Origin of the sequence: Pseudoalteromonas sp. SR44-5 (genome assembly GCF_014163675.1) — a bacterium.
Taxonomy (GTDB): Bacteria; Pseudomonadota; Gammaproteobacteria; order Enterobacterales; family Alteromonadaceae; genus Pseudoalteromonas; species Pseudoalteromonas rhizosphaerae.
Genome location: NZ_JACJDT010000018.1, coordinates 1 through 57,671, shown reverse-complemented (window position 1 = coordinate 57,671; position 57,671 = coordinate 1). Strand labels below are relative to the sequence as shown.

At 40.5% G+C, this 57,671-nt stretch carries 55 protein-coding genes and 1 riboswitch (1 of these 56 running past the window's edge); of the genes, 36 read left to right on the top strand and 19 right to left on the bottom strand.

Features of this window, described 5'->3' with window-relative positions; genetic code table 11:
- From H5154_RS11810 to glpG, 4 genes are all read left to right on the top strand, one after another.
- A protein-coding gene (locus H5154_RS11810) for a glycine C-acetyltransferase (RefSeq protein ID WP_145235063.1) crosses the window boundary here: on the top strand, nucleotides 1-1,003 show its 3' portion. It extends 194 nt beyond the left edge of the window; 1,003 of the gene's 1,197 nt are visible here — the last part of the coding sequence; its start codon lies off the left edge, out of view; its stop codon occupies nucleotides 1,001-1,003.
- Between the two features lie 54 nt (nucleotides 1,004-1,057).
- The gene (tdh, locus tag H5154_RS11805) at nucleotides 1,058-2,083 is read left to right on the top strand and encodes an L-threonine 3-dehydrogenase (protein ID WP_182718390.1); all 1,026 of its coding nucleotides are present in this window, start codon (nucleotides 1,058-1,060) and stop codon (nucleotides 2,081-2,083) included.
- A 66-nt stretch (nucleotides 2,084-2,149) separates the two neighbouring features.
- Entirely contained in the window at nucleotides 2,150-2,467 is a 318-nt protein-coding gene (gene glpE, locus H5154_RS11800) for a thiosulfate sulfurtransferase GlpE (protein WP_145235068.1), read from the top strand.
- Nucleotides 2,464-3,285, top strand: coding sequence for a rhomboid family intramembrane serine protease GlpG (glpG, locus tag H5154_RS11795; protein WP_182718400.1), 822 nt, complete (start codon nucleotides 2,464-2,466; stop codon nucleotides 3,283-3,285). The genes glpE and glpG overlap by 4 nt, the downstream gene beginning before the upstream one ends.
- 21 nt (nucleotides 3,286-3,306) lie before the next feature.
- On the opposite strand, the gene H5154_RS11790 is transcribed toward glpG, so the two are convergent.
- Nucleotides 3,307-3,714, bottom strand: a complete 408-nt coding sequence (locus H5154_RS11790) for a flagellar basal body-associated protein FliL (RefSeq protein WP_145235070.1) — start codon at nucleotides 3,712-3,714, stop codon at nucleotides 3,307-3,309.
- 154 nt (nucleotides 3,715-3,868) lie between these two features.
- Here H5154_RS11790 and H5154_RS11785 point away from each other — a divergent pair, with 154 nt between their 5' ends.
- Nucleotides 3,869-4,414: a chorismate lyase gene (locus H5154_RS11785; RefSeq protein WP_182718389.1), complete on the top strand. Its 546-nt coding sequence runs from the start codon at nucleotides 3,869-3,871 to the stop codon at nucleotides 4,412-4,414.
- Nucleotides 4,411-5,289, top strand: coding sequence for a 4-hydroxybenzoate octaprenyltransferase (gene ubiA / locus H5154_RS11780; protein WP_182718388.1), 879 nt, complete (start codon nucleotides 4,411-4,413; stop codon nucleotides 5,287-5,289). Before H5154_RS11785 ends, ubiA begins: the two co-directional genes overlap by 4 nt.
- Before the next feature lie 2 nt (nucleotides 5,290-5,291).
- Here the strand turns inward: ubiA and H5154_RS11775 are convergent, their stop codons facing one another.
- The 4 genes from H5154_RS11775 to H5154_RS11760 all read right to left on the bottom strand — a co-directional run bounded on the left by H5154_RS11775 (nucleotide 5,292) and on the right by H5154_RS11760 (nucleotide 9,020).
- Entirely contained in the window at nucleotides 5,292-5,912 is a 621-nt protein-coding gene (locus H5154_RS11775) for a 2OG-Fe(II) oxygenase (protein WP_182718387.1), read from the bottom strand.
- 118 nt (nucleotides 5,913-6,030) lie between these two features.
- Complete coding sequence (locus tag H5154_RS11770; RefSeq protein ID WP_149981396.1) at nucleotides 6,031-6,918, bottom strand: LysR family transcriptional regulator; 888 nt, start codon at nucleotides 6,916-6,918, stop codon at nucleotides 6,031-6,033.
- Nucleotides 6,919-7,038: 120 nt separating this feature from the next.
- Complete coding sequence (locus H5154_RS11765; protein ID WP_182718386.1) at nucleotides 7,039-8,562, bottom strand: DUF3369 domain-containing protein; 1,524 nt, start codon at nucleotides 8,560-8,562, stop codon at nucleotides 7,039-7,041.
- Nucleotides 8,563-8,612: 50 nt separating this feature from the next.
- A complete protein-coding gene (locus tag H5154_RS11760; RefSeq protein ID WP_149981394.1) occupies nucleotides 8,613-9,020 on the bottom strand; it encodes a DUF2721 domain-containing protein in 408 nt (135 codons plus the stop codon).
- 76 nt (nucleotides 9,021-9,096) lie between these two features.
- Between H5154_RS11760 and H5154_RS11755 the strand changes: the two genes are divergently transcribed.
- The 3 genes from H5154_RS11755 (at nucleotide 9,097) to tsaD (ending at nucleotide 11,123) form a co-directional block, all read left to right on the top strand.
- On the top strand, nucleotides 9,097-9,453 hold the full coding sequence (locus H5154_RS11755; protein WP_182718385.1) for a DUF2007 domain-containing protein: 357 nt from the start codon (nucleotides 9,097-9,099) through the stop codon (nucleotides 9,451-9,453).
- Nucleotides 9,446-10,036, top strand: coding sequence for a YjaG family protein (locus tag H5154_RS11750; protein WP_149981392.1), 591 nt, complete (start codon nucleotides 9,446-9,448; stop codon nucleotides 10,034-10,036). Before H5154_RS11755 ends, H5154_RS11750 begins: the two co-directional genes overlap by 8 nt.
- A gap of 73 nt (nucleotides 10,037-10,109) precedes the next feature.
- Complete coding sequence (tsaD, locus tag H5154_RS11745; protein ID WP_182718384.1) at nucleotides 10,110-11,123, top strand: tRNA (adenosine(37)-N6)-threonylcarbamoyltransferase complex transferase subunit TsaD; 1,014 nt, start codon at nucleotides 10,110-10,112, stop codon at nucleotides 11,121-11,123.
- A gap of 2 nt (nucleotides 11,124-11,125) precedes the next feature.
- On the opposite strand, the gene plsY is transcribed toward tsaD, so the two are convergent.
- On the bottom strand, nucleotides 11,126-11,740 hold the full coding sequence (gene plsY / locus H5154_RS11740; protein WP_145235091.1) for a glycerol-3-phosphate 1-O-acyltransferase PlsY: 615 nt from the start codon (nucleotides 11,738-11,740) through the stop codon (nucleotides 11,126-11,128).
- A 269-nt stretch (nucleotides 11,741-12,009) separates the two neighbouring features.
- Between plsY and folB the strand changes: the two genes are divergently transcribed.
- From folB to H5154_RS11700, 8 genes are all read left to right on the top strand, one after another.
- Entirely contained in the window at nucleotides 12,010-12,366 is a 357-nt protein-coding gene (folB, locus tag H5154_RS11735) for a dihydroneopterin aldolase (RefSeq protein ID WP_145235093.1), read from the top strand.
- Nucleotide 12,367: 1 nt separating this feature from the next.
- On the top strand, nucleotides 12,368-12,856 hold the full coding sequence (folK, locus tag H5154_RS11730) for a 2-amino-4-hydroxy-6-hydroxymethyldihydropteridine diphosphokinase (protein WP_149981390.1): 489 nt from the start codon (nucleotides 12,368-12,370) through the stop codon (nucleotides 12,854-12,856).
- A complete protein-coding gene (locus tag H5154_RS11725) occupies nucleotides 12,853-13,653 on the top strand; it encodes an undecaprenyl-diphosphate phosphatase (protein WP_182718383.1) in 801 nt (266 codons plus the stop codon). The genes folK and H5154_RS11725 overlap by 4 nt, the downstream gene beginning before the upstream one ends.
- A 327-nt stretch (nucleotides 13,654-13,980) precedes the next feature.
- Nucleotides 13,981-15,336 (top strand): UDP-N-acetylmuramate:L-alanyl-gamma-D-glutamyl-meso-diaminopimelate ligase, encoded by a 1,356-nt coding sequence (gene mpl / locus H5154_RS11720; protein ID WP_182718382.1) that lies wholly within the window; start codon nucleotides 13,981-13,983, stop codon nucleotides 15,334-15,336.
- A gap of 12 nt (nucleotides 15,337-15,348) precedes the next feature.
- Complete coding sequence (locus H5154_RS11715) at nucleotides 15,349-15,972, top strand: flavin prenyltransferase UbiX (RefSeq protein WP_182718381.1); 624 nt, start codon at nucleotides 15,349-15,351, stop codon at nucleotides 15,970-15,972.
- Nucleotides 15,969-16,901 carry an ABC transporter ATP-binding protein gene (locus H5154_RS11710; RefSeq protein WP_145235104.1) on the top strand — a complete coding sequence of 311 codons (933 nt, stop codon included), beginning with the start codon at nucleotides 15,969-15,971 and terminating at the stop codon, nucleotides 16,899-16,901. The genes H5154_RS11715 and H5154_RS11710 overlap by 4 nt, the downstream gene beginning before the upstream one ends.
- A complete protein-coding gene (locus H5154_RS11705) occupies nucleotides 16,902-17,669 on the top strand; it encodes an ABC transporter permease (RefSeq protein WP_145235106.1) in 768 nt (255 codons plus the stop codon).
- Nucleotides 17,669-18,349 carry a tRNA (guanosine(46)-N(7))-methyltransferase TrmB gene (locus H5154_RS11700; RefSeq protein WP_182718380.1) on the top strand — a complete coding sequence of 227 codons (681 nt, stop codon included), beginning with the start codon at nucleotides 17,669-17,671 and terminating at the stop codon, nucleotides 18,347-18,349. The genes H5154_RS11705 and H5154_RS11700 overlap by 1 nt, the downstream gene beginning before the upstream one ends.
- Nucleotides 18,350-18,404: 55 nt before the next feature.
- Here H5154_RS11700 and H5154_RS11695 read toward each other — a convergent pair whose 3' ends face one another.
- The gene (locus H5154_RS11695) at nucleotides 18,405-20,288 is read right to left on the bottom strand and encodes a bifunctional diguanylate cyclase/phosphodiesterase (protein WP_182718379.1); all 1,884 of its coding nucleotides are present in this window, start codon (nucleotides 20,286-20,288) and stop codon (nucleotides 18,405-18,407) included.
- Nucleotides 20,289-20,561: 273 nt separating this feature from the next.
- On the opposite strand from H5154_RS11695, the gene panP reads away from it, so the two are divergent.
- Nucleotides 20,562-22,190 (top strand): pyridoxal-dependent aspartate 1-decarboxylase PanP, encoded by a 1,629-nt coding sequence (gene panP, locus H5154_RS11690; protein WP_149981384.1) that lies wholly within the window; start codon nucleotides 20,562-20,564, stop codon nucleotides 22,188-22,190.
- Between the two features lie 60 nt (nucleotides 22,191-22,250).
- Here panP and argE read toward each other — a convergent pair whose 3' ends face one another.
- Nucleotides 22,251-23,399: an acetylornithine deacetylase gene (gene argE / locus H5154_RS11685; protein ID WP_182718378.1), complete on the bottom strand. Its 1,149-nt coding sequence runs from the start codon at nucleotides 23,397-23,399 to the stop codon at nucleotides 22,251-22,253.
- 214 nt (nucleotides 23,400-23,613) lie between these two features.
- Between argE and argC the strand changes: the two genes are divergently transcribed.
- From argC to H5154_RS11650, 7 genes are all read left to right on the top strand, one after another.
- Entirely contained in the window at nucleotides 23,614-24,618 is a 1,005-nt protein-coding gene (gene argC / locus H5154_RS11680; protein ID WP_182718377.1) for an N-acetyl-gamma-glutamyl-phosphate reductase, read from the top strand.
- Between the two features lie 6 nt (nucleotides 24,619-24,624).
- Nucleotides 24,625-25,386: an acetylglutamate kinase gene (argB, locus tag H5154_RS11675; protein WP_145235118.1), complete on the top strand. Its 762-nt coding sequence runs from the start codon at nucleotides 24,625-24,627 to the stop codon at nucleotides 25,384-25,386.
- Nucleotides 25,387-25,393: 7 nt separating this feature from the next.
- On the top strand, nucleotides 25,394-26,314 hold the full coding sequence (locus H5154_RS11670) for an ornithine carbamoyltransferase (protein WP_145235120.1): 921 nt from the start codon (nucleotides 25,394-25,396) through the stop codon (nucleotides 26,312-26,314).
- A gap of 10 nt (nucleotides 26,315-26,324) precedes the next feature.
- Nucleotides 26,325-27,527, top strand: coding sequence for an argininosuccinate synthase (locus H5154_RS11665; protein ID WP_145235122.1), 1,203 nt, complete (start codon nucleotides 26,325-26,327; stop codon nucleotides 27,525-27,527).
- A 57-nt stretch (nucleotides 27,528-27,584) separates the two neighbouring features.
- Entirely contained in the window at nucleotides 27,585-29,450 is a 1,866-nt protein-coding gene (gene argH / locus H5154_RS11660) for an argininosuccinate lyase (RefSeq protein WP_149981380.1), read from the top strand.
- 273 nt (nucleotides 29,451-29,723) lie between these two features.
- Nucleotides 29,724-29,933, top strand: coding sequence for a hypothetical protein (locus tag H5154_RS11655; RefSeq protein ID WP_149981379.1), 210 nt, complete (start codon nucleotides 29,724-29,726; stop codon nucleotides 29,931-29,933).
- Between the two features lie 7 nt (nucleotides 29,934-29,940).
- Nucleotides 29,941-30,474 carry a hypothetical protein gene (locus tag H5154_RS11650; RefSeq protein WP_149981378.1) on the top strand — a complete coding sequence of 178 codons (534 nt, stop codon included), beginning with the start codon at nucleotides 29,941-29,943 and terminating at the stop codon, nucleotides 30,472-30,474.
- Between the two features lie 524 nt (nucleotides 30,475-30,998).
- Here the strand turns inward: H5154_RS11650 and H5154_RS11645 are convergent.
- Entirely contained in the window at nucleotides 30,999-32,393 is a 1,395-nt protein-coding gene (locus H5154_RS11645) for a capsule assembly Wzi family protein (RefSeq protein WP_182718376.1), read from the bottom strand.
- Nucleotides 32,390-32,872: a pantetheine-phosphate adenylyltransferase gene (gene coaD / locus H5154_RS11640; protein WP_145235133.1), complete on the bottom strand. Its 483-nt coding sequence runs from the start codon at nucleotides 32,870-32,872 to the stop codon at nucleotides 32,390-32,392. The genes H5154_RS11645 and coaD overlap by 4 nt, the downstream gene beginning before the upstream one ends.
- A 250-nt stretch (nucleotides 32,873-33,122) precedes the next feature.
- Between coaD and H5154_RS11635 the strand changes: the two genes are divergently transcribed.
- Nucleotides 33,123-33,773, top strand: a complete 651-nt coding sequence (locus H5154_RS11635) for a TetR/AcrR family transcriptional regulator (RefSeq protein ID WP_149981376.1) — start codon at nucleotides 33,123-33,125, stop codon at nucleotides 33,771-33,773.
- A gap of 104 nt (nucleotides 33,774-33,877) precedes the next feature.
- Nucleotides 33,878-35,335: a tRNA uracil 4-sulfurtransferase ThiI gene (gene thiI / locus H5154_RS11630; protein WP_182718375.1), complete on the top strand. Its 1,458-nt coding sequence runs from the start codon at nucleotides 33,878-33,880 to the stop codon at nucleotides 35,333-35,335.
- A gap of 29 nt (nucleotides 35,336-35,364) precedes the next feature.
- Here thiI and H5154_RS11625 read toward each other — a convergent pair whose 3' ends face one another.
- Nucleotides 35,365-36,267: a ketopantoate reductase family protein gene (locus tag H5154_RS11625; RefSeq protein ID WP_182718374.1), complete on the bottom strand. Its 903-nt coding sequence runs from the start codon at nucleotides 36,265-36,267 to the stop codon at nucleotides 35,365-35,367.
- Complete coding sequence (locus H5154_RS11620; RefSeq protein ID WP_149981373.1) at nucleotides 36,260-36,613, bottom strand: VanZ family protein; 354 nt, start codon at nucleotides 36,611-36,613, stop codon at nucleotides 36,260-36,262. Before H5154_RS11620 ends, H5154_RS11625 begins: the two co-directional genes overlap by 8 nt.
- 161 nt (nucleotides 36,614-36,774) lie before the next feature.
- On the opposite strand from H5154_RS11620, the gene H5154_RS11615 reads away from it, so the two are divergent.
- Together H5154_RS11615 and H5154_RS11610 are read left to right on the top strand one after the other, a co-directional pair.
- Nucleotides 36,775-37,257, top strand: a complete 483-nt coding sequence (locus tag H5154_RS11615) for a YajQ family cyclic di-GMP-binding protein (protein WP_149981372.1) — start codon at nucleotides 36,775-36,777, stop codon at nucleotides 37,255-37,257.
- Between the two features lie 173 nt (nucleotides 37,258-37,430).
- A riboswitch (cobalamin riboswitch) is annotated at nucleotides 37,431-37,609 on the top strand.
- A 33-nt stretch (nucleotides 37,610-37,642) separates the two neighbouring features.
- Complete coding sequence (locus H5154_RS11610) at nucleotides 37,643-39,487, top strand: TonB-dependent receptor domain-containing protein (protein ID WP_182718373.1); 1,845 nt, start codon at nucleotides 37,643-37,645, stop codon at nucleotides 39,485-39,487.
- Nucleotides 39,488-39,575: 88 nt separating this feature from the next.
- Here the strand turns inward: H5154_RS11610 and msrA are convergent, their stop codons facing one another.
- From msrA to H5154_RS11595, 3 genes are all read right to left on the bottom strand, one after another.
- Nucleotides 39,576-40,112, bottom strand: coding sequence for a peptide-methionine (S)-S-oxide reductase MsrA (gene msrA, locus H5154_RS11605; protein ID WP_182718372.1), 537 nt, complete (start codon nucleotides 40,110-40,112; stop codon nucleotides 39,576-39,578).
- 149 nt (nucleotides 40,113-40,261) lie between these two features.
- On the bottom strand, nucleotides 40,262-43,360 hold the full coding sequence (locus H5154_RS11600) for an efflux RND transporter permease subunit (RefSeq protein ID WP_182718371.1): 3,099 nt from the start codon (nucleotides 43,358-43,360) through the stop codon (nucleotides 40,262-40,264).
- A gap of 3 nt (nucleotides 43,361-43,363) precedes the next feature.
- Nucleotides 43,364-44,416: an efflux RND transporter periplasmic adaptor subunit gene (locus H5154_RS11595; RefSeq protein WP_182718370.1), complete on the bottom strand. Its 1,053-nt coding sequence runs from the start codon at nucleotides 44,414-44,416 to the stop codon at nucleotides 43,364-43,366.
- Nucleotides 44,417-44,662: 246 nt separating this feature from the next.
- On the opposite strand from H5154_RS11595, the gene H5154_RS11590 reads away from it, so the two are divergent.
- The 4 genes from H5154_RS11590 (at nucleotide 44,663) to H5154_RS11575 (ending at nucleotide 48,023) form a co-directional block, all read left to right on the top strand.
- Nucleotides 44,663-45,391 carry a DUF2982 domain-containing protein gene (locus H5154_RS11590; RefSeq protein ID WP_149981365.1) on the top strand — a complete coding sequence of 243 codons (729 nt, stop codon included), beginning with the start codon at nucleotides 44,663-44,665 and terminating at the stop codon, nucleotides 45,389-45,391.
- Nucleotides 45,392-45,407: 16 nt separating this feature from the next.
- Nucleotides 45,408-45,740 (top strand): hypothetical protein, encoded by a 333-nt coding sequence (locus tag H5154_RS11585; protein ID WP_149981364.1) that lies wholly within the window; start codon nucleotides 45,408-45,410, stop codon nucleotides 45,738-45,740.
- A 103-nt stretch (nucleotides 45,741-45,843) separates the two neighbouring features.
- Nucleotides 45,844-47,517, top strand: coding sequence for a DUF1566 domain-containing protein (locus H5154_RS11580; RefSeq protein ID WP_149981363.1), 1,674 nt, complete (start codon nucleotides 45,844-45,846; stop codon nucleotides 47,515-47,517).
- Nucleotides 47,514-48,023: a DUF1566 domain-containing protein gene (locus H5154_RS11575; protein ID WP_182718369.1), complete on the top strand. Its 510-nt coding sequence runs from the start codon at nucleotides 47,514-47,516 to the stop codon at nucleotides 48,021-48,023. Before H5154_RS11580 ends, H5154_RS11575 begins: the two co-directional genes overlap by 4 nt.
- Nucleotides 48,024-48,032: 9 nt before the next feature.
- Here the strand turns inward: H5154_RS11575 and H5154_RS11570 are convergent, their stop codons facing one another.
- Complete coding sequence (locus H5154_RS11570; protein WP_182718368.1) at nucleotides 48,033-49,139, bottom strand: tRNA nucleotidyltransferase; 1,107 nt, start codon at nucleotides 49,137-49,139, stop codon at nucleotides 48,033-48,035.
- 128 nt (nucleotides 49,140-49,267) lie between these two features.
- Between H5154_RS11570 and H5154_RS11565 the strand changes: the two genes are divergently transcribed.
- Both H5154_RS11565 and H5154_RS11560 read left to right on the top strand, forming a co-directional pair.
- Complete coding sequence (locus H5154_RS11565) at nucleotides 49,268-50,185, top strand: ExeA family protein (RefSeq protein ID WP_145235164.1); 918 nt, start codon at nucleotides 49,268-49,270, stop codon at nucleotides 50,183-50,185.
- 13 nt (nucleotides 50,186-50,198) lie between these two features.
- Complete coding sequence (locus H5154_RS11560; protein ID WP_182718367.1) at nucleotides 50,199-51,224, top strand: general secretion pathway protein GspB; 1,026 nt, start codon at nucleotides 50,199-50,201, stop codon at nucleotides 51,222-51,224.
- Between the two features lie 47 nt (nucleotides 51,225-51,271).
- Here the strand turns inward: H5154_RS11560 and H5154_RS11555 are convergent, their stop codons facing one another.
- Nucleotides 51,272-52,468 (bottom strand): HD-GYP domain-containing protein, encoded by a 1,197-nt coding sequence (locus H5154_RS11555; protein WP_182718366.1) that lies wholly within the window; start codon nucleotides 52,466-52,468, stop codon nucleotides 51,272-51,274.
- Between the two features lie 108 nt (nucleotides 52,469-52,576).
- On the bottom strand, nucleotides 52,577-56,380 hold the full coding sequence (gene putA, locus H5154_RS11550) for a bifunctional proline dehydrogenase/L-glutamate gamma-semialdehyde dehydrogenase PutA (protein WP_182718365.1): 3,804 nt from the start codon (nucleotides 56,378-56,380) through the stop codon (nucleotides 52,577-52,579).
- A gap of 170 nt (nucleotides 56,381-56,550) precedes the next feature.
- On the opposite strand from putA, the gene H5154_RS11545 reads away from it, so the two are divergent.
- On the top strand, nucleotides 56,551-57,033 hold the full coding sequence (locus H5154_RS11545) for a winged helix-turn-helix transcriptional regulator (protein WP_145235173.1): 483 nt from the start codon (nucleotides 56,551-56,553) through the stop codon (nucleotides 57,031-57,033).
- Between the two features lie 215 nt (nucleotides 57,034-57,248).
- Here H5154_RS11545 and H5154_RS11540 read toward each other — a convergent pair.
- Nucleotides 57,249-57,671, bottom strand: a 423-nt coding sequence (locus H5154_RS11540; RefSeq protein WP_259398500.1) for a DUF2931 family protein, incomplete at its 5' end; no start/stop codon positions are given.

Genomic DNA, 57,671 nt, shown 5'->3' with positions numbered 1-57,671 from the left:
TGCACAAAACGGCTTAAATGACCATGGCTTTGGTGTTGCGTCAGTACGCTTTATTTGTGGTACACAAGACATTCATAAAACATTAGAGAAGAAGATCAGTGAATTTTTAGAAACTGAAGACACGATTTTATATTCATCATGTTTTGATGCCAATACCGGTTTATTTGAAACAATTTTAGGCGCTGATGATGCGATTATCTCTGATTCGTTAAATCATGCTTCTATCATTGATGGCGTTCGTTTATGTAAAGCAAAGCGCTTCCGTTATGCAAATAATGATATGGCAGATCTTGAAAAGCAATTGATTGCTGCCGATGAAGCGGGTGCAAAAACAAAATTAATCGCCACCGATGGTGTGTTCTCAATGGATGGGGTTATTTGTAATCTTGAAGCGGTCTGTGACCTTGCTGATAAATACAATGCACTTGTTATGGTTGATGACTCTCATGCCGTTGGCTTTGTCGGTGAAAACGGCAAAGGCACACCTGAGTACTGCAACGTGCTAGACCGTGTTGATATTATTACCGGCACTTTAGGTAAGGCGCTTGGCGGTGCATCGGGTGGTTATACATCAGGTAAAAAAGAAATAGTTGAATGGTTACGCCAGCGCTCTCGCCCATATTTATTCTCAAACTCATTAGCGCCTTCAATCGTTACAGCATCAATCAAAGTATTAGAAATGCTCGAAAATGGCAGTGAATTGCGTGCTAAGTTATGGTCAAACGCTAAATACTTCCGTGAGCAAATGGAAGCGGCTGGATTTACCTGTGCGGGTAAAGATCACGCGATTATTCCAGTAATGTTAGGTGATGCTAAAGTTGCGTCGGCAATGGCTGATAAGTTATTAGCAGAAGGTATTTACGTCACTGGTTTTTCATTCCCAGTGGTGCCAAAAGGCCAAGCGCGTATTCGTACACAAATTTCTGCTGCGCACAGCATTGAGCAATTAGATACCGCAATTGACGCCTTTACCCGTATTGGTAAAGAAATGGGCATTATCTAATTAATTTATTTTAAACCGTTGCCTTCGCAGCGGTTTTTTTATTGAGTGTGATTCATGAAAGCATTATCTAAATTAAAAGCAGAACCAGGTATTTGGATGACGGATGCGCCAAAACCTGAAGTTGGGCATAACGATTTATTAATCAAAATTCGTAAAACCGCTATTTGTGGTACTGACGTACATATTTATAAGTGGGATGAGTGGGCGCAAAACACTATTCCTACGCCTATGGTAGTAGGTCATGAATATGTCGGTGAAGTGGTTGATATGGGTCAAGAAGTTCGCGGTTTTAGTGTTGGTGACCGAGTATCGGGCGAAGGGCATATTACCTGTGGCCATTGTCGTAACTGTCGCGCTGGGCGTGTTCATTTATGCCGTAACACCACTGGTGTCGGTGTTAACCGCGAGGGGGCTTTTGCCGAGTATTTAGTGATCCCAGCGTTTAATGCATTTAAAATTCCAGACAATATCAGTGATGAGTTAGCTTCTATTTTTGACCCATTCGGTAATGCAGTACACACAGCACTGTCATTCGACTTAGTGGGTGAAGATGTATTGATCACAGGTGCAGGCCCAATTGGTATTATGGCTGCTGCAGTTGCAAAACATGTTGGCGCACGTCATGTAGTGATCACCGATGTCAATGAATACCGATTAGACCTTGCGCGTAAAATGGGCGCAACGCGTGCAGTTAATGTGGCTAATGAAAAGCTTGAAGATATTATTAAAGAGCTTGGTATGACAGAAGGCTTTGATATTGGTCTAGAAATGTCAGGCGTACCGGTTGCATTTAATAGCATGTTAAATAACATGAATCACGGTGGTAAAATTGCCATGCTAGGTATTCCACCATCTGATATGGCGGTTGATTGGAACCAAGTGATTTTTAAAGGCTTAGTGATCAAAGGGATTTATGGCCGTGAAATGTTTGAGACTTGGTACAAAATGGCCAGTCTTATTCAGTCAGGGCTCGATCTAAACCCAATCATCACTCATCAATATTCAATAGATGACTTCCAAGCTGGCTTTGATATGATGATTTCAGGCCAATCGGGGAAAGTAATTCTTAACTGGGATTAATTATCCACTTGTTAAGAGAATTAAAGGCGGCATTTGTCGCCTTTTTTGTAATTATAAGAGAGTACTATGGCATTTAAGCATATTTCAATTACCGAAACTCAAGCACTACTTAATAAAGATGATGTCGTGATTGCTGATATTCGCGATCCTAATTCGTATCAAGCAGGGCATATTCCGGGTTCAGAGCATTTATCAAATGCCAATATTGGCGAATTTATGATGAACAAAGAGTTTGATCAGCCAATTATTATTGTTTGTTATCATGGTATGAGCTCACAAGGCGCAGCCAGCTACTTAGCTGAGCAAGGCTTTGAAGATGTATACAGTATGGATGGTGGTTTTACCCAGTGGGAAACCCAATTGCCGGAGCAAGTGGAACGATGATCGAACTGGGTAGTATAAATAATCCACGTGCAGCACAAGGCTTTATTGATTATATAAAAAGCCAAGGCTTACAGGGCGAGCTTCGATCGCAAGATGGAAAAACGGTAATTATTTGTGTTGCCCCAGAGCATTTCCATCAAGCTCAGCCATTATGGCAAGCGTTTGTAGAAAACCCCAATCATGCCCGTTATCAAGAGGCATCTTGGCAAGTAGGAAGTACGCAGTCAGCGTTGAGCTATCAAGGCCAAGAATTAAATTTAAAAGCACGCTTTAAAGCATTGAGCTGGTTAAACCAAACGGTCACTTTATTATGTGTAGGTATTTACATTGCCTTCTTACTCGGTGGCTTTGAGTCAATTTATAGCGTATTACAGTTTAAACCCGATCAACCATTAACTTGGCTTACACCTGCAATTGTGCATTTTACTGCTGTGCACTTAGTGTTTAATATTATGTGGTGGATCATGCTAGGCGATGGTATTGAAAAGCTCAGTGGTAAAAGTACTTTAGTAGGTCTTTTTTTAGTGACCGCGCTATTTAGTAATTGGGCTGAGTTTATTATGGTTGGCCCTAACTTTGGCGGCTTAAGTGGCGTTGTTTATGGTTTACTTGGGTTTTGTTGGATCCATCGGGCATTGAACCCGCAACAGCCGGCTTTAGTAACTAATGGTATTATTGGTTTTATGCTGATTTGGCTGGTATTAGGCTTTGCTGACATGTTGTTTGTAAGTATGGCTAACTGGGCGCACTTAGGTGGGCTATTAAGCGGTATGGCTTACGCCTTTACCGCTCAATTGTTTACTAAAAAAACAGCCTAAGATACTCTGTTATATAAGTACTTAGTGATATAAATATTTAGTAAATAATACTTCGCGAATGATCTCTTGCCCTGTTTCTTGTTTTAACAGGGTTTTGAGTTTTTCGGCACAACGCTTTCTGATCTCTTCACGGCCGGTGAGTGATTTAATTTTTTCTTCAGGCTCTTTTGATAAAATTTCTACCAATGCATCTCTAAGTAACGGGGTGTGATGCTCAACAATAGCAATGTTTGACATATCACTGAGCATTAAATCTACAGTAATACGCACATAACCTAACTTTTTATTACTCTGACCAATATAGTTGGTAATGATATCGGGTTCGAAACCAAAGTAGCCCACAGTTGATTCAGCTTTGCTTGCAAAGCTGCTAAACAAGCTAATAAAGAAAGTGCTAATTAATATGCCAGCGTAAAGCGTTTTTTTCATATTCAGTAGAGAGCCCTGTAATTAATTGTTATTAGTCTATACGTAATAATGGCTAAGATACAGGCTGATGCAGCTATTATATTCATTAATCATCACTTTTTCCCCGACGCGGGCAGTGGTATCATTTAAAGGGTTATTATTAAATAGAGTTATCGTGATCACATTTCCTATTTCTGTAACTGCGGATTGGCAGTTAGGTACATCAATCAATTCTTTGTCTTGTAACGAGCAAGACTGGCTACTTGAACCCAACTCACTGACGGCTAAATTAAAAACACAGTGTGGTGAATTCTCTGTAAAAGTGCTTAGTGAGAAAGAGTTTGAACTGAGTATTTCACAACAACAATTACTAGATTGTTCAAAGCGTATTGGTATTAATCGTGAAGTTTTGCTGCTTTGTGATGGCATCCCTATGGTATACGCACAAAGCTGGCTGCCTGCCACCGATGATATGCAACAACAGCAATTATTGGCACTGGGTAATCGGCCTTTAGGTGATGTTATTTTTCAACATCCGGACTTAAAACGTACCGAAATTGAAATAGCACGTTTTGATTGTCAGCACCCAGTACAGCAGCTTGTTAGCCAATACTCTGCAGCTACAAAACCCTTGTGGGGGCGACGCAGTATTTTTTCGTTGGCGCAAAGCCGTTTTTTAGTAGCTGAAATATTTTTACCAGAGGCTTATCTATATTTATGAAATTTGCTGCCTTACACATTGCTCATATACCGTATTATAAGCAGTTAATGCGCACCGATAAGCCTATCGGTACTTTATTGCTGTTATGGCCTACATATTGGGCATTGTGGCTTGCAAGTGATGGTATGCCAAGCCTACTTAATTTTGTGGTATTTAGCTTTGGTGTATTTGTTATGCGCAGCGCAGGTTGTGTTATTAATGATTACGCAGATCGTAAAATTGATGGCGCGGTAAAACGCACAGCACAAAGACCCTTAGCTTCTGGCTTGGTGAGTAGTGGCGAAGCATTAAGCTTATTTTTGTTGCTTATCATAATTGCTTTCATACTGGTGTTGTTACTCAGTTGGCAAACCATATTATTGTCAGTCGGGGCATTGCTATTGGCATTTAGCTACCCATTTATGAAACGTTACACTAATTTACCGCAAATAGTGCTAGGTGCAGCTTTTGGTTGGGCTATTCCGATGGCTTTTATGGCTGCAACAGATAATATCCCACTGCTTGGCTGGTTGTTATTTATCGCTAATATTGCGTGGACTACGGCATACGATACTATGTATGCCATGGTAGACAGAGATGATGATTTGAAAATTGGCGTAAAGTCTACAGCGATATTGTTTGGTAGTGCCGATCGAATCATTATTTTTGCGCTAAATGGTGTATTTATAGGTTTGTTGGCTTTAATTGGTTATACGAGTCAATTAGCAATGCCGTATTGGCTTGGTCTATGTGTGGCATGTGGCTTTTTGGTTTACCAACAATTTCTAATTCATAGTCGTAATAGAGAGCATTGTTTTAAAGCTTTTTTAAATAATCATTATGTCGGTATGGTCGTTTTTATTGGCTTAGTGGCGTCCTTGCCATTTAATCTATAGTGTTAGCGAGGTGGATCAATAACGCCACTGATTGAAGTGTTTTTCCTAAACCAACCCGCAACTGAATAGCGATTATCAATTGTCGGCAGTACTTCATGCATAAAGCGTTCGCTTTCAAACATCACGAACGTGCCAGCTTTGGGCTGAATAGTGATTTCAACGTCTTTACTTTTAGGTTTGTAAATCACTAACTCACCACCAGATTGCACTGTATTTAAGTAAAATACAGTAGTAAATACACGGTTCGAACGCCCTTTAAATGCGTCGTAATGCTTTTTATAAAAGTCGCCATGCTGGTATTTCGCATAGTGACACTCATAATCAAATAAACCCATAAAGAAATAACGATTCAAGTTTACTCTAATATCTTCTAGCGCATTTTGATAATCAATTTGAGCTTGGCTACTACCATCAAACCAAAAGGTCTTGTCGGTGCGTATGCTCTTGTCTATTTGTAAATCCTGCTGACGGCCAATACCTGCTGATTTGAAATTGGGGTTGATACGATAACAATCTTCTATCAACGCGTTAGTCAGTGTTTCAGCAAACATATTTTCGATCACGGCGTAGCCATGAGTTTCTATGTCAGTTAAATAACGTCCAGGGATCAGGTTAAGGCTCATTAATTGTACTATATAGCAGGGAAGGCGCGTAGTTTAGCTTAAAATGATGCAAAGGTACTACTGAAGATTTAGAAACCAAGCCTGAGTTCTGCTTTAGGCTTGGTTTTCATGCTGTTACTTAAGAATTAATTGATAACGCTGTCTTTTCTATTAATGACAGGAGCTGGTTTATTGGGTCGTCAGCAGTAACTTGCTGGCTGGTTTGTACAATCAATTGCTCATGAGCTAAGTTCTTATTGGTTTTTAACTGGAGCAGATTATTATTCTCTGCGACCGAACTTGCATGTTCAATACTGCTAATTGCAACATGGTTTGATTTACACAACCCGTCCATTACTTGCTCAATACTGCCAACTTTTATACTGCTGGTCTTGTTTAAGCTATCGACAGCCTCATTCAACATAGTTTGAATTTGTTTTGATTGTGAAAAACAACTATACATAGGGTAATCATTTAAATCTTGTTTGCAAAGATTGTTCTTATTCGCAAGAGGATGGCTTTTTGCAACGAATAAAATAAGTTGATCAGGTAAGTGTATGTCATTGCCAATACTATTAACTGCTTGCGAACAAACGCTAATATCAATTTCACCTAATTGCAGTTTACGAACCAACTCACTTTGTTCTTGTAGTTGCATTTCGATTTTTACATGAGGGTATTGTGCTAAAAATTGGCCACATGAAATAGGCACTATGGCACTAGCATTATTGGTATAGCCAATCACCAGCTTTTCACTTGCACAGCCATTAACGGATTTAAATAAACGCTTTTTAGTTTCTTCGAGCTTGCTTAGAGTGTCTTGTGCGTACTCTAAAAAAAGCTCACCTTCAGTTGTTAGCTTCACGGAGCGAGTCGAGCGTTTGACTAATTCATAGCCAACTTCATCTTCTAAAGTCTGAATACTGCGCGTCAATGCTGAGGTACTAATTTTTGTTGTTTCGGCCGCTTGGCGAAAATGTCGTAGCTGGCCTAAAGCTACAAATTGCTCTAATTGTTCAAATCTCACTTTTATAGTCCTTTGTATAAGTAAGCCGCACTACTGGCGAACATAATTGATATTATTTTAATAGATAGTAATCCATTGTACCCAATTTGAAAAGCGCATTTCACACAATTGTTACAACTATCAGTTAGGGTAACGCTCTTTTATCTCCAAAAAAAGTGTTAAATTGTTAATAAATATGTCCACAAGTTTTGGATCAAACTGTTTGCCACTCTGTTTCTTGAGCAAATCGAGTACTTCTTCAAGAGGCCAAGCTTTTTTATAGCAACGATCACTGCCAAGGGCATCAAAAACATCCGCTAGAGCTGTAATACGACCAACAATGTGAATATCTTTACCTGCAAGTTGATTAGGATAGCCTGAGCCGTCCCATTTCTCATGATGTGTATGAGCAATGATTGAACCACATTTTAATATTTCGTTATTCGAATTCTTTAGAATATCATAACCAACTTCGGCGTGAGTTTGCATAATGGCCCACTCTTGATCATCCAGCTTACCGGGTTTATTGAGAATATGATCTGGAATACTTATTTTTCCAATATCGTGTAAGGGTGAGGCGAGTTTTATCACTTCACACTCAAAGTTATTTAAGCCATATAACTTACCTAACAGTTCACTATAGTGCGCAACTCTTTTAACATGTGAACCGGTTTCTTTTGAACGTTTTTCAACGGCTTCACCGAGAATGTACGATAGCTCTTTTTGCGAATCCTTCATCATTTCGCGTAATTTCAGGTTATCGTAAGCCAGAGCAATATTGTTGGCAAAAAACTCCAAAAGTTGATAATCGGTGGTTCCTAATAACGAGCCTTTATGTACATACAGCATTGTTTCGAGGCCTGCCTGAGTTGGAAAATAGCCAATGTAGTCATGCATGGTTTTTTGGGATGATTTGCGATTGTGTGCCTCAACAAATAATTGCTTTACATCTTCGGGGATCATATTGGCATTAGGTTCAGGCTCAACACCAGAGGCTGCCAGTAGCTTAAAATCAGTGGCAGGAGATGTTTGTTGGTTAACAGCTGCGGCACAATAAATTTCAGTGTCATCTAAGCCCATAACATTGGTTACATGGGATAAAATTGTTGATGCAAATTCATGGACACTATCACATTTTAAAAATGAGCTAGAAGCGTTGATTATTTTTTCAAGGCCTTTTCTATGACGCTCAATAATTTGAATATCACGATGTGAACGCAGAGCTGAATACAATAATGTTTTCATTTTTATTGCCGTCAGCTCGGTTTTATTTTTGTAATCGTTAATATCGTATTCACGGATCACCGCTTCTTCAGGGGCTTCGCCAGGTTGACCCGTTCGAAGAATAAGGCGGATGTCGTGGTTATTGATATCATCACGGATAAATTTTATTAAGTCTAAACCTGCATGGCTAGTTTCCATTACCACGTCGATTAAACCAACCGAAAAATCGAGATTTTGTTGCAATAATTCTTTTGCGGCTTTCGCTGAATAGGCATGATGTAAACACAAAGCTTTATCTTCAAAGGTAAAGCCAGATAGTACAAGTTTAGTGACTTGGTGAATATCATCCTCATCATCGACCACAAGGATATTCCAGAACGCTTGTGGTGACTGAGCTTCTGACTCTTCAATGACATTTTCTGAAAATAAAAAGTCGTTCACGTTTACACCTTTAGTTTAATCATCCTGCTAAAGAGTATAGTGCTTGTTTTTTAGTCTGCCTTGTTGCTCAGTGGTTTTTTTTCAATGTTTTTAAGCTCAATTTCAATCGCATCACATGAAATATGTATTTCATATAAAGAGGTTAGCAACGATAGCGCAAGGCTGGCTAAGCTAATACCAAATAAAATTACGCCAGTGGTTTTAAACTCAATAAATAATGCAAACATTGAGAATGTACACATTAAAAAAGAAGCAACGCCATAGACTTGCATAGTTCGAATGAGTCTAATACGTTTCCTTAGGTTAGTAATTTGTGCAACGACTAATGGTCGAATAGTGTCACCTTCACGGGCATTAAGTTCACGAATTAATTGTGCTAGCACTAAAAAACGATTGGTATATGCTAATAACAATAAAGAAATTGCAGGGAACAGCAGTCCAGGTGTCGTGAGGGTCATGATTATTTCCTATATAACAATTACTTCGCTTAGAGTAGCTTAGGGTAATTTAATCGCAAAGTAAAAGAGGTTGTCATTGCAAAATAAAATAAATAACAACAATACAGAGCAACCCCCATTTCAATGGTTAACAATCTATTGCGCTGCAAATGCGGTAGAGGCAAACATTGTCAAAGGGTTATTACTTAACAGCAATATTGAGTGTCAGTTACTCGGTGAGTCCTTACAAGGAGCCGTTGGCGAAATACCTTTAGATCAAACCCAAGTGAGAGTGCAGGTTTTTGTGATTAAAGAGCGCCAGGCGCGGCAAATATTGGTAAACTACACTCAAGTACAACAATCCGCTCCTGATTGGGTATGCCCCAACTGTAACGAGCATAATGGGCCAACATTTGAAATTTGTTGGTCTTGCAGGACACCAAATAATGACTAAAGCGAATAATTTTCAGCGTATAAGAGAGCTTAACTATTTGCAACAAGCGGTACTGGCAGCAGCATTAATTGAACGTATGCTACCTAATTATGGTTTATTTAGTGAAGCAACAGGATTTGGTGACGAAGCTATTTTGCGTAGTGCACTTAATTTGTGTTGGGAAAAAATCTTACTGCCGAAAAGTAAAATAAGCCTTGAAAAGCAAATTGAGAAAATAGAGCCTAATGTTCCAGAACTCACTGATTTTGATATGTTCGGTACTTATCCAGCGATAGATGCCGCCACTGCCTTATTAGGTTTAATGCATGGTTTAATTGCCAAAGATGAGCAAGAATTTATCAGCATTAGTAAAATCTCTCAGGCGACTGTTGCGCGTTTTATTGAATATCAATTAACGGTTGAAGGTGAACTGGCTGATAATACAGCAGTACGTGAACATCCGTTAATGCAATACGAAATTGAAGTGTTAGGCGAGTTAATTGATTTTGTTGAGCAGATGGGCAGAGTAACAGCTGAAAATGTGAAAGCGTTAAAGCAACACGCTATCGCTGATGGACAAACAAACATTGGTATTACACTTTAAGTAACCAGAAACTCTGGTTAATAGATTTATTTTAAGAATTTAAAAGTGCCAAAGGGCATGGGAGAAAACTGCAGTGCGAATTTTAGGCATTGAATCGTCGTGTGATGAAACGGGAATTGCAATCTATGATGATGAACAAGGTTTACTTGCTCATCAACTCTATAGCCAAGTAAAAGTGCATGCAGATTATGGCGGTGTAGTGCCTGAACTTGCATCTCGAGATCATGTTCGTAAAACCTTGCCATTAATCGATGCTGCTTTTGCACAGGCCGGTTGCGGATCTGAAGATATCGATGGTATTGCTTACACTGCAGGCCCAGGACTGGTGGGAGCATTATTAGTGGGTACTTCAATTGGACGCTCACTTGCCTATGGTTGGAATATTCCAGCAGTGGCGGTGCATCATATGGAGGGCCATCTACTGGCGCCCATGCTTGAAGAAAACGTGCCTGAATTTCCGTTTATTGCTTTACTCGTATCAGGTGGACACACCATGATGGTTAAAGTCGCTGGGATTGGTCAATATGAAGTATTGGGTGAATCGGTAGATGATGCCGCAGGTGAAGCATTTGATAAAACAGCTAAGTTACTTGGTTTAGATTACCCAGGTGGGCCACGGTTAGCTAAACTTGCTGAGCAAGGTGTTTCTAAGCGCTTTATTTTCCCACGACCAATGACAGATAAACCGGGCCTTGACTTTAGTTTTAGCGGCTTGAAAACGGCGGCTGCAATTACTATTCGTAATAATGACGATGATCAGCAAACCAAAGCAGATATCGCTCATGCGTTTCAAACCGCAGTTATTGATACATTAGTTATTAAATGTAAGCGTGCTTTAAAGCAAACGGGTATAAATCGCTTAGTAATTGCCGGTGGTGTAAGCGCCAATATAAAGCTACGTGCGCAACTAGAGCGGGTAATGCAAGGCATGAAAGGACAGGTTTATTATCCGCGCACAGAGTTTTGTACTGATAATGGTGCCATGATCGCCTATGCGGGTATGCAGCGCTTAAAGGCTGGGCAGTTTGCCAGCCTTGATATGAAAACGAGACCACGTTGGCCGATAGATAGTTTAGAGGCTATTTAAATTTAAGTATTGTTATCATCTTTAGTTGGTGGCGTTTTTTTGTCACCAATTTTAGGTTCTTTGCCACTAAATAAACGTTTAATATTGGCGTGGTGGCGAAAGATAATCAAAATAGTTAAAAATGTTACTGGTAAGGTATAAAGCGGTTTGATCCACCAAGTGTATAATGGCGCTAAAGAAACGGCGACTAATGCCCCAAGTGACGAATAGCGTGTAATAGCAACAACAGCCACCCAGGTTGAAATTAATAACCCGCCTAACAACAAGCCAATGGGTAGCAATGTTCCAAACGCAGTTGCAACTGCTTTACCGCCTTTAAAGTGAAAGAATACCGGAAACATATGTCCTAAACATGCAGCAACCCCTATCAATCCCAGCATTAGTGGTTCAAGTTGTAAAAAATAAGCGCCCCAGACAGGAATAGTCCCTTTGAGAATATCAAACACTAAGACTAAGCAGGCTGGAACAGCGCCACCAAGACGATAAACATTAGTTGCGCCTGGGTTGTTTGAGCCATTGCTGCGAGGATCGGGTAGTTTAAACAGCCGAGACACTAGAATGGCTGATGAAATCGACCCGAGTAAATAGGCTAAAACTAACATTAAAACGGCTATCACGCGCTTCCTTATTTTTTAATCGCAGTTTTTCGGCTATCATTGGCCGCAAAAATTGCATTCATACTTTTCGTGGTTCAAATAGCAGATACATAATGTATCTATACGCTTATATCATATGGGTAATTTTTACATGATGTACCTATAGGCTATTGTATGGGTAATTTTTACATAATAAAACACAGTTAAAGTGTATAAAGGCTATAAATGCAAATTATAGCCGATGTAGACTCAAGTCAATGAGTTTTAAGTTTTTGCCAGTTGGAGCAGTTATGGATAAGGTTTTTATATCGCAACTACATGTTGACACTATCATAGGCGTGTACGATTTTGAAAAAGAAACTAAACAGAGTTTGTATTTTGATATCGAGATGCTGTGTGATATTAAACCCGCAGCAAAAACCGATGACATTGCCTTAGCACTTGATTACGCAAAGGTAAGTGAGAGAGTAATCGCGCACACGACAGCAAAGCCTGTTGAGTTATTGGAGACCTTAGTAGAGCAACTAGCGGCTATCATTTTAACCGAGTTTGCTACAACACAAGTTACCATTCGAGTTAGTAAACCCGCAGCCGTCGCGCAAGCACGCACTGTAGGTGTTGAAATTACCCGACTCAAGGCACGTTAAGATGGCGCAAATTTATATTAGCCTTGGCTCTAATGTTGATAAAGAACATTATATCCGCCAAGCGTTAATTGCCCTAAAAGCACACCTTATAGAATTCGAGCATTCCAGTGTCTTTGAAAGCGAAGCAGTTGGCTTTGCAGGTAATAACTTTTACAACTCAGTCATTGGTGCACAAACACAGATACCGCTTCCCCAGTTATGTCAGTTACTCAAACAGATTGAACGAGAGAATGGTCGTACAAATAATGATAAAAAATTTAGTCCGCGTACACTCGATCTAGATTTACTGTTTTACGATGATGTAGTGTGTGATTCTCCTGCACAGTTACCCCGTGATGAAATCACCAAGAATGCCTTTGTTCTTCAGCCTTTGGCAGAAATAGCTCCCGATTTTTATCATCCTACAGCAAAGCAAACAATCGCTCAGTTGTGGGATACTTACAACAACCCCAAGCAAAAACTATGGAAGGTGGAGTTTACTAACCCATGAGTATTATCGAAATTATTGTTTTAGCCCTGATCCAGGGATTAACTGAGTTTTTACCTATTTCAAGCTCAGCTCACCTCATTCTCCCTTCACAAATTCTTGGCTGGCAAGATCAAGGCCTTGCCTTTGATGTTGCTGTGCATGTAGGCACGCTGATTGCCGTTATAATTTACTTCAGAAAAGAAGTTGTCGAAATACTTACTGCATGGTTTAAATCATTTGGTGCACAAGGTGCAACAGATGACAGTAAGCTTGGCTGGTGGATTATTTTAGGCACTATACCAGCCGCTGTACTGGGTTTAATTTTTAAAGACTTAATCGAGCTCTATTTACGCAGTGCGTGGGTAATTGCAATCACCACTATTTTGTTTGGTTTATTACTTTGGTATGCCGACGTAAAAGGTAAGCAAACTAAAACAATTTATCAATTAACTTGGAAATCAGCACTGATGATCGGTATGGCGCAAGCGATGGCGATGATCCCAGGTACATCACGCTCGGGTATTACTATGACCGCCGGTTTAATGCTGGGGATGAATAAACAAAGCGCTGCGCGTTTTTCATTTTTACTCGCAATTCCAGTGATCTCAATGATGGGCTTGTATTACACCATTGAGCTGGCATTAGGGGATCATATAGTTGATTGGACAACATTAATTTTAGGTGCCGGTTTATCGTTTCTCTCTGCGTATGCGTGTATTTTCCTGTTCTTAAAAATAATCGAACGTATGGGGATGATGCCATTTGTTATCTATCGATTATTATTGGGTGTGGGTTTAATTGTCTTTTTGATGATGTAACGCTAGGTTTATAAAAGATAAACAAAAACGTCTTAACTCAATGAGCTAAGGCGTTTTTTATAAGCCAAATGCACCTTAAATTAGAAAGTGTATTTTGCACCCATCGATAAGCGACCTTTCCAGCGAGGCTCTGTAATTACATCTACATTTGAGCGGTTAAGCATAAGTAAGGGAATTATTTAACTTATATACTTATTCGTTGTTATTTAGCACAAGTGTTGTGTTAGATGGCAATGGTAACTGAACGCTATTTTTGGCATTATGGCACCTCATCTATTATCTATTTTTTAGCGCTGCGTAAGCTATGTGTGGCGGCAAAGGAATAATATGCATATTCATATTTTAGGCATTTGCGGCACCTTTATGGGTGGTATTGCAGCGATAGCTAAGTCGCTAGGCCATACAGTCACGGGCTCGGATCTAAACGTATATCCGCCAATGAGCATGCAACTTGAAGAGCTTGGTATTAAATTAACCCAAGGCTATGATGTCTCTCAGTTAGAACCTGCACCAGATATGGTGATTATTGGCAATGCAATGAGTCGTGGTAACCCATGTGTTGAATATGTATTGGACAAGGGCTTAGCGTATACTTCCGGCCCTGAATGGTTAAAGCATAATTTATTACAAAACTCCTGGGTACTGGCGGTTGCTGGAACTCATGGTAAAACCACCACTGCAAGTATGCTGGCATGGATTTTAGAATTTGCGGGTTTAAAGCCAGGATTCTTGATCGGTGGTATCGTGCAAAATTTTGGTTTGTCGGCACGGGTTGGCGAAACGCCATTTTTTGTTATTGAAGCTGATGAATACGACACTGCGTTTTTTGATAAACGCAGTAAGTTTGTTCATTACTTACCGCGCACATTGATTTTAAACAATCTTGAGTTTGATCATGCTGATATTTTTGAAGATTTAAACGCTATTAAAAAGCAATTTCATCATTTGATGCGTACACTACCAAGTAGCGGCAAAGTTATTTGGCCACAACAAGACTGTGCTCTGCAAGATGTGATTAACCAAGGTTGTTGGAGCGAAAGTGAAACACTGGGCGCTGATTGGGGATATGAGCTGATTAATGCCGATGGCAGTGAATTTGCAGTGTTACTCAATGATGAATACCAAGGCTCAGTAAAATGGCAAGCGTTTGGTGAGCACAATGTTAAAAATGCTATTATGGCGATTGCTGCCGCGCGCCATGTCGGGATTGCAATTGAACATAGCATTGCAGGGTTAGGGGAATTTATTAGTCCTAAACGCAGGATGGAGCTAAAAGCCGATATTGCCAATATTAAAGTGTATGACGACTTTGCTCATCACCCAACAGCTATCAATACAACGCTTGCTGGGTTGCGTGCAAAAGTAGGCAATGAAAAAATTATTGCGATATTAGAGCCGCGCTCAAACACTATGAAAATGGGCGTGCATCAACATACGTTATTGGCGTCATTAGCTGATGCTGATGATGTGTATTTATTCGAGCCAGATAATTTAACCTGGTCGTTAAGTGAGCAAGCCAAACAGGCTGGTATGTTATGCTTGAATAATACCGATGAGATCGTTGAACAAGTAGTCTCCCAAGCGCAACCGCAGCAACATATTTTAATCATGAGTAATGGTGGCTTTAATGGCCTCCACGACACATTGATAACAGCTTTGCAGCATAAATTTATCCAGCAATAAACCGGAGCGACAGTGCAATATAAAGAAACCATAACGCTGGCCTTTAGTGGTGCGTCAGGCGCGCCATATGGCTTACGATTACTTGAAGTATTGCTCGCGCAGCAGTTTCGCGTGTATGTATTGATCTCAAGCGCGGCGCGTGTAGTGCTAGATACAGAATCAAACATTAAATTATCAGCCAATGAAGATAAAGCCACAGAACAATTAAGTAGCTTATTTAAATCACAGCCAGGGCAGTTACAAGTATTTGGTAAAGATAACTGGTTTAGCCCTGTGGCGTCTGGCTCTGCAGCGCCGAAAAAAATGGTCGTGTGCCCGTGTAGTGCAGGCTCGGTCTCTGCAATAGCGATGGGGGCCTCTGATAATTTATTAGAGCGCGCCGCTGATGTCGTGATTAAAGAGCGTGGTCAGTTAATTTTAGTGCCACGAGAAACGCCATTTAGTGAAATCCATCTAGAAAACATGCTAAAGCTCGCAAAGCTCGGGGTAACAATTATGCCAGCTGCACCGGGGTTTTATCATCAACCGCAAACCATTAACGACTTAGTTGATTTTATGGTTGCACGTATTTTAGATCATTTAAATATTGCACACACACTAACTAAACGTTGGGGTTATGGGGAGGGTAAATCATGAGTAAAGCATTGGCTTTGAATATTGAAGGCCTTACCAAAGTATATAAAAATGGTGTTGAAGCCGTTAAAGGCGTTGATCTAAAAGTATATGAAGGTGATTTTTTTGCCTTGTTAGGCCCAAATGGCGCGGGTAAGTCAACTACCATTGGGGTGATCTCATCATTGGTTAATAAAACCAAAGGCTTAGTAGAGGTGTTTGGTCACAACATAGATTCAGATTTAGAAGCCGCTAAATCACAACTAGGCTTAGTGCCACAAGAGTTTAACTTTAGCCAGTTTGAAACGTTGACGCAAATACTGGTAAATCAAGCGGGTTATTACGGAGTTCCCCGTAAGGTGGCGCATCAACGAGCGGATAAATATTTAGCGCAATTAGGCTTACTTGAAAAGAAAGACAAACAAGCACGAACACTATCAGGTGGCATGAAACGTCGTTTAATGATTGCTCGCGCGTTAATGCATGAACCAAAACTGCTAATTTTAGATGAGCCAACCGCCGGTGTAGATATTGAATTACGCCGTTCGATGTGGGATTTTTTAAGACAAATTAATGAGCAGGGGGTGACGATTATTCTCACCACCCATTACTTAGAAGAAGCCGAACTGCTGTGTAAAAATATCGCGATTATTGATTCCGGCATTATCGTTGAAAACACCACCATTAAAGCACTGCTTGCCAAACTAGATAAAGAAACCTTTATTCTTGATTTAAAACAGCCTGTCCAGCCGGTTACCGTTACGCTTGATGGTTATAAGTTTACTATGGCTGATGATCATACTATTGAGGTTGAAGTAGCCAAATCACAGGGCTTGAATGCAGTATTTACAGCATTAACCGAGCAGGGCAATACCGTGCTTAGCATGCGTAATAAAGCTAACCGATTAGAAGAGTTGTTTGTAGGTTTACTAGAGCAAGGGCGGGGCAAGTAGATGTTTAAATATGGCGTAGCCTTAAAGAGTTTATGGTTTAAAGAGTGCATTCGATTTTTGCGTATCTGGGTACAAACACTCGTACCACCGGCAATCACTATGAGTTTGTACTTTGTGATTTTCGGTAATCTTATAGGCTCTCGTATTGGTGATATGGGGGGCTTTAGTTATATGGAGTTTATTGTGCCGGGTCTTATCATGATGTCGGTGATCACTAATTCGTATTCTAATGTGGCATCAAGCTTTTATTCAACCAAGTTTCAAAAAAGTATTGAAGAGCTGTTAGTTGCACCCGTGCCTAATTATATCATTGTGCTTGGCTATATGGGCGGTGGTATGACCCGTGGCATGCTGGTGGGATTAATTGTTACGTGTGTGTCGTTATTATTTGTGGATATTCAAATCCATAATATTTTTGTGATCATCGCGACAGTAATTTTAACTTCTGCGGTATTTGCTTTAGGCGGTTTGATCAATGCTATTTATGCTAATAGCTTTGACGATATCAGTATAATTCCGACCTTTATTTTAACGCCATTGACCTATCTAGGTGGTGTGTTTTACTCAATCACTTTATTGCCAGAGTTTTGGCAAGGCGTATCGCAGGTTAATCCAATTATTTATATGGTTAATGCCTTTAGGTATGGTTTCTTAGGCGTGTCGGATGTTGATTTAACGGTCGCATTTGGCGTGTTGTTATTATTTATTACAGCCTTATTTATATTAGCTTTAACGTTAATTAAAAAAGGTGTGGGGTTAAGACACTAATGAGTGATGCAAATTCACGAAGTATTGTATCGAATCAACAAGGCTTACATGAAAAGCTGGATGATATAGTTAATAAGCATTTAGCTGCCCAGTTTAAAAAACCCATTGCAGCTCATACGCAAACGGCGTTTGATCAAGTAAATGAAAAAGTGCAGGCTTTTAATGGGCCCATTATTTTAGATTCGTGTTGTGGGGTAGGTGAAAGCACCGCTAATTTAGCGAAACGACATCCTGATGCGTTAGTTATAGGTATTGATAAGTCATCGCATCGTTTAGATAAGCATGACATTGAATATAAACAAACCGATTCAGGTCAGTACATTTTAGTGCAAGCCGATTTAAATGACTTTTGGCGACTCGCAGTGGCGGCTAATTGGCAACCCACACATCATTATTTGCTGTATCCAAATCCGTGGCCAAAAGCGAAGCATATTCAACGTCGCTGGCATGGCGCTGCTATTTTTCCATTTATCGTTAAATTAGGTGGGCTGTTAGAAGTTCGCAGCAATTGGGATATTTATGTGAAAGAGTTTGCTCAAGCACTCAAACTCACCGGACATGACTGCACAGTAGAGCTTTATCAAAATGATTTGGCAGTTACGCCATTTGAACGTAAATATTGGGCAAGTGGTCAACAAAGTCACCGTTTAGTAATTAATTTAGATCCTGGCTCGAAATAAAAATTAAGTATTTTATAACTTAATGTTTTCGTAAATCTCTTAACCTGAGTTTAGGTTAAGAGATTGGATACGGTTGGTTTTTATTTGCAGTAATATGTGGCACAGGCTCGGCAAAGTAATAGCCTTGCATTAGTGTCACATTAGCTTTTTTAAGCGCGTTGGCGATAGGCTTACTCTCTACATGCTCAGCAATTAGCTGTAAGTTGAGTTGCTTAGCAAAGCTGGCAATATGCTCAATATATAAATAAATATCTTTATCGTTGATAATTTGCTTGATCAAACTACCATCAAGCTTAATGCCATCTACTTCTAATTTTAGTACATTAGATATATTCGAATAACCTGTACCAAAATCATCAATTATTACCCGTACACCACGATTTTTAACCATGGTTATAAATGCTTTTACCTCAGAAAAATTTGCGATAGCTTCGGTTTCCAATAGTTCTAGGGTGATATTACTCGGTAGTGGATAGCGTTTAAATTCGTTTTCTAAAAATTCAGCAAGGCTTGGGTCAAGCATATCTTGGGCTGTGATATTGATGCTCCAGCACGTACTGGTTTTTCTAAATCGTGCAAAGCATTGTGTGAGCATTGTGCGGGTGAGCATTCCATCCATGCGAGAGCGATTAACGACATCTAAGAATGATTCTGGTTTTAGGACTTCCCCGTGACAGGTGATCATGCGAGCCAAACATTCATACTGAATAATGGCATTCGTTTCATTATCATAAATTGCCTGAAAATAAGGCACAATTCTATTGTTCTCAAATGCTTCACGCACTTCTTTTGCCATTGCTACATTGTACTGATATTGGTTTTTTACATCATGGAGTGCGCTTGAGTAATTAATCACAGTGCGGCGACCTTGTTTAGCTTGTAATGCGGCAATATGAGCATTTTCAAGTAACATTGATTTATTGCCACTGGCGATGCCTGCGCACAAGGTGATGTATATAAAAGGGTCGGTAAGTAATGGGGTACTGCAATTATAAGCTTGGATCACCTCGAGAAAACCTGCATTATCTTTACCAAAAGGAGCGATGAGGACTATTTTGTTGGTCGTTAGACGAAACATCTGGCTACCCGCAGGGCGGCGCTTTTTGAAGTGTTGCAACAAGTTTTTCATAACGCGGTCGCCTACTTCTGTACCATAAAAACTGCTTATATCTTCAACTTCATTTACCCAAATAACAGCAAGTTGCAGATGATGATTAGGGGAGTTTTTAATATAATATTCAAGTGCAATATGATTGGCAAAGCCACTACTGGTATCGGTTGAAATCGCACGTTTCAATAAATACACATAAATACCGGCAACCAACAGAGCAATAAAAAAGAAAAACATAGCCATGCCCGCAGCTTTAGATACACTTTGCGCTAATCGCTGATTGAGATCGTATATGGTGATATCGGCCCCAGTTAAATAGGTGACTCCATTGGCATCGACAAAAGGGACAAAAATTGTTTTAAAATGCCCCCATTGATCTTTTGAAATTTCAAACACTGGCTCTGTTGAATAAAACGCGCCAATATTAGCGGCAGTTGCTTCAGGGTATAGATCGAGTAATTGGGTGATTTTACCGGTATTTTGATCGTTCTGAGTGTAACTCGATGCACTAAAATGTACATTACCGTCTTTTAAAACCATGGCATATACATAAGCGATATTTAACGCATTAGCAAACTCTGAAAGTTGCCGGCTTTTTTGTTGGTATTCGGTTGATGATATATATTGGCCTGCATTGATTTTTTGATGGTATTCATCACCAAGCATATGCTTAACGCTTAATGCCGCATTGAGTAATCGAGTATCAACGCTGTGCATAATATCGTTACGAGTGCTGTTGTAGGTGTAATAGATATAGCTCAATAAACTGATAAAAAACAGCATGAAACCCGCGATTATCCAATTTGTCCGTAAATTTGTATTTATCATGCTCTTCCTTGATTTATTAGCCCTTCTATTATACAAAAAAAGGCTGTATCGCCTATAAAAATATAGTTAGTTATTTGAATGATAAATATTAATCAAATTATCATTAATTTGTCATGCAATTGGCTACTTTTGTGGCTTTATACGAGACATTTCAACTCTATTACAGTAGAGTTAACGCATTTCGTGGAATCATTGTAGTTTTGGCGTTATTAGTAATGGAGTTCCTAGAGATGGATCTTCAGCTAAACAAAGCTACATTTACTGGGTATAAAGATGGATCAAAAGCGTTGTGCCGTCGCCTCTAAAGAAACTCTGATGCGTATATTTACTGTGCCTGAAGCACCAGACTCAACTTTGAGTAAAATCGAACTTGAGATCTCAAGCAATTTAGCAGGTTTTTTGAATGAGAACATAGCGGCAATTGAAAAGCCATTGCATGAGATTGAAAAAGATTTTCAATCGGCAGCAATCCCAGAAGATCCGACTTTTGTATCTGCTTATGCGCAAGATATTATGGAGCAACTTGTCGCTCATTCAGTGCATACCGCTGCGCCAAGCTTTATTGGGCACATGACGTCAGCATTACCGCATTTTGTATTGCCACTTTCTAAGTTGATGGTTGGTCTTAATCAAAACTTAGTAAAAATAGAAACCTCCAAAGCATTTACTCCACTTGAGCGCCAAGTGCTTGGTATGATGCATCATTTGGCATACGGGCAAGATGACAGTTTTTATAGCAAATGGATGCACAGTGCGAAAACGTCGCTAGGTGCGTTTTGTTCGGGTGGCACAATCGCCAATATTACCGCATTGTGGATTGCTCGTAATCGCTTACTGAAAGCGGACGGCGAATTTAAAGGGATTGGTTCACAAGGTTTGATCAGTGCCATGTTGCATTATGGATATAAAGGCCTTGCAGTACTTATTTCTGAACGTGGCCATTACTCGCTAGGAAAATCAGCTGATTTACTTGGCATTGGTCGTGATAACTTTATTGCCATTAAAACTGCAGATAACAATAAGGTTGATGTTGATGCAATGCGCGCCAAAGCCCATGAGCTAGCAGCGCAAGGTATAAAAGTGATGGCGATTGTTGGGGTAGCCGGCACGACTGAAACTGGCAATATTGATCCTCTTGATGCTATGGCTGATTTAAGCGCTGAACTCAACTGCCATTTTCATGTCGATGCAGCATGGGGAGGAGCTACGCTGCTTTCTAATACATATCGCTCGTTACTGAAAGGCATTGAGCGAGCAGATTCAATTACCGTCGATGCTCATAAACAAATGTATGTGCCAATGGGCGCTGGGTTAGTGCTATTTAAAGATCCTACAGCTACGGATGCTATAGAACATCATGCAGAATACATCTTACGTAAAGGATCAAAAGATTTAGGTAGTCATACGCTTGAAGGTAGTCGTCCTGGTATGGCGATGTTAGTGCATGCTTGCTTACGCGTTATTGGCCGTAAAGGCTACGAAATCTTAATAGATAAAGGGATTGAAAAAGCCCGCTACTTTGCTGATTTAGTGAAAGCAGATGATGACTTTGAGCTGATCTCAGAACCTGAGTTATGTTTACTGACATACCGTTATGTGCCAAAACAGATAAAACAAAAAATAGCTCAAGCAGATGAACAAACGCGTTTGGATATCTTTGCCTCGTTAAATCGTTTTACTGCCAGTATGCAAAAACGTCAACGTGAAGCCGGTCGTTCCTTTGTATCCCGTACCCGTTTAACTCCCGCGCAGTATGATCATCAACCTACAGTGGTATTCAGAGTCGTACTTGCAAATCCGCTGACATCAGAGAGTATTTTAAAAGATATACTTGCTGAGCAAAAAGAGCTGGCTAAAACAGATCCTGTATTTAAGAAATACCTTAGTAAATACATGGACTGAGCAGTAACAGTTGCGTTATTCCCAGATTGCGTGGGGATAACGCAAGCAGCACTTTCTTTGTTAGCTAAAACACGATGTTCTGATCATTTCAGTGATAATATGTTGAGATGGTTTAATTTTTTCCATCGCCAAAAATTCATCGGGTTGGTGAGCCTGATTAATTGAACCCGGTCCCATCACAATCGTTTCACAGCCCAATTGTTGAATAAATGGCGCTTCAGTACAGTAGTTCACTGCAACTGCTTGCTCTCCTGATATTTTTTCTGCCAGTTTAACTAATGCCGAATCAGTACTGCCGGTAAACGCGGGGATTGGCTCGTGCATATCCATCACACTGACTGAATCGGGATATTGGTTATTGATCTCTGTAGCTATTTTTAACAGCATCATTTGCAGTTCTTGCACACTTAGACCCGGTAAAGGGCGCATATCAATATGCATTTCACAGCAGCCACATATGCGATTTGCATTATCGCCACCATGAATGTGTCCTAGATTTAAAGTAGGGTAAGGAATAACAAAATGCTCAACTGCATATTTATTCTTTAATTGCTCTTTTAAAGTTAACAGTTTTGCAATAACTTTATGCATCACTTCAATGGCATTTAAACCACGTTCAGGATCAGAGCTATGTCCGGAACGACCGACTACGCGAATCGCGCTGCTCATATGTCCTTTATGTGTGAAAACAGGCGTCATATCAGTAGGTTCACCAATAATACACCGAGCTGGCTTTAAGTTTTTATGCTGACAAACTTGCTGTGCACCGGCCATGGTGGTTTCTTCGTCGGCAGTAGCTAGAATCAAAATTGGCTGTGTTTGAATATTCTTATCTAGTTCACTGATTGCCTGTAATACAAAAGCGAAAAAACCTTTCATATCAATACTGCCTAGACCATATAATTTATTGTTATCTTCACTTAATTTAAACGGATTATAGTTCCAACGACTATCATCAAATGGGACTGTATCGGTATGACCGGCAAGCATTAAACCACCATCTCCCTGGCCACGTTTTGCGAGTAAGTTAAAACGACCTTTAGGGCCCGACAACTCAGTAATTTCACATTCAAATCCAAGACTTGTACACCAAGTAGCTAATAAATCGATCACCCCTTTATTGCTCATAGACAATGACTCATCCATGGCACTAATTGAAGGTGCAGCAATCAATTGCTGATACATAGATAAAAAAGACGGTAATGACATAAAAAAATCCAAAATAAGTATTCAATCTAATTGCATAACAATATAAAAGTATTTATGATGAATATCAATTCACTTTTTAAGCATAAATATATTAAAGCGACGCAATGAATATAAAACGACGATAACCAGATTTCATTCATAAAATAGTGTTTTATGCACTGTTAAACCCGATTTGAATATATATGTAGTAACAAAAAACCAAAAAGAGTAACGAATGAAAGTAGTGATTATTGGCGCAAGTGGCTATAGCGGCGCAGAATTAGCAAGTTTGGTAGTAAAACACCCGCAATTAACCTTAGCTGGTTGCTATGTATCTGAGCAAAGCTTAGATAAGGGTAAATTATTAAGTGACTTGTATCCTGAGCATTTAGGTTTGCTTGATTCTCCTTTATTGCCTCTTAGTGATAGCGCTTATAACGATATTGAAAAGTCGGCCGATTTTGTATGTTTGTGTACTGATCATAAAGTGAGTGTTGATTTAGCGCCACGTTTTTTAAGCATGGGCAAAAAAGTATTTGATTTATCGGGTGGCTACCGTTTAAGCAGTAATGAAGATTATCAAACTTATTATGGTTTTGAGCATCAACATACGGAATTACTCAGTGAAGCGGCTTACGGATTGGCTGAATGGAATAGTGAAGCAATCGCTAAAGCGCAGTTAGTCGCTGTGGCTGGTTGCTATCCAACAGCAGCGCTGAATGCGTTAAAACCTTTGCAACAAGCCGGCTTATTAGCCGATCAAACCATTATTATTAATGCTGTATCGGGTGTAACCGGTGCGGGGCGTAAAGCTAGTGTAGCCACGCATTTTTGTGAAGTGTCGTTAGCACCTTATGGATTGTTTAATCATAGACACAGTCCTGAGATTGAGCAGCATTTAGGTCACAAGGTACTATTTACGCCGCATTTAGGTAATTTTCCACGCGGTATTTTAGAAACTATTTATGTGCAATTGAAACCTGGAGTTACACCAGAGCAAGTTACACAAGCTTATCAAGTGCTTGCTGATGAGCCACTGATCAGATTGCTTGGTAATAAAATGCCATCAATTAAAGGAGTTGCAAAGCAGCCTTACGTTGATATTGCATGGCAGCAGCAAGGTACGCAGCTAATTGTGATGGCAGCTATTGATAACTTATTAAAAGGTGCTGCAGGGCAAGCATTGCAGTGCATTAATTTAGCCATGGGTATTGCCCATAGTACAGGTTTAAAAGGGTAGTTAGTAATGCAAACATGGGTCATTAAACTCGGTGGTGCAGTACTCAATACAGAAGACGCGGCTAAAGCGTTATTTGAGGCGCTTGCATCGCAAACTCAAGCACAATTTGTCATCGTTCATGGTGGCGGTTCACTAGTTGATAATTGGTTGACTGAGGCTGGTTTTGCTAGTGCGAAACATCAAGGTTTACGCATCAGTCCAAAAGAGCAAATGCCTTATATTGTTGGCGCGCTTGCGGGGTGTGCTAATAAACAATTAATGAGCCAAGCAATTATCGCAGGTCATAAACCGGTCGGGCTTAGTTTATACGAAGCGGGCATTATTTCGTCACAAAAACTCAAAGCGCTTGGTCAAGTTGGTAATTGTGACGGCGGTGTGCAAAGTGTGATACCGGAGTTATTAAAACTTGGTCGTTTACCTCTGGTCAGCTCTATCGGTTTTGGTGAAGATGGCCTTTGGTATAACGTAAACGCTGATGAAGCGGCGGCGGCAATAGCTAAAGAGCTTAATGCGGAAATTATTTTTATGACTGATGTAGAAGCTGTACTTGATGCAAATAAACAGCCGTTACATCAACTTGACACAAACCAGATCAATACTTTAATTGCAGAAGGAGTAATTTTGGGTGGGATGGAGGTCAAAGTAAAGACCAGCCTTCTTGCTGCCCAGCACTTACGACGTGGCGTTTACATTTCGAGCTGGCAAAAGCCAGAAAACTTAATTGCTCTACTCGCGGGTGAGCACGTCGGAACAAAAATTACACCATAGGTTTTATATGTTTAATCATTTTTTATCGGGTCTAGAGTTAGACCAACAAGGCGCACTTAAATTACTTAACTTAGCGCAAAAAATTAAAGCTAACCCAGCTGATTTTAGTCAAGCACTGGCTGGCAAATCGGTGGTTACTTTATTTGAAAAACCAAGCTTACGTACGCGTTTATCATTTGATATAGGTATTAATAAGTTAGGTGGACATGCGGTGTATCTTGATTCACAAAATGGCGCCATGGGCGCACGTGAATCAGTAAAAGACTTTGCATTGAACATTGCCAGTTGGGCTGACGGTATTGTGGCGCGGGTATATCAGCATAAAACATTAACCACACTTGCTGAATTTTCAAGCGTACCTGTGGTCAACAGTTTGTGCGATTTATATCATCCATGCCAAGCACTTGCTGACTTTCTAACACTGCAAGAAGTATATGGCGATGTAAGCCAGCTAAAATTAGCTTATTTAGGTGAAGGCAACAACGTAACGCATTCACTGATGTTACTTGCGGCTACTTTAGGCACCGATTTTGTTGCCGTATGCCCTAAAGGCAGTTCACCAGACTCGCAAATTTTAAAGCAGGCTGAGCAAATTGCCGCAATGAATGGTGCATCAGTGATGGTGAGTGATCGTGTTGAAGCGGCTGTAGGCGCTAACGCAGTGTATGCCGATACATGGGTATCAATGGGCGATGATACGCCACTTGAACAAGTAAAAGAAAAGTACATGCCGTATCAATTAAATGCGGCGTTGCTTAAACAGACTGGGGCTGACACTGTACTGCATTGCCAGCCAGCACACCGTGAATTTGAAATTACTTCTGAGGTAATGGATGGTCCGGCGTCAAAAATTATACAACAAGCAGAAAACCGTATGCATGCGCAAAACGCATTGCTTGTTTCATTATTAAATCCAAATTTTGTGTAAGGTATCACCAATGAGTTCTATTAAAAAAGTTGTATTAGCCTATTCTGGTGGTTTAGATACGTCAGCCATCGTGCCATGGTTAAAAGAAAACTACGGTTGTGAAGTTATCGCGTTTGTTGCCGATGTAGGTCAAGGTGCTGAAGAACTTGAAGGCGTTGAAGCAAAAGCGATCGCATCTGGTGCGTCTGAATGTTATGTAGTTGACTTAAAAGACGAAATGGTAAGTGATTATATTTACCCAACGTTAAAAACCGGTTCAATTTACGAAGGTACTTATTTATTAGGTACGTCAATGGCACGTCCTATTATTGCTAAAGCGCAAGTTGAGATTGCTCGTAAAGTAGGTGCTGATGCACTTTCTCATGGTTGTACTGGTAAAGGTAATGACCAAGTGCGCTTTGAATCTTGTTTTGCGGCCCTTGCGCCTGATCTTCAAGTTATTGCGCCATGGCGTGAGTGGGACTTATCAAGCCGTGAGTCATTACTTGACTACTTGGCAGAGCGTAATATTCCATGTTCTGCATCGGCAACTAAAATCTACAGCCGTGATGCAAACGCGTGGCATATTTCTCACGAAGGTGGCGAGCTTGAAGATCCGTGGTGTCAACCAAGTGAGCAAGTGTGGACTTGGACTAGCTCACCAGAGCAAGCACCCAATGAGCCTGAATTTGTTACCTTAAACGTGGTTGAAGGTGAAGTTGTTGCTGTCAATGGCGAGCAGCTTAAACCGTATGATTGTCTAGTTAAACTTAATGATATTGCATCCCCACATGGTGTTGGTCGGGTTGATATCGTTGAAAACCGTTTAGTGGGCATGAAATCCCGTGGTTGTTATGAAACCCCTGGTGGCACAGTAATCATGGCGGCATTACAAGCGATTGATGAGTTAGTACTTGATAAAGCAAGCCGCAAATGGAAAGAAGTACTGGGCGGCGAGTTTTCACATTTAGTCTATGACGGTCGTTGGTTTACACCACTTAAAGATTCAATCTTAGCGGGCGCAGAAGCGTTATCAACAGTTGCTACTGGCGAAGTTATTCTTAAGCTTTATAAAGGCCAGGTAACAGCGGTTCAGAAAAAATCACCTAATAGCTTATACAGCGAAGATTTTGCAACGTTTGGTGCAGATGATGTTTACGACCAATCGCATGCTGAAGGCTTTATTCGTTTATTCTCGCTTTCAAGCAGAATTTCAGCACTAGCGAAGAAGTAATTTTACTACAGCCCCGTAACAATAAGGCGGGGCAGTTTAAGGGTTTGGAGAGATTTCATGGCATTATGGGGCGGACGTTTTTCTACGGGTCCAGATGAGGCGTTTAAACAATTTAACGACTCACTTCCCTTCGATTATCAACTCGCAGAGCAAGATATAGTTGGCTCTGTAGCGTGGGCAGGTGCCCTTAAGCAGGTTGACGTATTAAGTAGTGACGAACACAAAAAGTTAGTCGCTGCATTATATGAATTACTCGACGAAGTAAAAGCTGATCCACAAGCAGTGGCAACGTCAGGAGCTGAAGATATTCACTCACATGTTGAAGCTGCATTGATCGAAAAAGTGGGGGACTTAGCTAAAAAATTACACACCGGACGTAGTCGTAACGATCAGGTCGCTACTGACTTTCGCTTATGGTGTCGTGATACCGCCGCTCACATACTTACGGCGCTTGGTCAGTTAAAAGGTGAGTTTATCGCTTTAGCTGAACGTGAGCTGGGCACTATCTTACCTGGTTATACCCATTTACAACGTGCTCAGCCATTGTTGTTTAGTCATTGGTGTATGGCTTACGTGGAAATGATCGAACGTGATGAAAGCCGTTTAGCAGATGCTAAAGCGCGAATGAATTTTTGCCCTTTGGGCAGTGGGGCACTTGCCGGTACTGCGTACCCAATTGATCGGCAAGCACTTGCCGTGGGGTTAGGTTTTACCGCTGCGACTAAAAATAGTTTAGACGCCGTATCAGATCGTGACTTTGTGGTTGAGCTATTAAGCTGTGCATCAATCTCTATGATCCATTTATCGCGTATGTCAGAAGATTTGATCTTTTATAATTCGGGTGAAGCGGGTTTCATTGAGTTAGCAGATAATGTCACCTCTGGTTCATCATTGATGCCACAAAAGAAGAATCCCGATGCGCTAGAGCTTATTCGCGGCAAAACAGGGCGTGTATTTGGTGCCTTTAGTGCCATGATGATGACGTTAAAAGCACTGCCACTTGCTTATAATAAAGATATGCAAGAAGATAAAGAAGGCTTATTTGATGCCATGCCAACGTGGCTAGCTTGTATTCATATGGCGCAAGCGTGTATCAAAGGTATAAAAGTAAATGGCGAGCGAACGCTAGCTGCTGCGAAAGGCGGGCACTCCAACGCTACAGAGCTTGCTGACTATTTAGTCGCCAAAGGGATCCCTTTTAGGGAAGGTCATCATATTGTTGGTGTGTTGGTACAAATGGCTATCGCACAAGGGAATAACTTAGAAGATTTAAGTTTAGAACAATTCCAATCGGTGCATAGTATTTTTGCACAGGACGTATATGCTGTACTAGAGATAGACGCATGTATAAAAGCGCGCCAAGCACTTGGTGGTACATCTTTAGAGCAAGTTACAGTTGCAGTTAAAGATGCCAAAAAAAAACAGCAAATAACAGTTCGTGACGCTAATCTTGACGATGTAGAGTCAATTGCTAAATTGATCCAGCACTGGGCTACGGTAGGTGAAAATTTACCGCGTGCTAAAAGCGACATGGTACATTCAATCAATGAGTTTGCGGTTACCGAAGTTGCTGGAGAAGTCGCGGGCTGCGCATCACTGTATATTTATGATACTGGTCTTGCTGAAATTCGTTCTTTAGGGATAGATCCTGAAACCGGTATTACTGGGCAAGGTCGTCAGTTAGTTGAACATTTATTAGTTAAAGCCAAAAAATTGGCACTCAATCGCATCATTGTTTTGACGCGAGTACCTGATTTCTTTGAAAAACAAGGTTTCACATTCTGTACCAAAGACAGCTTACCGGAAAAGGTAATGAAAGATTGTGAACTGTGTTTACGCAGAGACAATTGTGACGAAGTCGCGATGGAATTTATTTTGAAGCAAAGTCGGAACGCGGAGATCCCGTGTAAAAATGTAGCTTAAAATCCCTGGATATAAAAAACGTACGGTTATCCCTGTGCGTTTTTTTATGCCTTATCATATCTGGTATGACCTGTTGTGTGGGATGCGCTGTAGCAAATAAAAGATCAAAAAAGATCGTTTTTTAAAATGTTGGATCAGTAATTGCTTATTACTAGATGTAAGATGGCTCAGCGTGAGTTCATCTTTAAAAGCGCCAAGCAGTTATCAGAGCGTTAAAAACAGTGGCTTATTTAATAAGTCATTTATTCAACATTTATTGAAAGGATTAATCTTATGCAAGTTACAGCTAACAGCCAATTACAAATGCAAGCATACAATAATATGCAACAATCAAAGCCAGCACTTGAACAAAGCGCTAGTAATAAAACCCTACAATCTGATACAGTGTCTATATCTAATGAAGCCTTACTAGCGGCTAAAGGTGAAGCTGAAATCCAGCGCGGTGGTGGGGTGATGCTTCCTCGAGATAAAAGGCCTCAATAGGAGTGAAATGTTTTTAACTGAACAATTTGGTTTTTTCTCCCTTTCTGCATTGAGTGCTTGGGGGTTTTTAATGGCATTTTTTTTTAATATCTTTATATACTCTATAGATGTTAAAAGAAAAACTACGCTGTTAATCAGTTCATTTATTATGATGATCTCCTATATGGCAGGGGATCATTTCTTTACATGGCTATCTTCTACTGCAGTCACATATATGCATTGGGCATTATATGATTTTGTGACATTACTATGTTTGGCGGGATGCTATCTCGTTATAAAGAACTCTACACCGTCATTTATTTATCTTGTCTGCGGTTTGTCTATAAATATCCTATTGTTTGTTTCTGTGTATTTAGATGTTCAGGTTTATGAAAATTCAACTTATTGGATTCTTTGGGACATATACTCTTTTGGTGTGAATATCATTGATTTTACAATGATAGTAGCCTTGATTGTCGATCGTGACATTTTAGGTTTAATTAGGCTTAAAAATGCAATTAAAGCATTATTTAAAACACATCACATAAAACACTCCATTTAGCCTATGTTTATAAATGACGTAGTTGGTCCGTACATCGGTGTATTTATCGAGTGGGGATTCTTAATGGTCTTTTTATTAAATTGGGTACTGTACATAAATAACCCCAATAAAAGCATAGTAATACTTTCATTTATAATGGCCGTTTCTTATATAACGAGCGAGCACTTATATTTAGTGTATTCAACTTATTTGAACTGGTTTATATACGATTTACTCACTCTTACATGCATTGGGTTATTGATCAGATATCAAAAGATTAGCCCCTCTCCAGTTAATTGCTATATTGTGTGTGGGCTTATCTTAAATGCCATTTTAATTACCGCAATTTATTGCGATATCTATGTGCGATCAAATTCTGAGCCTTGGTGGCTTTGGTCAGTTTATTCTTTTGGCGTTAATATATGCGATGTGATGATGATAACAGCCTTAGCTATAAATAAAGATTTTTTAGGCTTAAGCAAATTATTAATAAAGGCTAGGATAATCAAAGGCCTAAATAAAAATCAGGCCCTTGTTTCGAAAACTTAAAAGCGGTATTCCCAGCTGGTTTTTAATGCGCTGTTTGTATCAGACTCGTTAGCAAGTTCGTCTTTATACACTGAGCCGCTGATCTTCCATAAACCACTAAAAATAGCCTGCTGATAACCAAGCTCTAATTGTAAGCGTTCAAACGTTTCGGTGACTTGGGTTAAGTTGGTGATGTCAGTTTCAAACCAACGTAACTTCGCATAGCCGCCATAACCGTTCATAGTATGATAATGCGCACCTAATACTGCAGATTTACTTTGCTGTGGTGTTGCAGAGCCAATTAACCGATCTTTATGATTATAGGCTTGGGCATAATTAATAAATGCTTCATTAGCATCGTTACAACTAAGTTGGGCTGTACAATCTTGTTGTGTATTTGAATATTCAAAATAGGTTTTTAGTAATTGCTCTTGGCCGCCAAAAAAGCTCTCAACGCCAATTGTATAAAAAACATCACTTGGCGCTAAGCCACTGTCATTTTTTCCCATTATCTCGGTGTAAAATGCAATCGGTTGCTCTGCTATAGTGGTTGAGTATTTGGCATCTAAACTGGTTAAGCGTTGCTTATTTGTTATTACTTCCAGCGTATTAGGATTTACTTCTGTATTGGTTAAATAGTCAGAGCCCGCTGAGCTAAATGCAACCTCAAGTCCTGGTAGTGGTGTGCTGGCAAAGCGCATAGCCCAGTAGTCGCCTTTCTCACCATTACTTAAATGTGGTTTTTGTTTTGCGTAAATACCAGTCAACTGCCAGTTACCAATGAATGATGACCAACTTGGGCCGACATATTGGGTGTTAGCACGGTTAATTCTTAGCCCTTTCATTGGTGCGGCATTATTCGACAGTAGTAATGCATTGTCGTTACCTGGTCCCCACCAATGGCTTACTTGTTCGGCGCTAACAGACCAATTGCCCATTAATACTGCTAAGTAGCTGCCATGATAGTTTATGTGTTCATCATCAAGTGCCTGATCAGCGTAATTAACACTTACTTTGGCGCTAACACGGTCGCCAGTGATAGAGCCATAGCTATTAATGCCACTTTTTTGTTGATCGCGTTTGCCAAAGCTTTGTTGCAAAGTCGGCTCACTATTGTAGTTAAGCCTCACACCAGAGCTACTGCCTTGTTTAGCGTTCTCTAAGGCATGTTTTACGTGTTGATAAGCAAATCGACTTTGTGCTGATAAATTGCTGCTTTCAATTGTATTTAAATCTCTGGCAATGCCTTGCCACATCAAGGGATAACTATTGATCGGTTGTTTAATCACGCCTTGGTTAAAGAGCATCTCAATTGAGGCTCGTAATAAAGGGTCGTCACTTTCAATCCAAGGTGATGCAAACGCGGGTGTGGCAATCACAACAAGGGTGCTTAAATAGATATTTAACTTCATCCGTGTAACTTTTCCTGTAATGCTTTTACTACAATAGGGTGTACAAACTCACTGACATCGCCTTTATGACGCGCGACTTCTTTAACTAGGGTTGAAGAGATAAATGAGTTCTTTTCAGCTGGGGTTAAAAAAACACTCTCTAAATCAGGATTTAAACGACGATTCATATTGGCAAGCTGAAACTCATAATCAAAGTCAGACACCGCACGAATACCGCGGATCAGTACATTCGCACTATGATCGCGTGCTAAATCAGCTAATAATCCAGAAAAACCGATCACGCTGACGTTATCTAAATGAGTGAGTAAACTATTGGCAATTGCTACCCGCTCATCTAGGCTAAAGCAGGGTTTTTTACTAGGATTGTGAGCAACTGCAACAATTACAGTATCAAACATTTTAGCTGCCCGCTGGATCAGATCTGTGTGTCCATTTGTTAATGGATCAAAGGTGCCAGGATAAATTGCGGTGACTTTCATAAATATCATCTTAGTGTTATTTTGAGGGTTATATTAACAGTCTTTGTTGTCCAGATCAGCCTGCAAATTGCGACTGCATATTTTCATTTGTAAATGAGTTTATTTCAATAAGAAACAATAACTACGAATTATGGATTAGAAATTTTCAAGGTGGTATTTTATTGGATTATATTTGTATATACTGCGCGGCTAATAATACTGAGTGAATTATGGGCATTTACTCTAATAAAAATAATCAGAGTAGCAGGATATGAGTACCAAGGATAAAATAATTACAACCAGCATAATGCTATTTAACCAACATGGCGAGCGTGCGGTCACAACCAACCATATCGCTTCACATATGGGCATCAGTCCCGGTAATCTTTATTATCACTTTAAAAATAAAGAAGACATTATTCGCCATATTTTTGCATTATATAGTAAGCATTTACACACTCAATTTGTGCCAATGGAAAAGCAGGATGAAGCACTAACACACTTAACTGGGTATCTTGATGCTTTGTTTGAGTTGATGTGGCGTTTTCATTTTTTCTATGACAATTTGGGTGACATTTTATCTCGCGACGAAGTACTGAAAAAAGATTATATTGAGTTTCAAGAGGCTTTGTTAAGTCAAGTGCGCGAAATTGTGATTGGCCTGCGTGAAGGTGGGATGATCGCAATTGATGATGAAGATACCGTTGAACTTGCTCATATGCTAAAAATCACCGTCAGTTTTTGGACTCCTTACATTAAAGCCAGACGGTTAAGCGGTGAGTTAATGCAGCAAGATATTTATAATGGTATTTTAAAAGTGTTAGCGCTTTTTAAAGCATTTGGTACCGAGCAAAGTATCCCAAAAATTAACTTGTTACGCGAAAAATACAGTAAATTAGCGGCACAAGCAGAGCCTGTTTAATTAAACGCAGCGGTTGTTTATTTCCTAGACGTTAGATTTTTTGTTATAATCGCGCGCCCAACACGTGGGTGCGTGAATCCTAAATATTGTCTAACGAGTAAACTATGCTTAAATTTATCGTCAAACTCCATCCTGAAATAGCCATTAAAAGCCGCTCTGTGCGTAAACGCTTTACTAAGTTGTTAGAAAACAACATTAAAATTGTGTTACGCAAGCTTGACGAAAAAGTACAAGTACAAAATAACTGGGACAATATATCCGTCGTAACTAAATCAGATGACGCACAAATGCGCCTTGATTTTATCGATGGCTTACAACGGATCCCAGGTATTGTGCAGTTTATTGAAGTGACCGAAACTAACTACGAAAACCTGCACGATATTTACGAAAAAGCGTTAGATATGGTTGGCCACACCGTCGTGGGCAAAACATTCTGTGTACGTTGTAAGCGCCAAGGTAAGCATGATTTCACCTCTACCGATGTAGAGCGTTATGTGGGTGGTGGTTTAAATCAGCACGTCGATGGCGCCAGCGTAAGACTGAAAAATCCTGAAGTAACTATTCGTCTTGAAATTAAAGATGATAAAGCTTACGTCGTAACGCATACCCATCATGGTATGGCCGGTTTCCCATTACCAACGCAAGAAGATGTCTTGTCGTTAATGTCAGGTGGATTTGACTCGGGCGTTGCTAGTTATCAAATGATCCGCAAAGGCGCTCGTACGCACTTTTTGTTCTTCAATTTAGGCGGTGCGGCGCACGAGATTGGTGTTAAACAAGCCAGCTATTATATTTGGAAGCAGTTTAGCTCAACCCATAAAGTTAAATTTATCAGTGTTGACTTTGACCCCGTTGTTGCCGAAATTTTAGAAAATGTTGAAAACAGTCAAATGGGTGTAGTCCTCAAACGTATGATGATGCGTGCAGGCAGCCAAATAGCTGAAAAAATGGGGATTCAAGCGCTTGTTACCGGTGAGAGTCTAGGCCAAGTTTCAAGTCAAACATTAGCCAATTTAAGTGTGATTGACCGTGTTACCGAAACGCTTATATTACGCCCGCTGATCCAACACGACAAACAAGAAATTATAAACATCGCTCGTAAAATCGGCACCGCAGAAATGGCCGAAACTATGCCGGAATACTGTGGTGTGATTTCTAAAAAGCCTACAGTTAAAGCTAAAATTGCCGTAGTAGAAGCTGAAGAGCAAAAGTTTGATTTTGATGTGCTCAATACTGTTATTGAAAACGCACGTATTATGGATATTCGTGACATTGACGTTGAAGCTAAACAAGAGCTAAAAGAGGCCGAGTCAGTTTCTGATTTACCAGCTGATGCAGTTGTTGTTGATATTCGCTCGCCGGAAGAAGAAGATGCAGCACCGCTTGAAATTGATGGGATAGAAGTTGTGCATTTGCCATTTTTCCGCTTAGCGACCAAATTTGCAGACCTACCGCAAGACAAAGACTACTACTTATATTGCACTAAAGGTGTAATGAGTCAGCTACAGGCGCTTATTTTACATGAAAATGGCTTTGCCAATGTTAAAGTTTATCGCCCTTAAGGTTGATAGTTATTAATAACAAGCGCGAGTTAAATCGCGCTTTTTTTATGTCTGATAGCATCGAGTAAAGATTGATTGTGAGGGGTATTAATACCGAGTTGATTACCTTTTCGGCAAATATAACCGCACATCGCGTCAATTTCTGTGATGCGATTATGGGCGACATCTTGATGCATTGATGAGTAATTGTTTTTGGTATCACTCATCACTTGATAGGCGTTCGCTAATGCTTCAGCAAGTCGCACATTAATACCTAGTTTATTTGCTACGGTACACGCTTCGTTTAAGATATTTAAAATTATGCCACTAAACTGCGGTGCAGTCAGTGCGCCATTTTTCACATTGTGCAGCGCACTGAGTGGATTAATGGCAATATTAACGAGTAATTTTTCAAAGCGTAATTGTTGTATATTATTTGTGGTTGTTAATTCAGGAATAGCGTTTAGTAGATTTTTAACTTCAGCGAGTTGTGTTTTTGCTTGCTGGTTACAATCACCTAAAATGCTGCTCCCGATACCAGTATGCAACACACTAAAAGGTGTATCTTTGTAGCCCGCTAAACGTGTTGTTAAAAAATATAGTCCTTGTTGTTTTGTAAGTTCGCTATTTATTTCATCTACATTACCCATGCCATTGTGAGATAAAATTAATTGGCATTGAGCGCTTAAAAAAGGCTTTAGTTGCCTATATGCGGTGGCAACTTGATATGCTTTAACAGTAAAAATAATAACATCGACTTGGCCGTGCTCGGATAATTTAGTCAGGTTTGTCAGTTGGCAATTAATTGTTTGTTTTGGCGCGTTTGCTTGTTGATAAAAACGAGGTTCGTCAATAGCATGCTTGGTAAGTAGGGTGACCCTGTGCTGTTGACTCAAATAATGGCTATAGAGCAGCCCAATGGCACCATCGCCAACGACGAATATATTAGCCATTTTGATTCTTTTTAAAACGAGAATAAATACCGAACAACAAAAAGAAACTAGCAGCCCCAGAAAAGTCAGCAACAACATCAGCAACAGAGGCGCTACGATAAGGGATTGTGCTTTGCATTAGCTCAATAGCAATGCCATAAAATGCTAATAACACGAGGTGAACGAATACAGGTAGCTTGAATGCTCTGACCATGACGGCTGCCAGAACAAAGAAAATAGTAAAATGTACTAACTTATCTAGGTGAGGCAGTGACGATACCCCAACGCCCCTAAAATCGCGGGCAAACAAAAAGGTAAATACCAGAATACTGATTAAAAATAGGGTTTGATAAACACGCCGAGTCACGAAAAATCCTAAATCGTTTAAAAATAGACCCGTAGTATATCAAACAAATTTCGTATCGCAGCTGAACAAAGCATAGAAAAGTGTAAAGATTTATAAAATTTATATAGTATAATTATCGACAATATAAATTTGAATTAAAAATATCTTGCTAGGAGAGACTTATGCCTTCATTTGACATTGTTTCGGAAGTCGAAATGAACGAAGCAAAAAATGCTGTTGATAACGCTAACCGTGAACTTGAAACTCGCTTTGATTTTAGAGGCGTTGATGCGTCAATAGAGCTTAATGATAAAACCATTAAACTAAAAGCAGAAGCTGATTCACAGGTTATGCAGTTGTTTGATATTTTAGCGAGCAAAATATCAAAGCGCGGTATGGACGTATCAAGTTTAGAGCTGCAAGATATTTCACGTGCGGGAAAAAATGTTTTCCGTAATGTTGCGCTAAAGCAAGGTATCGAAAAAGATATGGCTAAAAAAGTAGTTAAAGCCATTAAAGACTCTAAAGTGAAAGTACAAGCTGCGATCCAAGGCGAAGAAGTACGTGTAACGGGCAAAAAACGTGATGACCTACAAGAAGCCATGCAAGTAGTACGCAGTGCTGATTTAGGGCAACCATTTCAGTTTAAAAACTTTAGAGATTAGAAAGCTAGGAGCTAGGTTTCTAGGTGCTAGAAAAAGCCAAATTGCAGCAATGTAGTTTGGCTTTTTTAGTTTAGAACTTATGGTTATTCCTAGAACCTAGAGTATTTAGATGTATAGCCGTCCATTGACTTTTGTGCTTAAAATAATCACAATAGCGACCTATTTTCAAGGTGCTTGTGGTTACTTTTCAAGGTTGTTGATTAAGTACGGCAAGATAATCGGGAAGTTGGTGGCGTTTATAGGATATAAACGAAGTCCAACACTGCCCCCGCAACGGTGATACATACTTTTAGCTAAATTTATTAGCGAGTTATGTTAAGTCCGGAGACCGGCCTTGAAGTCAATTTACTATCACTTGTGCGGTGGGCGCGGGTCAGGGGATATCATGTTAAACAAATCTACTCTAGGCGTAGCAATTGCCGCTGCGTTGTCTTTTTCTGTGTCTGCAGAGCAATCAATAGAACGCCTGACGGTAACAGCTAATAAATTTGAGCAATCAATTACTGATGTACTTGCCAGTGTAACTGTTATTGAGCGCAGTGATATTGAAACAAGTAATGTCCGTGATTTACCGAGTTTACTAGCAACCCAAGTTGGTTTTCAAATAAATTCCAATGGTGGCTTTGGACAAAGTTCTGGCGTGTCACTTCGCGGTTCAAGCTCGCGACATACACTTATTTTGATTGATGGCGTACGTACGGGCTCTGCAACCCTTGGTTATAAATCAATTAGTAATATTCCTCTTAATTCAATAGAGCGCATTGAAATTGTTAAAGGCTCTCGTGCTGCAGTTTATGGGTCTGACGCGCTCGCTGGTGTGATCAATATTATTACTCGTACAAAGGAATCCGTCAGCCTAGATGCAACATTTGGTACTGATGCTTATCAAAATTATCAAGTTGCAGGTACAACGGTAGTTGATGCTGTTAAAGCGTCGTTTAATGCTGGGTTTGAAAAAACGGATGGCTTTGACGTATTGCAAGGCGTAGCGCCGGATGAAGATGGTTATGAGAACAAAAATTTAGGATTTAATATTCGCTATGCAGATGAGCTGTTAGGTGAGCTTAAAGCGCTGGGTCAATACAGTGAAGGTAATGCACAATACGACAATGCTTTCTCGCCTATTGATAGTATCGTAGAAAATAATGAATTTGAAAATTATCAGCTAGGGCTGGGTTGGGATAAATCCTTTACCGATCATAAGCACTCAATTAATGTTGCTATTGCAACCGATGATTCTGACAACAAAGGCTATGATTACACAGGTGCGATTGTTACTAATAGTTATAAAACAAAACGTAAACAATTTGATTACCACGGCAGTTATAATGCAAGCCAATTTTTAACCGTTAATGGCGGGCTTAATTGGTATAAAGATGAAATATATACCAATGGTAAGGCTTATCTAGCGGATAGCAAAGTAGCTAAAGCTGCATTTCTTGGGGGCTATTTTGATGACAATAAAGTCATTGCAAATTTAGCATTGCGTTTAGATGATGATGAGCAGTTTGGTAATGAAACAACTTACGCCGCAGCTGTTGGTTATCACTTAAATAAGCGTGCAACACTTAGATTGAGTCAAAGCACGGGCTTTAAAGCGCCAACATTTAATGATCTTTATTTTCCTGACCCTTTATCTCCAGGTAATCCAAATTTAGCACCAGAGACATCAACTAACCAAGAGTTAGGTTTGAGTTTAGACTTTTCTCAGGCAAAGCTTGATATATCAATATTCAGAAATAATATTGAAAACCTAATTGCATGGGCACCTAATGCAGCTGGTAAATGGCAGCCAGAAAATATAAATGAAGCACGCCATGAGGGTGTTGAGTTTAGCTTTGCCAATAAAGTACTTGGTTTTGATAATCAGTTTAATTTTACTTATTTAAATGCTGAAAATACCGAAACGGGTGTAGCACAAACTTATGTTTCACCACGTACTGTGAACTGGTTTGTTGCGAAGCAGTGGGGCGATTTTGATGCCGGTTTTGATATGCAGTACCGTAGTGATCGTCAAGGTAAAGTAACAGAGCTTAGTTCTTATACGTTATGGAACTTAACTGCAAATTATCAATTTAACAGTGCGCTTTCATTTTCTGCTCGTGTTGAAAACTTATTTGATAAGCAATACAACGCGGTTGACTCAAGTATGGATTATGCAACTGGCGAAGTGTTTTACTACAATACAGTTGACCGTCGCTTCTTTGTTGGCGCCAGCTACCAGTTCTGATCTCGTTCTAGCTTAAATAAAAAAGCCCGACACCTTTGTTTGTCGGGCTTTTTTATATTTAGATGAAAATGCTTATTTAGCACTTTGCTTAGTTTACTAAAAACTGTTTATAGTCTTTTTCAAACTTTTTCAGCTTTGGTGCTATCAATAAACTGCAATAGCGTTGCTCAGGGTTTTCGTTGTAGTAGTCTTGGTGATACTGCTCTGCAGGGTAGTAAGTGGTTGCAGGGCTAACTTCAGTGACGATATCTTCGCGTATTTGGCTTTGTAATTTTGCAATATATTGATTAGTTTGCGCTTGCTGCTCGCTATCATGATAATAAATCACACTTCGATATTGGGTACCTATATCATTACCTTGGCGGTTTAGCTGAGTGGCATCATGCAGGGTAAAAAACATCGCCAGTAAGGTTTCATAGCTTATCAGGTTACTGTCAAACTTAATCTGTACAACCTCTGCGTGGCCGGTGAGGCCAGTGCAAATTTGTTTATACGTAGGCTCAGTTGTTTCGCCGCCAGTATAGCCAGAGCTTACTTGTAAAACGCCTTTCACGCGCCTAAACGCGGCATCAATACACCAAAAGCAGCCACCACCAAATGTTGCTGTTTCATTTGTTATACTCATTAGTTGTTCCTTAAAGCTATTAAATTACACGGATGATCTAGCGTATCAGAAGAACGAGCAAGGTGGTTTATTATTTCATTTAATTACAGCAGGGAAGTGTGTGGAAGTGAAAAGTAGCGTTGCTATGGGTTTGCAACGCTACGATGAGATTAAAGCTCTTTTAGCGGCCTTTCAGCTTCTTGTTGGTTGAGCTTTTGTTGTAAAAACTCAGGAGACTGAGTATTGCGAGCCAGCGCATAGTACGCCGCAGGAACAACAAATAGCGTAAGTATGGTTGCTACAATAACGCCAGTAAACACCACTACACCAATTACCATACGGCTCTCTGCACCAGGGCCTGAGGCTAGCACTAGTGGCACCGCACTCATTACCGTAGTCAAAGAGGTCATAATAATTGGTCGCAATCTTTGGGTTGCTGCTTGTAAAATAGCTTCACTAAACTCTACGCCTTTATCGCGCAATTGATTGGTAAATTCGACAATCAATATACCGTTCTTAGCACTAAGACCAATCAGCATTACAATGCCTATTTGGCTGTAAATGTTTATGGTTAGTCCTGCAACCCATAAACCAAACATTGCGCCCATCAAACCCAGTGGCACAGTGAGCATGATCACAAAGGGGTGCATAAAGCTTTCAAACTGAGCGGCTAAAACTAAGAAGGTAACAGTAAGCGCTAGAATGAAAACATACGTCATCGCTGAGGCACCTTCATAATATAATTGCGATTCACCTTTATAATCAATGGCGCCATCAATTTCGTTTTCTTCCATTGCCACTTTATTTAAAAAGTTAAGCGCTTCTTCAAGGGTGTAACCATCGGCGAGGTTAGCGCTCAAAGTAATAGCACGCATTCGGTTGTAACGATTTAGCCTTGATGCAGTGGCTTCTTCTTTTAAGCTAATTAAGCTATCTAGAGGAACCAGTTCACCACTGCGTGATTTTAAGTAAATATTTGATATATCAGTAGGATCAGCAAAGTCAGCTTTGGTGCCTTTTAAGATCACATCGTATTCTTCACCACGGTCAATAAAGGTGGTAACACGGCGTTGCCCTAACATGGTTTCAAGGGTGCGGCCAACATCCGAAACTGAAATCCCTAAATCCGCCGCTTTGTTTTTATCGATACTGATCAAAAACTGCGGGAAGGTTTCTTTGTAGTCATGGTCAATACGCACCAGTCCTGGGTTTTTCTCTGCACGTTCAATGATCCGGTCTCGCCAATCAGCTAATTGTGCATAATCATTACCTTGCAGGACAAACTCAATGGGCCGTGATGAGCCACCGCCACCAATACCACGGCGCATAATAGCAAAAGCGCGCACATCGGTGACTTCAGTCATTTTTGCACTGATCTCATCCATTACTTCCCAAGTTGAACGTTTACGTTCATCCCAGTCAGCCATACCAACAATTGCTACACCACCGCTGCCACCCCAGCCAGGTACGCGCACCAGCACTCGGCTTAGTTCGCCCGCTTCGGAATAAGGCATTAAACGTTCTTCAATTTTTGCCATGTTGGCGGCGTTATTTTCATAACTTGCCCCTTCAGGGCCACTCATCATGATAAAGAAAGTACCACGGTCTTCTTTTGGCGTAAGTTCTGAAGGAATTTGTTGGAACAGTAAATAACTAACAAAACCAGCCAGCAGTAGGGTGATTGTTAAACCACCTGAACGCGTCATATTTGAGCGTAAAGAGTTTTTATAACTTTGCTCAATCTTACTAAAGATACGGTCCATCCATTGGCTGAATTTACTCTCTTTTGAGGATGGTTTGAGTACTAATGAACACAACGCTGGCGAGAGTGTTAATGCGGTAATGCTTGAGAAGAATACCGCAGCGCTGACGGCCATCGCAAACTCGGTAAATAATGCGCCGATACGGCCATCCATAAATACCAAAGGCACAAACACCGAGATCAGCACTAAGGTGGTGGCTATAATTGCAAAACCAACCTCACGGGCGCCACGATAGGCAGCTAGTAGAGCCGGTTCGCCCAGTTCGATACGCCGGTGAATGTTTTCTAGCATTACAATCGCGTCATCAACAACCAAGCCAATTGCTAGCACCAGCGCCAGTAGTGTCAATAAGTTAATTGAATAACCCATCGCCAGTAAGAACATAAAGCTACCAACCAACGCAACAGGGACTGTTACCGCTGGGATCAAGGTAGCGCGAATGTTCCCTAAAAATAAGAAGATAATTAATACCACCAAAGCCATTGAAATAGCCAAGGTACTGTAAACCTCGTTAATCGATTCTTTAATAAATATTGACGAGTCATAGCTGTCTTGAATAGTTGTGCCTTCTGGCAGATTACGTTTGATTTTTTCAAGTTCAGCACGAGCATTATCGACCACGGTAAGTGTATTGGCCTTAGCTTGTTTAACAATACCAAGGCCAACCATGTTGCGGCCATTACCACGGAATAAGCTTTCATCGTCAGCGGCTTCTAAGTTTACATCAGCAACTTCACCAAGACGAACTAAGTAACCATCGTCACCACGTTTAATTACCAAGTTTTTAAAGTCTCGCTGCTCTTTATAACTACGCGCTGTTCGTACGGTAAAATCACGGTCGATAGATTCAATTTCACCAGCTGGTAGCTCAACATTTTCAGTTCGTAGGGTGTTTTCTATGTCACTACTGGTTATGCCACGAGCAGCCATTGCTTGGCGATTGAGCCAAATTTTCATGGCATATTTACGTTCACCACCAACACGCACATTGGAAACACCATCTACCACAGCTAAACGGTCGACAATAAAGCGCTGTGCATAATTAGACAGTTGCAATGAATCCATCGTGTCGCTATTGAGTAAAAACCAAGCAATAGGGCTTTCATCACTGTTAGATTTAGATACTTCTGGCGGGCGTACTTGCTCAGGGAGGCTATCTAGTGCGCGCGCTACACGTTCGCGGACATCGTTTGATGCGGCATCAATATCACGGCTGATATTAAATTCAATGGTAATATTTGAGCGACCATTTCTACTTGATGAATTAATGCTTTTAATACCTTCGATACCGGAAATACGGTTTTCCAGTACTTGGGTTATTTTTGTTTCTATGATCTCGGCTGAGGCACCCGTATATTCAGTGCTTACACTGACTATTGGTGATTCAATATCAGGATATTCGCGCAGCGGTAACATCGAAAAAGCCACTAAACCAAAGGTTAGTAACAGTAGGTTAATTACAATTGCAAAAACGGGGCGTTTGACACTGGTATCAGTAATTTTCACAGTTTACCCCTTCACAGTAACTTTGCTGCCTGAGCGAATTTTAATAATTCCTTCAGTAACAATTTGCTGCCCATTACTAATACCTTCATCAATGGCAACCCAGCCATTGTGACGACCTGCAACGTGAACCTCTACTTTGGTTGCTATTCCGTCTTCAATTTGAAAAACATAATGTTTATCTTGTTGTGGGATCACCGCTTTTTCTGGCACCATCATCGCTTGATTTGATCTCAGTTGTAATGCTGTATTGAGCAACATGCCCGGGCGTAATAAACCACTTTTATTCGCGAAGCTGGCTGTGACTTCAACACTGCGGGTTATTGAATCAATTCGTGCACTAACGTGTGTTACTTTACCGGTAAAGGTTTTTTCAGGGTAAGCATCATTTTGGGTCATTACTTTCATGCCAACGTTTAATTGCGCAAGGTATTTTTCTGGGACTTTGAAATCGACTTTAATTATGCTTATGTCATCTAAACTTGTAATAATTGTGCTGTTATTTACATAAGCACCTACGGAGATTTGACGCTTACCTAAAATGCCTGAAAAAGGCGCGAAAATAGTCATTTCAGCCAATTTAGTTTTAGCATTTTCAAACTGCGCTTCGGTTGCATCAACGCGAGAAAGTTGCTCTTCGAGCAATGACTTTGCGGTTGCTTGAGAGCGAGAAAGCTCAGTTAAGCGTTCAAGTTGACGTTTTTCTTCACGTAAGTTAATTGCCAGTTCTTTAACGGTGAGTTCTTCTTGCTGCGATTGCAATTGTACGAGCTTTTGACCTTTACTGACTAAATCACCGTCTTTAAAATAAATGTCAGTTACGTAATCATTTTGTGCGCTTTTTATATAAATTGCTTGATTAGCGCGGGCACTGCCGATAGCCTCAATGAGGACTGCATTTTCTTCACTTGCTACAGTGTGAGCGGTTACTTGGGTAGCACTTGCTGTGAAGTCGGATTGCTCACCTTGGCTACTTGGTAAATAAAGATAAACACATAGCCCCAGAAGTAGAGTAATAATAAATGGAAATAGCGCTTTGCCAGATTGCTTTGCATACATTGTTAAAAATACCGGAAATTTAATTGCCTCTAGTGTACAAAATTACAGCGTGAATTGGCGGCCGCGTATCTCATAAATCTGTCGGTTAGGCGTAAAAGTTAAGTTATTTTTTTGTTTGTTCCTGTTTTGTGTTTGTATATGAGAGAGTTATGAAGTTAACGAGCAAATGTCCGCGTTGTATGAAAATACGAAAATTGATTATTTGGACTATAATTATGTACGTTTTTTATATTATTTTTTATCGTTATGGTTAAACGCAAAAATACTGTTTTAAAATTGCGTGCGCAAGGTGCGCGCAATGGTATCGAAATTCTCACTGTCGGTGCGGTGGGGCTGATATTTATAATGCTGTTTAATTTACTGCGGCCCGACGAAATTAGCATTTTCGAAACTTTTTTAGTGAGTTTATGTTTGGCTGCTATTTTTGTTGGTTTTTTAAAAACTCAAGAGCCATATTACAGTTTAGTTATTACAGAACAAGAACTTACTTATCAACATAAATATGGCTATTGGAGTCTGAAGCAAGAAAATCTAAATCGCAGTGGTATTCCTAAAGTAGAACAAGAACTTGAACCGCTTGAGTTAAATGCTGTAGGTATTAAACTTAATGACACTGATGAATTTTTATTACAATTAGCACCAAGAATTGCTGGTAAATTATTGATCGAACAACGGCATTTATTTATGCAAGTAATTCAAAAACATTGCAAAAATGGCAATTGCCCATCAGAATGGTTAGTTGAAGATAATCATTACACTTCTGTGAATGGTCGCAGTTTTAATGGCTTGATAGCCATGTTTGCTAATAGGATGCGACATCTACGGCAATTAACAGGATATGATTTACTGTTACCCGCAAGTGTATTAGATAGAAGTATTTGGGATTTTAGCCATAGCTTAAATGCATGGCGGAATAACCCAGTCGTATTTATAGAATCTCAATTAGAGAGACAGACGCCTGAAAATAGGCGTTAGTTAGTAGGATGAAGCGATGAGTCAAGATAGATCTTTTATTAAAAGTGGCAGAAATACCATAATCCATAAAGATAAAAAACTCGATTTAGTGATCGTGAATTCTGAAATACACCCAAAAATCAAGGTAACTCAACATGGTTTAGAGCCATTTAAGGAAGAGTTGCCAAAAAATCGTCGTGAAGCTAAAGAGCGCTATTTAGAAATGGTTTACATAGGTAGTGCTGACGTATTTGGAGAAGAGAAGCGCTTACTGTTCATTCAGGCGTTAGATGGTCGTGAGTATAAGGTCGATTATAGTAAAATAGGCACAAAGTTATTTGTCCGTATTCACCAAGATAGCTATTTATAACATCCTCTTTTTGTATCTGGCATTGTTGTTGCTTAATTTATTGATTGGCGTGGCTATTAATATAAAAGCTACGTAATTTCAGTTTTAAATGAGGAATCAGTGCATGAAATCCCCTTTAATGGTTTTACCGTTGTTTGCTGTATTGACAGCATGCGGTGGTGGCGGAGGCGGCAACGATAATCCCGTAGTCGCAGCATCCGTATTTGCTGGCGATGATCAGCGCATTATTGAAAAAAGTGAATTTACTATTGAGGCCAAAGGGTCGCCTGCTGATGGTACCTTTACCTGGCAGCGAGTAAGTGGACCAATTATTGCCGGCTTTCCCCTCACTGGTGCACTACAAACCATTACTGCCCCTGATATTAAAGCAAACAGCGAGCTATTACTGCGTGTTAGTTATCAAACCACCGATGGCCAATTAGTTAGTGATGACTTACTGATCGAAATTGAGTCAAATAATCAGCTTCCTCAAGTCATTGTCACTCAAACTGCACCCGAAACATTGCCTTCAGATTATAAAGATATAATTACCTTAAGTGGCGCCAGTTCAGTTGATCCGGATGAAAATGGCCAAATTAATAGCTATAACTGGCAACAAATTACAGGGCCAACGCTCGCTGTAGATAGTAATAGCAATGCAACAATTAGTTTCACTCATCCGTTACTTGATACCAACACGCAGATCACTTGGCTGTTAACGGTTGTTGATGATGAGGGGGGCGAGTCGAGCTCGCAGTATTCTCATACCTTAAACAAAACCAGTGAAGTCATTATTGCTAATGCTGGTATTGATCAAAGTGTTATTGAGCTGGAAAAAGTGACCTTAGATGCTACAGATTCCGAAACAGTAACAGACACCTTTAAATGCTACTGGCAGCAAACAGCTGGCACAGCGGTGCTTGATAACCAGCAGCAATGTATTACTTCTTTCACAGCACCGGCAACCGAAGCGGTCAACACCCATACTTTTGAAGTAACCGTGACTGATAGTAAAGGTCGCACTGATAAAGATAGTGTTGATATTGTGGTTAATTCTAAACCGCTTGGTCTTATCAATGATACTGGGATGAGCAAATGCTACAACAACACCCAAGAAATAGCCTGTACAAGTCCTGATTTTCCGCGTCAAGATGCTTCTGTTGGCCGCGATAGTGGGGTTGGCTCGCATATCGAGAAAGTGGGTAAAGGTGAGCAGGCTTTTGATTTTACAAAACTTAACCAGTTTGCCGATGAATTATTAGATAGCGCCGCTAATTTTAGTTGTATTCGCGATAACGTTACGGGTTTGATTTGGGAAGTAAAAAGCCCTAATACAGGCACTTTACCAAATACGGCGTTGCGTGAAGGACAAAATCATTATACTTGGTATTTAACTAGTGAAGATGGTGTGCAAACGGGGAGTAGCCTTGGCACGCCAAACAGCACTTGCCCAAGTAATAATAATTGTAACTTACAAGTGTATGTTAATGAAGTAAATGCTCTTGATTACTGTGGCGGTACTAACTGGCGAGTACCTAGCTACACAGAGCTATTAACGCTACTTAATTATGGCAAGCATGGACAATCAATATTGCTCGATGAGAATTACTTTCCTAATACGCCTAATAGTAACTTATTAGCGGATGGACTAATTTATTGGACCTCACAAACTGCGGTAGATGGGACTAGCTTATCACAAGCGTATATTTTTGATATGAGCGACGGCAATGATTTGGCATATCCTAAAAGTGATACCGCGTTTGTGCGCTTAGTCAGAACCGCAGGAGCAACACAATGAAATCATTATTAATTGGCTTATTGTTAGCAAGCCCTGCAGCAATGGCTGTGCAGACCTGTTATGAAGGTGTAACACAAACAACGGCTACAGCGCGTTTTACAATGCACACCGATGGTACGGTGAGTGATAATATCACCGGACTTATGTGGCAAACCTGTAGTTATGGACAAAGCTATGACCTAACAACCAATAGCTGTTTAAACAGCATTGTGAAAGTTAATTGGCAAGAAGCATTAAGAGCTGCGGTAAACGACCGCACAGGTGCTTATAAAGATTGGCAAGTACCTAATAATAAAGAGCTTGCCAGTATTTTAGAACATAGCTGTGTAACCCCTAGTATTAATGAGACCGTGTTTTTGGGCAATTTAAGTGAGAACTATTGGACTAGTACATCAGGTATTGGCGATAAAACTTCAGCTTGGGTATACACCTTTGACAGAGGTCTTAACAGTTTGCACGATAAAGAGTCGTTCGTTTATTTACGCTTAGTGCGCTATGAAAAGTAACATCGCCGTTTAAAAATACTGCTGAAATACCTCTAACCGCGCTTGTTCTAGCGCGGTTTTTATTGCTGCGCCCTTAATGCCTTGCGTAATAAATTGCTGCGGGTTAATTGCTTTAGCTGCTTTGGTTGCTGTTAATAATAATTTTTGATTAGCCAGTGATGCTGCTTGGTTAATCTCAACGGCTTTTAGAACTGCCTCGAACCGTTCAGGGCGGCGCCATAAATCGAGTTGATTGCAGCAACTGAGTAGTTGCTCTGCGGTGATTGTTTGGCTAGTTAAGGTTGCTTGGTGGGTATTAAGTTGTAATGCTAAGTCGCGTACGTCATTTGGTAAACGAATAGTTTGACTGAGAATTTTAATCTCTTCTTGCGTCAATGATGCAGTGGCTTGTACAAACAATAATGCCTGATCGGTTATATTTTGGCTTTGTGCGTAAGCGTAACGGTTTTTTAGTTGTTGATATAACTTATCGCTCCAGTTACCTGCTAAGGCAGGGCTGATTGCACTAAGCGCGCCTAACTGCGCTAAAATATTCAAGAACTCAGCAAATGCGCCATCCGTTAATGATTTTTCACATTCTAGCCAAATGCGTTCTGCGGTGAGTGTTTGTAACTCTCCTTGGTTGATCATCTGTGTTAGCAATTGCTGGGTTTCTTCGGCAATCGTAAAACCAAGATAATGATAACGAGCTGCAAAACGGGCAACGCGTAATATGCGTAGTGGATCCTCGCTAAATGCGTCAGATACATGGCGCAAAATGCGGTTGTCTAAATCTTGCTTGCCGCCATAAGGGTCAATTAAGTTGCCATCTTGTGCTTTTGCAATAGCGTTAACGGTTAAATCGCGGCGGCGTAAGTCGTCTTCTAAGGTAACATCTGCTGAAAACTCGCAGACAAAGCCCGTGTAACCTTGGCCTTGTTTTCGCTCGGTACGAGCTAGTGCGTATTCTTCTTTAGTTTTTGGGTGTAAAAAAACGGGAAAGTCTTTACCAACTTGTTGATAGCCTTGTTTGATCAGTTGCTCAGGAGTTGCACCGACCACCACATAATCGCGTTCTTTGATGATTCGCCCTAATAGCTCATCACGAACTGCTCCACCGACCAAATAAACTTGCATAATTTCCCCTGAATATTAACTGTGCAAACTATTTTACGTTATTTAACTAATAAAACGCTAACAAGGTTTTCACTTACGCTGTTTTTTTGCCATTATAGGCCGTGATTTAATCAGTAAGGAAATTTAGGGTGTATTTAAGCTATTTTGGCTTGTCAGAGAAACCGTTTTCAATCGCGCCAAATCCACAGTACTTATTTTTAAGCGAACGCCATAAAGAAGCGTTGGCGCATTTAACTTATGGCTTAGGTGAAGCCGGTGGGTTTGTATTGTTAACCGGTGAGGTGGGAACAGGGAAAACGACCTTAACCCGCAGTTTGCAAGAGCAGTTACCTGAAAACACACAAGTGGCGTTGATCCATAATCCAGCACTGTCACAATTGGAACTGTTAGCGAGTATTTGCGATGAATTTCATATTGTTTATGACGAGCAAAATGCGACGTTAAAAACCTTAACAGATGCAATTAAAAAGCATCTTGAAGCGAATCATCAAGCAGGTGGCCACACTATTTTGATTATTGATGAAGCTCAGCTTTTAGCCCCTGACGTGCTAGAACAGCTTCGTTTATTAACTAACATAGAAACAAACCATAAAAAATTACTACAAATAGTATTGGTTGGTCAGCCAGAATTACAGGCTTTATTAAAGCGTAATGAGTTGCGTCAGTTAGCACAGCGGATCACTGCTCGTTATCATTTACTACCGTTAACTGAAGGACAAACTTTTGCTTACGTTAAGCATCGTTTGTATGTTGCAGGTTGTGATCGGGGACTATTCTCAAATGATGCGTTAAAAACGATTCACTTAGTTACTGCAGGTATTCCGCGTTTAGTAAACTTATTATGTGAACGCTGTTTAATGGGCGCTTTTTCTAAGCAGCTAACGATGATTGATAGTGATATAGTAATGCGCTCAGCACAAGAAGCGTTACCGCCGAGTGCATTAAGTTCCGTTAGTATAGAGCAGCAGTCGTCGTTTAATTGGCTCTATCCGTTGGCATTTTTAACTGTGCTCAGTCTGGGTATTGGTTTGTCGTTTATTCTTTAATTAATGGTCATATATGTCGTATTTATTAGATGCCTTAAAACAATCAGAACAACATGATGAAGCGTCAGCACATGACAGAAACGCTGAGCAATTAAAACAGCAGCAAGAACTGCAGCGCTATCGTTTTATTGCGATTTCGCTTGGCTTGTTGGTTGCTTTTTTACTGACCTTAATGGCAGGGTTTTCAATTGGTAAATGGTTACAAAAAAATCATTTTAATACCCCTGAACAAGTGGTAACGACTGTTCAGGATCAATCAGTGGAGCCTGCTGATGACAAAACACCTGTACCTGCCACAGTGAAGCCTGAGCAATCGATACCGGTGCAAACAAATCCAGTACAAACTAGCCCAGCCCAAGTTGCCAGCACGCAGCCGATGTCTCAGCCGCAATTTGTTCAACCTCAGCAATACCAACAAGCAGCAGGGCAATATCAGTGGGTGCAAGTGCCAGTAAATACTGCACCAGCTTATCCGCAAGGTCAGCCAATGCTGGTGCAAACACCTAATGGTTATCAGCAAGTATATGCAGCGCCTCAGCAGCAATATAATCCTAATGCAGTGCAAATGCAGCCAATGATTAACAATAGCGCTAGCAATATCGATATGAGTAAATACAAAGTATTGGGGAAGCCTATTGGCGAACCGACTAGTGAGAAATCAAAGCCGGAGGCAACTGTCAGCGATGAAGAACTTGAAACTGTGCCAACGGCGCTTAAAAACGCCTTTGCTCGCGCTATCGAAGATACTCAAAGCACCCAATCTCATCAAGTAACGCAAGGCACTAAAAATTCATCTTATGCTGAGCCGATTGAGTTACTACCTGATGCTTTGTTGGCATTGATGCCAGAAATTAAATACCAAGCGCATATTTACTCATCATCACCTGATAAACGTTGGGTAAAGCTCAATAATCGGGAGTTATATGAGGGAGATAGCATTGGGGACTTAAGAGTATTAGAGATCACTCCAGAGCAAACGGTGCTGAGTTTTGATGATTATGAATTTAGCTTAAAAGCGCTGCAAGATTGGCCCGAGTGACGATTATATAGCTACTTCGCGCAGGCCTATTTTGTTTTCGGTGATCATTACGGCAAAATTGAATTTTTGAAAAATCTAATTAAATCAATGTTGAAATCCGCTGGTTTAATGGCGGATTCTAACGAATCTTGATTTCGGTTATGCGCCAGATCTATATCTTGAACTTGCGTATAGTGAGCGTGTTTTGCATTGTAAAAAGTTTTCACTTGAGGTTTAAGAGGGCTGCTAGGGTTGCTTTTGGTCACTAGGCCGACTTTTTGACTCGACAGTTTAACTAACGTGCCAACTGGATGAACGCCAATACACTGAATAAATTTAGTCAGTAACTCGCCATCAAAGCTATCTGGACAACCATCTTTGAGTATTTTAAAGGCCTTGATTGGCTCCATGCCGGCCTTATAAACACGCTCAGCGGTAAGTGCATCATAGACATCAACAATCGATGCCATACGCACGTACTGGCTTATTTCATCAGCTCGCTTGCCAAACGGGTAACCCGTGCCATCTAGTCGCTCATGATGAAAGCCTGCAATATCGACGGCAATGCCTTTAAGGCCCGCTTGTTCTAAAATTTCTTTACTAAAACGCGCATGATCCTGAATCACTTTATATTCTTGATCGGTTAACTTACCCGGCTTATTAAGAATGTCATCCGGTATCTGAATTTTACCAATATCATGTAACAGCGCACCGGTGGCAAGTTCTTCAATAAGCGCTCGTTCAAAACCTAAGTGTTTGGCAAAAATACTGATTAAGATCGAGACGTTGATCGAGTGTTCTAGTAGGTAGGCGTCTTTTTCACGCATACGGGTGATGCATGCTAGCGCATCTTGATTACGAAATACCGAATCAATAAAGCCGCTAGCTAATTCCTTAAAGGGGGTAATATCTATAGTGTTACCGGCTTTTATATCGGTAAATGCTTTGCTTTGCAGTTGTTTTGCTTCGCTGTAGAGCTTAAATGCTTTGTCCATCTCTTGCTCAACACTATGTGTTGTAGACCAAGGATCACGTTGTTTAGGCGGTTCAACCTTTATATCGTTTGTTGTGGCAGTAGGAGTGAGTTCAACGATGGTTTTATCAGGATCAATTTCAACTTCTAAGATACCGGCTTTTATAAGCTGCTGCACGCCAGCTTGCGTTTTTACCCAACCTTGGTTTTTGATTTTAATTTTACCCGTTTGTTTAGTTACGCTATGCACAAACATACCTGGTATAAGCTGATCGATTGGGATAATTTTCAATGTGTTTACTTCATAATAAATAACATACTACAAAGTTAGCAAAATTCTTACTGGATAAGTAGTAAAAAGGGCGCTAATTAGCGCCCTTTGTTAATATCTACTTAAACTCTACTCGTCATCTTCAACTAAAGTCATTAGTGATGTATTACCGCCTGAAGCGGTTGTATCAATACTAATGGTCTTTTCTGTTAATAAGCGCTTGATTAGCGTGTCGTAGTACTCAGCACTGATCACTGGCAAGATTGCTCCTTTACGTTGCGCTAGCTGTTGACTGAAGTAGCCTAAGCGTGATGAGCGCGATGCAACAACAGCACCTGCTAAATGAGGGTGCGCCAAAATAGCTTGTAACTGATTCGGTTTAGCTACTTGGAATACCCCTTCAGCAATACCTGTTGAGATAAACTTATCTTTAAAGGCCACCGCTTCGTCATAAAATAACTCCGACGCTACGGTGATCACGGTATTACCTGCAGCAAGTGCGGTGATGATCGAAATAGCCCAGAAGTTAAACGAGGTACTCTTATCGGCATAACATACAACACAGCCACGCGCTTCAAGGTGAAGGGTGTTTGATTCACCTGTTGGCCCCGGCAAAGTAGTAAACTTACGCATGTGCTTTTCAAGGCGATTAAGTTGGGCACGAGCATCGGCAAGTGTTAATGCTAAATCGTCGGCTAGTTCATCGATAATATCGACTGTGGCAACTTTAGCTAATAACTGACGTACCGCTGAAACACGATCGTTCAGTGGGGTTGCGCGCCAAATTTTTTCATCACGCATTGAGTTTGCCATTAACTTCTCGACTTGCTCAGCAGCACCTGAATAGTGGTGAGTGTCAAGCTCGTCTGGTGTTAAGTTAGTCATTTGCACGTTTTCAGGTGATGCTTTTTCTTTAACTAAACGAGTTAAGTAGTTAGGACCACCTGCTTTAGGTCCGGTGCCAGATAAACCACGACCACCAAACGGTTGTACGCCAACAATCGCGCCAATCATATTACGGTTAACGTAGACGTTCCCGGCACGCGACATTTTTGCTAAGTATTCACAACGCTCTTCGATGCGTGAATGGATACCCATGGTTAAACCAAACCCAGTGTTATTTATTTGGTCAATCACGTTATCAAGTTCTGTGCCTTTAAAGCGAATGATATGTACACATGGGCCAAATACTTCACGTTTCAGTACAGATAGATCTTTGATTTCATATAAACGTGGCGCAAAGAAATACGCTCCGTTTTCGCTATTATCTGGAATATCACACTCATAATGCAGTGTTGCGTTGCCTTTTAAGTACTCAACGTGTTCGTTTAAGTTCTTCAAGGCTTTTTCATCAATTACAGGGCCGATATCGGTTGATAGTAATGATGGATCGCCAATGTGTAGCTCTTTTAACGCGCCTTTGATCATTTCAATTACGCTATCTGCGATATCTTCTTGAATGAACAATACACGCAGTGCAGAACAACGTTGACCAGCACTTTGGAAACCAGAGCTAATCACATCGTCAACGACTTGCTCAGGCAATGCTGTTGAATCTACGATCATACAGTTCTGACCGCCGGTTTCGGCAATCAACGGTACTTGAATATCATTACGTGCAGCAAGTGTTTGTGAAATGATGGTACCGGTCTCAGTTGAGCCTGTGAACATAACCGCTTGAATGCGCTCATCAGGAACAATAGTTTTACCTACTTCACTACCGCGCGCAATAACAGGCTGTACCACATGCTCTGGTAAACCAACAGATAACATAAGCTCAATAGTGCGCAGCGCAATATAGCTAGTTTGTTCAGCTGGTTTAGCAATAACAGTGTTACCAGTTACGATTGCTGCAGCAACTTGACCTAAGAAGATTGCTAATGGGAAGTTCCATGGACTGATACATAAAATCACACCACGGGCTTCAAAGCGCTCATCTTCACTTAGCTCTTCGGCGCGAGCTGCGTAGTAACGACAAAAATCAACCGCTTCACGTACTTCGTCAATACCATCTTGTGCTACTTTGCCGGCTTCTTTGATACAGATAGCCACAAGCTCGTCGTGATGACGTTCTAGAATATCAGCAATACGGCGTAATAGGTTTGCGCGCTCTTTAACTGGCGTTTGTGACCACGATTCAAAGGCGGTTTCTGCATTGCTTAGTAGAGTGAGCATATCATCGCTATTTTGTAGCTTGATATGACCGATGATCTCTTGATGATTGGCTGGGTTTTTAACTGCAATTGAACCTTCAGGAATATCGCTTTCACTAATACGGTGCTCTGCAAACCAGTTATCAAGATTTTCCTTGAATGGCGTGATCACATTGATATCGGTTAAATCCATACCTTTTGAGTTAGCACGTTCAGCGCCGTATAAATCAATCGGCATCTTAATTTGCGTGTTGTACTTGTTACGCAAACCTTGCAGTGTTTCTACCGGATCCGGTAATAACGATTCAACAGGTTTCGTGGTATCTACAATGGCGTTAACAAACGATGAGTTAGCACCGTTTTCAAGTAAACGACGCACTAGATAAGCCAATAAATCTTCGTGCTGACCTACAGGGGCATAAACACGACACTGAATTTTTTCTTCAGTTACGATTTGGTCGAATAATGATTCACCCATACCGTGCAGGCGTTGGAATTCAAAACCTTGGTTATCACCTTTAGCAACTTCTAAAATTGTTGCCGCAGTGTAGGCATTGTGGGTTGCAAACTGTGGATAAAGTACATCACGTGCTTCTAGCATTTTGATAGCACATGCTTTGTAAGATACGTCGGTGGTTGCCTTACGAGTAAATACTGGGAAGTGCTCTAAACCATCTTGTTGTGTGGTTTTGATTTCGGTATCCCAGTAGGCACCTTTAACTAAACGCACCATCATTTTACGACCAACACGGCTGGCAAGCTCAGTTAACCATTCAATCACAAAAATTGCGCGTTTTTGATACGCTTGCACAGCTAAACCAAAACCATGCCAACCAGCTAGGTCATCATCACTAAATACTGCTTCGATTACATCAAGTGAAATATCAAGGCGATCCGCTTCTTCAGCATCAACAGTAAAGCCAATATCGTAGCTTTTAGCTGCCATGGCCAGCTCTTTAAGCTTAGGCACAATTTCGTTCATGACACGTTCTTTATGAGTAAACTCATAGCGAGGATGAATCGCAGACAGCTTCACTGAAATACCAGGGCTTTTAATTGGGCCACGGCCATTTGCCGCTTTACCGATAGCATGAATCGCATTCATATAGCTATTGAAATAACGCTGTGCATCTTTCATGGTGCGCGCGCCTTCGCCAAGCATATCGTATGAATATACATAGCCTTTTTGCTCTTTTTCTGCAGCGCGTTCAATGGCTTCGTTAATTGTACGACCCATAACAAACTGCTTACCCATGATCTTCATGGCAAAGTTTACTGACTTACGAATAACCGGCTCGCCTAAACGACCAATGGTTTTTTTCAGTACACCAAACTGCTGTTCTTTGGTTTTATCAGTGTAGTTAACCATTTTACCGGTCACTAATAGACCCCAAGATGACGCATTAACGAATAGTGAGTCGCTGCTGCCTAAGTGAGAGCTCCAGTCGCCTTTGGCTAACTTATCGCGAATTAGCGTGTCTTGAGTGGCTTTATCTGGCACGCGAAGTAATGCTTCAGCTAAGCACATCAATACCACGCCTTCTTCACTAGAGAGAGAGAACTCATTAAGTAGCGCATCAACACCGCTTTGACCATCTTGATCGCGACGAATAGTGTGAACTATCTGGCGAGCACGTTCCCAAGCACGGCTGCGGGCTTTTACGCCAACTTCAGCAAGCGGTAAAATATGATCAATTACAGCATTTTCGTCAATGCGATAAAAGTCACGGATTTTTTGTCTGATTGGACACGTTGTTGTCAAATCGCCGTCAAATAACATAAGCAACCCTCTGGTGTATGGAGTCTTGCAGCTAAAAAATTTCGCTGCCCGATTTTTATGTACGTAATGCGTGCATTCTAATTAAAATCCAGCAGAATATGCTGGTTAAATTTAGCGTTTTACGATAATTTACAGGGCATACCTTAAACTTATCCGCATAAAATTCTGTTATGACAAGTCCGAATAGATTACGCATGCTCGATCGTATCGATTTAGCAATTTTAGACGTTCTGCAAAAAAACGGCAGAATATCTAATGTTAACCTCGCAAAGCAGGTTAACTTAAGTCCCAGCCCGTGTCTTGATCGAGTAAAACGGCTTGAACAAGAAGGTTACATCGAAGGTTACTTTGCCAAGTTGAGCGAAGCCAAACTTAATCAAAGCTTAGTCGCGCATGTGCAAGTGTCGTTAGTGACGTCAAATACTGCGGTATTTAAAGTGTTCCGTGAACATATTTTAAAAATAAAGCAAGTGGTTGAGTGCGACATGGTTGCTGGTGGCTATGATTACCTATTAAAGATTCGGGTTTCGGATATGGATGAATACCGTCAAGTGCTTGGTGATTTAGTCGATATACCGGGTGTTGGTACGCACCACACTTATATGGTGATCGAAAAAATTAAACAAGACACAGGGCTCAGACTCGATACTTAAATTTAAAAGTTATTTATATATCCGATTATCTTAAAATGGGAGTGGTGTTGAAATTAAAATCGATTCAGAAAAGGCATTGTTGCAAAGTAATGCCTGATATTAAGCACCTATGATGCTTATAATCTTTTTATAAAGCTTGTCTCGCATCACTTTGTGGGCCAAAGCTACGGGCCGCCTCTACTCATAATTTAGAGAATGTTAGGGCTGTGGCTCTGCTACTTATTCTCACGCCACTGGGCTTGCCCTGAGCCAAGCTCGTGTAATACGCGACCTGTAAACCCAGCGGATGGTGTATTTGAAACCCAAACCTTTATCTCACCTGATTCACCCATACCGACTATTAAATATGGTTTTACATCTTTAAAAACCTTACCTGTATGCGCTGTGTATGAAGGTAAATTTTTAGCTAACCTATAACCATTTTTATCTATTGCCACTTCACCAAAGTAAATTCTATTTTCTGACTTATCTAACCATTCAACCGCGACTTTTTCTGGGAATTTTTGATCGTATACACCACTTGTTTTACCGGCACTTTGCCAGCAACAACCAAGGCTCCCCATAGGAATACCCCAACTATTATCAAAAGTGATTGATTGCACCCAGATTTCATTACCCTTTTGTGTCGCACCGCCTGC

Coding starts and splice junctions, on each gene's coding strand:
- H5154_RS11560 (WP_182718367.1), top strand. CDS start 50,199: ATGTCGTATTTATTAGATGCCTTAAAACAATCAGAACAACATGATGAA.
- argH (WP_149981380.1), top strand. CDS start 27,585: ATGGCATTATGGGGCGGACGTTTTTCTACGGGTCCAGATGAGGCGTTT.
- H5154_RS11695 (WP_182718379.1), bottom strand. CDS start 20,288: ATGATAAATACAAATTTACGGACAAATTGGATAATCGCGGGTTTCATG.
- tdh (WP_182718390.1), top strand. CDS start 1,058: ATGAAAGCATTATCTAAATTAAAAGCAGAACCAGGTATTTGGATGACG.
- H5154_RS11625 (WP_182718374.1), bottom strand. CDS start 36,267: ATGGCTAATATATTCGTCGTTGGCGATGGTGCCATTGGGCTGCTCTAT.
- H5154_RS11580 (WP_149981363.1), top strand. CDS start 45,844: ATGAAATCCCCTTTAATGGTTTTACCGTTGTTTGCTGTATTGACAGCA.
- H5154_RS11710 (WP_145235104.1), top strand. CDS start 15,969: ATGAGTAAAGCATTGGCTTTGAATATTGAAGGCCTTACCAAAGTATAT.
- thiI (WP_182718375.1), top strand. CDS start 33,878: ATGCTTAAATTTATCGTCAAACTCCATCCTGAAATAGCCATTAAAAGC.
- H5154_RS11705 (WP_145235106.1), top strand. CDS start 16,902: ATGTTTAAATATGGCGTAGCCTTAAAGAGTTTATGGTTTAAAGAGTGC.
- glpE (WP_145235068.1), top strand. CDS start 2,150: ATGGCATTTAAGCATATTTCAATTACCGAAACTCAAGCACTACTTAAT.
- mpl (WP_182718382.1), top strand. CDS start 13,981: ATGCATATTCATATTTTAGGCATTTGCGGCACCTTTATGGGTGGTATT.
- ubiA (WP_182718388.1), top strand. CDS start 4,411: ATGAAATTTGCTGCCTTACACATTGCTCATATACCGTATTATAAGCAG.
- H5154_RS11775 (WP_182718387.1), bottom strand. CDS start 5,912: ATGAGCCTTAACCTGATCCCTGGACGTTATTTAACTGACATAGAAACT.
- H5154_RS11610 (WP_182718373.1), top strand. CDS start 37,643: ATGTTAAACAAATCTACTCTAGGCGTAGCAATTGCCGCTGCGTTGTCT.
- H5154_RS11725 (WP_182718383.1), top strand. CDS start 12,853: ATGAGTATTATCGAAATTATTGTTTTAGCCCTGATCCAGGGATTAACT.
- argC (WP_182718377.1), top strand. CDS start 23,614: ATGAAAGTAGTGATTATTGGCGCAAGTGGCTATAGCGGCGCAGAATTA.
- H5154_RS11750 (WP_149981392.1), top strand. CDS start 9,446: ATGACTAAAGCGAATAATTTTCAGCGTATAAGAGAGCTTAACTATTTG.
- putA (WP_182718365.1), bottom strand. CDS start 56,380: ATGTTATTTGACGGCGATTTGACAACAACGTGTCCAATCAGACAAAAA.
- H5154_RS11645 (WP_182718376.1), bottom strand. CDS start 32,393: ATGAAGTTAAATATCTATTTAAGCACCCTTGTTGTGATTGCCACACCC.
- folK (WP_149981390.1), top strand. CDS start 12,368: ATGGCGCAAATTTATATTAGCCTTGGCTCTAATGTTGATAAAGAACAT.
- glpG (WP_182718400.1), top strand. CDS start 2,464: ATGATCGAACTGGGTAGTATAAATAATCCACGTGCAGCACAAGGCTTT.
- H5154_RS11595 (WP_182718370.1), bottom strand. CDS start 44,416: ATGTATGCAAAGCAATCTGGCAAAGCGCTATTTCCATTTATTATTACT.
- H5154_RS11665 (WP_145235122.1), top strand. CDS start 26,325: ATGAGTTCTATTAAAAAAGTTGTATTAGCCTATTCTGGTGGTTTAGAT.
- H5154_RS11670 (WP_145235120.1), top strand. CDS start 25,394: ATGTTTAATCATTTTTTATCGGGTCTAGAGTTAGACCAACAAGGCGCA.
- H5154_RS11590 (WP_149981365.1), top strand. CDS start 44,663: ATGGTTAAACGCAAAAATACTGTTTTAAAATTGCGTGCGCAAGGTGCG.
- H5154_RS11635 (WP_149981376.1), top strand. CDS start 33,123: ATGAGTACCAAGGATAAAATAATTACAACCAGCATAATGCTATTTAAC.
- folB (WP_145235093.1), top strand. CDS start 12,010: ATGGATAAGGTTTTTATATCGCAACTACATGTTGACACTATCATAGGC.
- H5154_RS11570 (WP_182718368.1), bottom strand. CDS start 49,139: ATGCAAGTTTATTTGGTCGGTGGAGCAGTTCGTGATGAGCTATTAGGG.
- H5154_RS11585 (WP_149981364.1), top strand. CDS start 45,408: ATGAGTCAAGATAGATCTTTTATTAAAAGTGGCAGAAATACCATAATC.
- argB (WP_145235118.1), top strand. CDS start 24,625: ATGCAAACATGGGTCATTAAACTCGGTGGTGCAGTACTCAATACAGAA.
- H5154_RS11790 (WP_145235070.1), bottom strand. CDS start 3,714: ATGAAAAAAACGCTTTACGCTGGCATATTAATTAGCACTTTCTTTATT.
- H5154_RS11655 (WP_149981379.1), top strand. CDS start 29,724: ATGCAAGTTACAGCTAACAGCCAATTACAAATGCAAGCATACAATAAT.
- H5154_RS11760 (WP_149981394.1), bottom strand. CDS start 9,020: ATGACCCTCACGACACCTGGACTGCTGTTCCCTGCAATTTCTTTATTG.
- H5154_RS11650 (WP_149981378.1), top strand. CDS start 29,941: ATGTTTTTAACTGAACAATTTGGTTTTTTCTCCCTTTCTGCATTGAGT.
- coaD (WP_145235133.1), bottom strand. CDS start 32,872: ATGAAAGTCACCGCAATTTATCCTGGCACCTTTGATCCATTAACAAAT.
- msrA (WP_182718372.1), bottom strand. CDS start 40,112: ATGAGTATAACAAATGAAACAGCAACATTTGGTGGTGGCTGCTTTTGG.
- panP (WP_149981384.1), top strand. CDS start 20,562: ATGGATCAAAAGCGTTGTGCCGTCGCCTCTAAAGAAACTCTGATGCGT.
- H5154_RS11575 (WP_182718369.1), top strand. CDS start 47,514: ATGAAATCATTATTAATTGGCTTATTGTTAGCAAGCCCTGCAGCAATG.
- argE (WP_182718378.1), bottom strand. CDS start 23,399: ATGTCATTACCGTCTTTTTTATCTATGTATCAGCAATTGATTGCTGCA.
- H5154_RS11545 (WP_145235173.1), top strand. CDS start 56,551: ATGACAAGTCCGAATAGATTACGCATGCTCGATCGTATCGATTTAGCA.
- H5154_RS11700 (WP_182718380.1), top strand. CDS start 17,669: ATGAGTGATGCAAATTCACGAAGTATTGTATCGAATCAACAAGGCTTA.
- H5154_RS11615 (WP_149981372.1), top strand. CDS start 36,775: ATGCCTTCATTTGACATTGTTTCGGAAGTCGAAATGAACGAAGCAAAA.